Here is a 57671-nt window from a genome sequence, read left to right as displayed (position 1 = left end):
TTAAGGCAAACGAAAATGAAGAGCTAGCAGGTTTTGAAGAAGATGATGACTATTATTCGGAAGCAGAAGATAGTTATATCGATTCAAATGACGATGACGAGGAAGAAGACATCGATAGTGAAGACTTGCTATAAGTAAAGTGAAATTCATTAGTAGTAGAGGCGAGAGCGTAATAGCTTTCGCCTTTTACTTTTTTTAGGAGGAAGATATTTAATGAAGTTAGTAATAGCAGAAAAACCAAGTGTGGGAGTTGCTCTTGCAAAAGTAATTGGAGCAAATCAAAGAAGAGACGGCTATTTTGAAGGAAATGGCTATATTGTTTCTTGGTGTGTTGGTCATTTAGTTCGCATGGCAAATCCTGATAAATATGACGAAAAATATGCTAAGTGGAAAATAGAAGATTTACCTATTTTTCCAGAAGAGTATTTATATGAACTAAATCCTAAAACGAAAAAGCAGTTTGCTCTTTTGAAAAAGCTCATGCAAGACAAAAAAGTGGATACAGTTATCAACGCTTGTGATGCTGGACGTGAAGGAGAATCTATTTTTAGATTGGTCTACCAGCAAGCAAAGTGTAAGAAGCCAATTCAAAGGCTCTGGATATCGTCAATGGAAGATCAGTCGATAAAAGAAGGCTTTCAAAACTTAAAAGATGGACGTGATTTTGAAAATCTCTTTGAGTCTGCACAGACAAGGTCTATTGCTGATTGGCTTGTTGGTATGAATTTAAGTAGGCTTTATTCTTGTCTTTACAAACAAAATTATTCGGTGGGAAGAGTTCAGACTCCAACGCTAAATATGATTGTACAGCGTGATGGCGAAATAGATAGGTTTATAAAAGAAAAATATTACACTGTTGAGATTATAGGTGATGGTATTACTCTTTCTACTGAAAGAATTGATGACTATGAAGTAGCAGACCAACTTAGAAACCTCATTGATGAAAAAATTATTATTACTGATGTAGAGAAAAAAGAGAAGGTAACTAGACCTGACAAGCCTTATGATTTAACAACTTTACAACGAGAAGCAAATAAAGTTTTTGGATATTCAGCCAAGAAGACCCTTGATATTACACAAAAGCTCTATGATAAAAAACTAGTAACTTACCCAAGAACGGATAGTCGCTATTTAACCGAGGACATGAAAGAGATGACAAAGTTACTGCTTAATCGCCTAGAAAGAGACTTTCAGTTTGATGAAAAGAGCTTTTCTTCTATCTTTGACAATTCTAAAGTGACCGACCACTACGCCATTATCCCAACTATGAGTGTAGAAATGTCTAAACTAGAAAGTCTAAGCACAGAAGAAAAGAATGTCTATGAGCTTATCAAGGCAAAACTACTTATGGCTTGTAGCAAGCCTTTAATTGAGAGCATGACAAAAGTTATCTATGAATATGATGGCTTTACTTTTACGGCTAATGGCAAAACTGTAATTGAAAATGGCTTTCGAGAATATGAAATTAAGACAAAAGAATTAAAAGAGAAGATTTTACCTAATCTTTCATCTGGAGATGAGCTTGTTGTTTTAGATGTACTTATCCAAGAAAAGTTTACGAAACCACCCCTACATTTCAATGAAGATACTTTACTAAAAGCAATGGAAAAAGCTGGAGCAGATTCTTTAGATAAAGATATTGAAGTTGAACGTATGGGACTAGGTACACCAGCGACAAGAGCAGGGATCATTGAGAATTTAATAAACAAAGGATATGTAGAAAGAGATAAGAAGAATTTGCTTGCTACCCATAAAGGTACGTCTTTAGTGGCAATTGTGGCTGATGAGTTTAAGTCAGCAGAGACCACTTCTCATTGGGAAATGAAGTTATCGGATATTGCCAGTGGAAAATTTTCTAAAGACGAGTTTATAGGAGCAATTCAGAAGACAATTCAAAAGACAATAGATTTATACGAGAAGGCAAGGAAATAATGATAGGAGGTTAATTTATGCGAGTTAATGATTTTTACAATATCATAGAAGTCATTAAGCAAGATATTTTAAGTAGCCCAGAGGAATACCTAAAGTTACTTAAAGTCATGGGAAACAATCAACGCTATGATTTCCTAAGTCAGATGACAATTTATGATAAAAATATAGAAGCGAATGCTTGTGGTAAATTTGATTTTTGGCGAAAAAGATTTAATCGAACAGTAAAGTATGGAGAAAAAGGAATCCCCATTATTGAAGATTATGGAGGATACAAAAGAGTTGACTATATTTTTGATGTAAGTCAGACCGTATCAAGAAATCGAGAAGTCAACGAAGTAAACTTATGGCAGTTTGATAAAGAAAAGTATGGTTTTATTCTAGAAGAATTAATTGAAAATGCAGGTTATGATCCTAGTGATAAGCTATCTGAAAACTTATATAATTTAACGAGAATAGTTAGCGAGGAAAGGGCATATAGTTTAGCCAATGAACTTAGGATTGATGAAGAAGATAGAAGTTCATTTGTAGCCTTTATCAACCAATCAGTAAGCTATGCTATTGCTAATAGATTTAATTTAGATTTTCCAATCAATAGCGAATTGATAGCAGATAATTACTATCATCTTGATAGCACTTCCTTCATGACTGTGGGGAATGTTCTATCAGAGCTTTCTGAAGATGTTATTGAAAAGGTGATGGTAAGAACAAGAGATTTAGAATTACAAGAAGAATTAGCGAATGCTAGAGAAACTAAGGGAGGAAGAGAAAATGTTGTTCGACGAGATAGTAATGATAGAAGACAGACAGAGCGAATTTGGGAATATGGAGACGATGGAAGAGATAGCCTTGAAAGTCAGGGAGAAAACCCTGGACAAGCTGGAGGAAGAGAAGGAGTTTATGGAAACTTATCCGAATCCGACTTACGCCATCATGAGGCTGGACTATCTAGTAGAGACGGAGAGTCAGAGTCTGTTCGAGATGTTGCTGGATCTTTACGAGAAGAAAGAACTGGTGAGTCATTTGATGCAGATACAGAGCGAAGCGATTCAGATGATACGAGACGAGAAACCCAAGATGATGGAAGCTTGGAAGATAGAGGACGAGAACTCCAAGGAGATGAAGACTATGATGTCGGCCTTGAAGGAGATAGTCATCAAGGAAGTAGTGGAAGTTTAGAAGAGAATAGTCAAGACTTAGAAGAAGCCGAAGAGGCTTCTTTTTTCTATTCAAAGAACGAGCCAAGCATTTTAATGACGGAAGAAATGCTTGAAAGAGTACCAAAAATATATGAGCAAGATGGAGTCCCCTTAGCAGACAAGGAAGTTCATGCGGCCTATTTTATTCCTTTTAGGTCAAATTGGACTTGGTACATGACAGAGTTTGATCCAGAAACAAGGGATGCTTATGGCCTTGTATTAGGCTATGAACCTGAATGGGGATATTTTAATCTTGATGAGTTAGAGGAGTTGCAGGCACAAAGACTTATTTTAGAAGATTTTCCTAAAACATTTAGAGAGCTCGCAGATACAGAATTAAGAAAGCAGTTATCAGCAGATGAGCTTAATACTGTTTTTAGGGGGCAACTTTCTTTTGAAAATGAACCTATGGAGCAAGTTTCATTATTTGATGACTTGGATTTAGAAGAAGAGTCTGACAAGAACCCTGATAGGCTGGACAATTTATTAGAAATAGGACAAACCGTCTACTATGACTATGAAGCCTACTTAGTTGAGGAAATATATACTGAGGGTAACCAAGGACACTTAAAATTAAAACCGACAAGAGAAACGAGCCACTATAATCCCCATTTAACGTTTGAAAGCAAGGATGAGCTATATGAGCTTATTACTTTAGAAAGACCAAGCTTTATTGTTGGTGATGAAGTCCGCTATAAGGATAAAGACTTTACCATAACCAACATTGATATGTCGTCAAATTTAAAAACGGTAACCATTCGTGATCATGACGAGTTTTTAGGTGGCATGATACGAGCTTCTGAAGTTCTTGTTTTTAAGAATGAAGATGATTTAAATAAAATGTTTCGACCTTTGGGAAAAGAAATATTAGAAGAACCTAAAGAGGAAGCAAGCATAGATGTAGAACAAGTTCTTGAAACGGAAAAAATACCAGCTAAAAATTATGTGTTACCAGAAGTTTCAAATGAGCTGACAAGCCTTACTCCATCAGAAAGGCTTAGCCGAAACATTGAAGCCTTGCAAGTTCTCTTTAATATTGAATCAGAAAATAGAAATGCCAGAGAAGATGAGCAAGAAGTCTTATCTGGTTATTTAGGTTGGGGTGGTCTTGCTGATGTTTTTGATGAAAATAAGAAAGGCCAATGGGAAGAAGCAAGAAATTTTCTAAAGGAAAACTTAACAGAAGAAGAATATGAAAGGGCTAAAGAAAGTACACTTACAAGTTTTTATACGCCGAAAATTGTTGTTGATAGCATATATCAAACACTGTCTGATATGGGATTTAGAAAAGGCAATATCTTAGAGCCTTCAATGGGCATAGGGAATTCTATAGGAAGCTTACCAAGTGATTTATCAGAATCAAAATTTTATGGAGTGGAGCTAGATTCCATAAGTGGGCGTATAGCCAAAAAGCTTTATCCAGAAAGCGATATTCAAATTAAAGGCTTGGAAGGAACAGACTTTTCAAATAACTTCTTTGATATAGCAATAGGAAATGTTCCCTTTGGCGACTACAAGGTTAATGACCGAGACTATAACCGAAATAATTTTCTAATTCATGACTATTTCTTTGCTAAGTCCATTGATAAGGTTCGTAATGGTGGAATTATTGCCTATGTTACTTCCTCGGGAACAATGGATAAAAAGGATGAGAGCGTAAGACGATATTTAGGAGCAAGGGCTGAGTTTTTAGGGGCAATAAGACTTCCTAATAACACTTTTAAAGGTGAAGCTGGTACAGAAGTTACTTCCGACATTATCTTCTTAAAGAAAAGAGACTCAATTCTTGATCGAGATGATGACTGGATTCATTTGGCAGAGGACGAAAATGGTCTTAGCTATAATAAGTATTTTGTAGACCATCCTGAAATGGTGCTAGGTCAGATGGTTGAAACTAGTGGTCGATTTGGCAATGAGATTAATTGTATAGCAGAAGAGGAAGATTTAGCCACTCTACTAAGAAAAGCTAGTAAGGAAATATCATTAAACAATAGCTATGAAGAAATTGAGCTATTAGATGATGAACTAGATACAATCCCTGCAACAGATGATGTAAAAAACTTTTCCTATACTGTTATTAATGATGAAGTCTATTATCGAGATAACTCTGTTCTTATTCACAAGGAAGTATCAGAGTCTAACAAAGAAAAAATAAAAGATTATCTTGCTATTAATGAGGCTTTGAAAGAAGTCATCTATAGGCAAAAAGAAGATTTTTCAGATAGCGAAGTAAAAGAAGCCCAAGAAAGATTAAATGAAGTCTATGATGCCTTTTCAAAAAAACATTGTTTTATTAATAGTCTTTCCAATACAAGAGCCTTAAGAGAAGATAGTAACTTCCCTTTGGTATCTTCAATCGAAATTTTAGATGATGAAGACCAGTTTAAGGAAAAGGGTGATATTTTTTCAAAAAGAACCATCACCAAAGCAAAGGTTGTTGACCATGTAGACACATCTTTAGAAGCCTTAGTCTTATCTGTTTCAGAAAAAGGAATGGTCAACTTCCCTTATATGGAGGACTTAACAGGTAAGGATAGAGGAACTTTGATTGAAGAATTGCAAGGTGAGATATACCTAAATCTAGATGAGAAACCAAATGTAAATACATCTTTTTCAATCAATATTGAAGATGGAGACCTGCCTTTTGCATCGGCTAATAATAGTGACTCCTACAAGTATCGCTATGTAACAGCTGATGAGTATCTAAGTGGGGATATCCGTGAAAAACTAGAGAGTTTAAATAGTCACATTGAAAGGATTCATTATGAATTAAGTCACAATGAGCGAAATAGGGTTGCTATCTCGGCAGACTATACTATTTACTCAGAAGATGAGAAAAAGCTTCTACAAGGCGAATTAGAGCGTCTGAACTACCAAAGAGAACGTCTACAAGAGGTTATGCCTGAAAGATTAACAGCTAGTGAAATTAACGTTAGATTAGGGGCAACTTGGATTCCTGCAAAAGACGTAGAAGCCTTTATTTTTGAAACTTTAAAGACACCCAGCTTTGCAAAGTGGGATATTAACGTCAAATTCTCCCCGCTGACTAGCGAATGGAACATCGAAGGTAAGAGTGTAGATAAGTTTAATGACCTAGCGAATATGACTTATGGAACTTCCAGAGTAAACGCCTATAAACTTATTGAAAATTCCTTAAATTTGAAAGATACAAAAGTATTTGATCGTGTAACAGATGATGAAGGTAGGACAACATCGGTCTTAAATAAAAAAGAGACCATGCTTGCCAGTCAAAAGCAGGAGCTTATAAAGGAGAAGTTTAAGGATTGGATTTTTGAAGAGCCTAACCGAAGGCATAGGCTAGAAAATATTTATAATGAACGCTTTAACTCTGTTAGAAACCGAGAATATGATGGGTCGAACTTAAGCTTTGAGGGCATGAATACGGAAATTGAATTAAGACCACACCAAAAGAATGCAATAGCCAGAACCTTGTATGGTGGAAATACCCTACTTGCCCATGTAGTTGGAGCTGGCAAAACTTATGAGATGGTCGCTTCTGCTATGGAGTCAAAGAGGTTGGGTATGTGTACGAAATCATTATTTGTAGTACCAAACCATATTACAGGCCAGATTGGACGTGAGTTCATGCAACTCTATCCTTCGGCCAATATCATGGTAGCAGATAAAAAAGATTTTCAACCTAAAAATCGAAAAAGGTTTATAGGTAAGATTGCTACAGGTGAGTATGATGCCGTTATTATTGGGCATAGCCAATTTGAAAAGATTCCCATGAGTAAAGAGTACCAAGAAAAGCATATCAAGGAGCAGATTAACGATATCGTTCATTTTATTTCTGAATATAAGTATGACCGAAATCAAAACTTTACGGTTAAACAGTTACAAAAGACAAAGAAAAAGCTGGAGACAAGACTTGCAAAGCTGAATGACGACTTTAAAAAAGATGATGTGATTACCTTTGAAGAGCTAGGAGTTGATAGATTATTTATAGATGAGGCTCATAACTACAAGAACTTATTTTTGCATACTAAAATGAGAAATGTTGCAGGTATTGGCCAGTCAGAAGCCTTTAAGTCTTCGGATATGTATATGAAGTGCAGATACATGGACGAAATGACGGACGGCAAGGGGGTCATATTTGCGACAGGAACGCCTGTATCTAATTCTATGACGGAGCTTTATACCATGCAAAGATATCTCCAGTATGATGACCTTAAAAAGCAAGGTCTTGAACACTTTGACTCATGGGCATCAACATTTGGAGAAACGCAAACGGCCATGGAATTAAGTCCTGAAGGTACTGGCTATCGAGTGAAGACTCGTTTTTCTAAGTTTTATAATCTGCCAGAACTTATGAGTATGTTTAGAGAAGTAGCTGATATTCAAACGGCTGATATGCTTAATCTTCCAACGCCACAAGCGGAATATCATGTAATTAAGACTATGCCAAGTGAAGAACAAAAGGAAATCTTGCAAGGCCTTGCTGAAAGAGCAGATAAGGTAAGAAATAATCAGGTCGAACCTACTGTAGATAATATGCTTAATATAACCAATGATGGCAAAAAGCTTGCCTTAGATCAGAGGCTAATTAATCCCCTGCTACCTGATAATCCTGAAAGTAAGGTCAATACTTGTATCAAGAATGTATTCAGCATTTGGGAAGCTTCATCAGAAAGGAACTCAACACAACTTATATTCTCGGATATGTCGACACCAAAAGGTGACGGTGAGTTTAATGTCTATGATGATATACGAGATAAGCTTGTAGAGATGGGAATCCCTAAAAAGGAAATTGCCTTTATCCATGAGGCCAATACTGATAAGCAAAAAGAAGAACTCTTTGCCAAGGTGCGTAAGGGCGAAGTGAGAATCCTTATGGGGTCTACTCAAAAGATGGGTTCAGGGACGAATGTTCAGACCAAGTTAATAGCTCTTCATGATTTAGATGTTCCATGGAGACCAGCCGACCTAGAACAAAGAGCAGGACGTATTGTCCGCCAAGGTAATGAAAATGAGAAGGTCAATATCTTTAGGTATGTTACTGAAAATACCTTTGACAGCTATTTGTGGCAGACCATTGAGAATAAGCAAAAGTTTATTTCTCAGATCATGACTTCTAAAACACCAGTTCGAGCCGCTGAAGACGTAGACGAAAGCAGTTTGAACTATGCTGAAATCAAAGCCTTAGCAACAGGAAATCCCTTAATAAAAGAAAAGATGGAGCTGGATAATCAGGTTACGAAACTAAAAATGCTTGAAGCAAACTTTAAGTCTAATAAGTATAGCCTAGAAGACAAGGTTACCAAGACTTATCCGAAAGAAATACAAAAAACAGAGAGCTTGATTAAGAGGATGAAGAAGGACATCGGGAATGTTGAAGCTAAAGCAGAAGGTGATGAAAAATTTAATTCAATAACGATTAATGGAGAGAAGATTAAAGATAAGAAGCAGGCTGGAGAGAAGCTTTTAGAAGCAATTAAAGGCGTTCATGTTAACGAAGGCAAGGTAATTGGAGAATACCGCAACTTTGGACTTGAAGTAGCCTATAACTCCTTTGCTAACCAATACACCTTTTCTTTAAATGGTGAAGCAAAACATACTGGTGTTCTAGGAACAAGTGCAGATGGCAACCTTACAAGGCTAGATAATGTACTAGAGAAAATGCCTGAAAGGTTAGAACAACAAGAAGATAAGCTTCAAATGACCAAAGAACAACTAGCCAATGCTAAAGAAGAGCTAAAAAAGCCTTTTGAACAGGAAAGTGAATTGCAGGATAAAGTTCTTAGACTAGCAGAGTTAAATAAGTTGTTAGATATGGGTGAAGTTGAAGAATTGGAAAATCACTCTCCCCTAATAGAGGATTTAAAAAGAGCCATCATTGAGTTTTGTAATGAAGAATATGACAGCGATTACTCATATAATGAGTTTGATACTCTTTACCCTGATTTGGCTCATGTAGGTATTGCCTATACAGAAACGCCAGATGGAAGAAACTCAATCTCTTATGAGCTTAACCTGGAAGAGAAGTCCTGGTCTTTATATCTAGACGAGGACATTTTAGTTGCAACAGAAAAATTTGGAGAGAAAGGGATGACGGAAGAAGAAGCTATTGAGGCAATGATTGAGAGCGTTCATTATGCAAACTTCAGTGATTTGGTCTATATGGATTCAGAGGATCTTATGCAGGTAACTGGTTTAGCCATCAATGACGAAGGAAATCTTTACTATCCATTAGAAAAAGACTTAGATAATGATGGCATCGCTGACCGTTATGATCATGACTTTAGAGATAGCGACTACTTTGAATCTACCTATGATGTAGATGATAACTTGCACGCAAGAAGTAAGGGTGAAAAACCGTCTATATTAGGACAAATCAAGGAATATAAAGAAAGTCAGACTAAAGAAGATACTGAAAAAGAACATAAGAAAAATGACAGAGAACGTTAATGGGAGCGAAAGCTCCTTATTTTATTTAGGAGGACAACATAATGGATTATACGGAAATAAAAGAAGCAATTGAAGCAATGGCTAATGAGAATTACGAGGACTTTGTAAAGGGGCTTATCAGTTTTGAAAAAGGAATAAATGACATGGATGCTCTTGACAGTATTTATCAATCCTATATGGATAATGACACACAAGGTTTACTAAATGATGAGTTCGACTATGTCATAGACAACCTTAAAGAGCAGGGACTAATTCAAGAGGACGCAGGTGTTGAAGAAGAAAGAGATGACCTTATAAATATCGTAGGCAACATCGCTCAAGATATTGAAAGCATAGAACTCAAAAACAATCAAGGTGAATCATTTAAAGTGGTAAACTTTACTGCAGTTTCAAATAATGAACAAGGCGACAAGGTTTTTCATAACTGTTCTGCCTATGAAGATAAGGCTAAGATTCCTGAAACATTTAATAAGGGAGATTTTGTAAAGCTATTCGGGCAGGTAAGGAAAAATATTGATGAGAATCGAAAAGAGCATATAAACGTCCGTATCCTTGATTCTAAGCTCTTAAAAGCAAGAAGTAGAGGGAAAGGTCAAGAAGAGAAGAAAGAATCGATTCTAGGGGCAATTAAGAAGCATAAGAAGGACTCAACAGAGTTGCAAAAGTATGCTAAACAAGCAAAAGACTTGCTCAATGAGCCTCATACAGGAGAAGAAAGATAAGAATTTGGCGGTGTGGTCTTCGGACTGCACCGTCTTTTTTTACGGCCAAAAAGTATGCTAAAAAAGAATTTGGTTATCAATAAAAAGAAAATGTATGATATAATTGTCATGAAGCAAAAAGTAGAGGAGGTTCTATATGTCTTCACAAAGTTGTTTTTCGTATAAAAAATTATTTAAAAAGCTCATTGATGAGGATATGAGTAATAAAGATTTAATGGATAAGGCGGATATAAGTCGAAGTACATTTTATAAAATTAAGAATTCAGAGAATGTTACAACAGAAACTTTGTTGAGAATTTGTGAGGTTTTTGACTGTGATATTTCAGAAATTATGGAAAGAGTAAAAAATATTGATGATATCGAAGAGGTCTCTAACATATGAAATATACAAAAAACGAAATAACAAATAGATTGTTTGAAGGAGATTGTCTAGAAATAATGAAGACTTTTCCAGATAAATCTATTGATATGGTTTTGTGTGATTTACCGTATGGTACTACACAAAATAAATGGGATTCAGTTATCCCACTAGAAGAATTATGGGACGAATATAGTAGGGTTGTAAAAGACGATGGGGCAATAGTATTGACATCTCATGGTCTATTTACCTCTAGATTGATGTTAAGCAACCCAAATGAATTTAAATATAAATGGATATGGATCAAATCAAAGGCGACTAATTTTTTAAATTCAAAAAAACAACCTTTAAGAAAATATGAAGAAGTATGTGTTTTTTATAAAAAACAGCCAACATATAATCCGCAAATGATGAATGGTGAATCATACGATAAAGGTATTAGAAAGGATCAGCTTAGTGGATCTTATGGAGACTTTGAACCAGTCAGGGTCAAAAGTAACGGAGATAGATATCCTGTTGATTTAATTTATTTCAAAACAGCAGAAAATGAAGGGACTGTTTTTCATCCTACACAAAAACCAATAGGGTTAGGACAATATTTAATAAAGACATATACGAATAAAGGAGATTTGGTACTTGATAATACTTTTGGCAGTGGCAGTTTTTTAGTTTCAGCACTTAGTGAAGGAAGAAATTTTGTCGGTATCGAAAAAAATGAGGAGACTCATCAATTTAAAAAACACAAATATGATTTGATAAATGTGGCCTATGAAAGGTTAAAAAACGCCTGGCATCAACTACCAATTGAAGAAAGAGAATACATTGTGAAAGAAAATATTATAAAGGAGTTTATATTAAATGATTGATATAACAGTAAATTCTAATGAAAGAAGCTGGGCGATAAATCTAATATCTTCAATTAATAGATTTGCAGATAAGAACGATTTGATAGTAAATAATGCAGGTGGAGAGTCAACTATTTCAACGGGCAAACAACGAATGTTTCCTGACTTAATTCTTTATGCTGATTCTGAACAAACCATATTTTTGCAAGGTTGGGAACTAAAAATGCCTGATACCTTGATTACAGATGATACGTTTATTAAAGATGCTCAAAGGAAAGCAATGAACCTTGGGCTCAATAGCACAGTTATTTGGAATTTTACATCTGCGGTGTTATATGTTTTTGAATCAGGTAATTGGATAGTAAAAAAATCATGGAACGATAATAGCCATATACAATCAAGAAAAGATGTAATTGAATACCAAAAAGACTGGGAGCTTACTTTAGAAAAAATAATTTTGCAAGTTAATGAATTTTTGATAACAGGAGAAATTATTAGCCAAAAAATCGATAAAGTAGTTACAGATTCATTAATGGCTAACATCATAGAAAATTGTAAGGGTAATTTGGGGAAAAAAATAAAAACAGAATCGAGAAATAATCGAGTTGTTGAAGCTTATGTATTACATTGGTGGGAAAGTGCAAAAATTGAATACTCAAATGATGAACAAGACCCTTATATTGCTTATAGCAAGATGTTAATTCTAAATTGGCTAAATAAGTTTTTATTTGCTCATTTAATTAAGGCATATCAAACTTCTGCAAGAATAGTTGACAATGTTTCAGAAGATGAAGAGATTGATTCAGTCATTGAGATTTTTGAAGAAATAACAGATAAATGTGATTTCTATAATATTTTTTGCAAAATAGAATATAGTGAGTTGATTGATTCCTATACGTGGGGAGAGATTTTAGAATATAACTCTTTGTTAAAGTCAATGAAAATTGATGAAATTGATCAAACTCTGATACAAGATATTTTAGAAAACTCTGTTGCATCGTCCAAACGTATAATTAGAGGTCAGTTCACAACACCAAAAGTATTAGCGGAAATCTTATGTAATATTACTATGTTAGATACAGAAAAAGATTTTATGGATTGTTGTTGTGGTACTGGAACAATTGCAAAAGCAGGACTCAATATAAAAACAGATAGAAATTCTGTTGAACATGCTCTAAGTACGACATGGGCATCGGATAAGGATAGTTTTCCACTTCAGTTGGCTACTATAGCTTTATCTACAATAGATACAATAAATCTGCCTCTATTAGTTTTTAATAGAAACGCATTAGATTTAAAAGAAAATGATGAAATAAATATTACTGATCCTTCCAGTGGTAAAATTTTAAGATTTGAACTTCCAAAAATGGGCACAATATGTTCTAATTTACCATTTATTTCATTTGAACGTATGGATAGTGAGGATAAAAAGATTGCTAATGGAATTATTGAGAAAGTAAAAAAAGAAACAGGTATTACTTTAAGTAGAAGAGGAGATATTTATACATATATTCCATTTACTTTACATGATTTGTTATTAGAAAATGGAAGATTAGGCTTAATTACATCAAATTCTTGGTTGGGAACCGCTAGTGGCAAACTGTTTTATAACGCTTTGAAAGAGTATTATAAAATCAATCAACTTCATATCAGTGGCAACAAGAAATGGTTTGATAATGCTGATGTTATTACAGTTGTAATGATATTAGAAAAAAAGAAGAACGACTCAATCGATATTAATAATTCTACAAGTTTTTATATTTGGAAGAAAAGCATTGAAGAATTAACTAAAAATAAAGACTTAAAGGATAATTTGATTCAAAGCTCTATACTCGATATTTCGCCGAGAGAAGAAGTAGCAGATAGAAGTACTTATACAAAAAATGAAGTAGATGAAATATTAAATTTAAATGTGTCTATAAATTCTCTTTTTCATAATAATAAGTGGTTAACAGAGATTCAAAATAAAATAATACCAATTACGGACATATTTAGTGTTTTCAGAGGAAGTAGAAGGGGATGGGATGCTTTATTCTATCCTCAGGAAAATCATGGGATTGAATCAGTATATATAAAAAAAGTGCTAAAAAATGCCAGAGGTGTGAATAGTTTGGAGACGATAGCATATGATGATGTTTTTTGCTGTAGTCTTACAAAAGAAGAACTAGAAATTAAGAAGCATAATGGTGCTTTATCTTGGATTAATAAGTTTGAAAATGAAGTGAATGGTGTTGGAAGACCTTTGCCAGAAGTATTGAGAATGAATGGAGTGCATTGGTACGAAATTAAAACAAACGAAATGGCCGATTTTTTTACCATGATGAACCCCGATAAAAGATTCTTTTTTGGTAAGTTTAAAGACAGAAGCTTTATAAATCAAAGGTTAATTGGACTAAGGGCTAAACAAAATGAGATGGACAAGGAGCTTTTACACGCCATTTTAAATTCAATACTGTCAATTTATTATATTGAAGCAATTGGTTTTGGAAGAGGTCTGGGAGTATTGGATATTAATAAGGATAGTATCTCATCTATGCATATACTAAATCCTGACATTTTGAATGACACTCAAAAAGAGCAGATTAAGACTAAGTTTAAAAGTATTTTAAATAGAAATATTTACGATTATGAAATAGAACTAGATATGGATGATAGAGCGGATTTTGATAAATATGTTCTAGAATGTTACGGATTGTCGGGACTATACTCCTTTATTAAAAGTTCTTTTTTATCTATGCATAAATTAAGAAGGAATGTTTAATAGGAGGATAAGCAAGATGTATGTTAAAAAAATTTACGTAAAAAACTTTCGACTATTAAAAGATACAACTATTTCCCTAAATCAAAATAAAACTGTTTTTGTTGGCAAAAATAATACTGGCAAAACAACAGTAATGAATGTACTTGATATAGTTACAAATTGTGTAAAGAGATTGAAGTTTGAAGATTACCCTATAAGTTGTAGGTCAAATCTATATTATCAGATAGAAGAATATATAAATGGAAATATCTTGTTAGATGATTTAATAGAGAGAATTGATCTAACACAGTTCACTTTGGAAATAGATTATAACGATAGGGATATGAACGACCCATTAGGAGAACTTTCAAACTTTATTATTGACTTAGATGAACATATAACTTATGCAATAATAAAGTGTTCATATGATTTGTCTTCAAATATTAATCAAGTTTTACAGGAAATAAAGCTGACTTATCTGGACTTAATAGAGGAAATTGAAAAAGAGAAGGAGTATGCTGTTTTGCAGCAGCTTGTCAGAAAGGAATTTAGCAAGCTTTTCGAACTAAAGATATATGCTTTAAATCCTAATGATAGAAATGATTTTCAACTTAAAACATATGAGAATCTAAGAGGACTTTTCTCCTATAGAAAAATTATGGCCGAACGGAATTTAGGTGAATCAACCGAGGAACCTAGGTTAGATCCTCTGGGAAGCCTATTAAGTTCTTTATTTACTTCAGAAATAGCCTATGCAGAAGAATCAATACAACCTGCAGTACTTGATTTGAAAAGAATGATTAATTTAACAAAATATGATTTGCAAAAGGAAATCAGTGATTATATGGATAAAATAGTTGAATCTATGTTGACGTTTGGATATCCATGTGATGAAGATTTGCTACTTAAAGCTTACACTGATTTGGATATAGAAGGCAGTATTATCACAGGAACTCAGTTGACATATAGTAGTCATGATAATGTTGAGGAATTACCAGGGGCTTATAACGGTCTGGGTTATAAAAACTTAATTAAGATATCGCTTGTTTTACAGGAATATATACGTGCGTTAAAAAATGAAAGCTTAAAAATTCCTGTTTTATTCATCGAGGAACCTGAAGCCCATATGCATCCTCAATTACAAGCCACTTTTATTGGGTATGTTGAAAGTTATATTGAGAGTTTTGAACTTGAACATCCAATTCAAACAATAATTACTACTCATTCATCACACATGGCAAATACAGTTCCATTTTCTCAAATAAGGTATTTTAAAAAGAAAAAAGATAATGTTGTATGTAAAAATTTGGACGAATTTAAATTGGAAATTAGTTACTATAATGATGATTCAGATACGATTTCATTCCTACAACAATATATTAAGCTAAATCATTGTGATTTGTATTTTTGCGATAAAGCAATTTTAGTTGAAGGTACTACAGAGAGATTACTCATAAAAGATATGATATATAAATGTTATGAAATGGGGCTATACGAAGAAGAAAGGCCATCTTTACAATCACAATATTATACTATTATTGAAGTCGGAGGAGCTTATGCTTTTAAGTTTTTTGAGTTTCTTAATTTTATAGAAGTTCCAACATTAGTAGTAACTGATATTGATTTTGTAAATCAGAATGGTAAAGCTTGTACTGAAGTTGATGCTGTTCGAAGTTCGAATGGAACTATAAACCGATGGTTTAGAAAAAAATTATCTACTAACAAAACTAAGACACTATCGATATCTGAAATACTAGAGAATTGTAAAGATGAGGAAAATCTAATTGATAATAATATAAGAATTTCATTTCAAGAAAAAGAGAATCTAAGTCATCCGCGGAGTTTTGAAGAAGCTATTTTAAATGTTAATAGAGAAAAATTTGGAATTGCAGAAAACTTAGTTGAGACATTGTTTGATTCAACTAAGGAAAGTAAAACAGACTTTGCTTTAAAAATGCTTTTTAAAAAAGAGTTCGCTGGTTACATAATACCATCTTATATTTCAAAAGGATTAGTTTGGCTAAGTTCACAAAAAAGTGCATTTGACAATCTTGTCGGAGAATAGCTATGAAATTAGAAAATAATTATGAAATAGCTAAAAATTTAGCAGATCTTGTAGATGAGGAAATAATTAATGTTTTAAAATCTAAGGAAAGTTTTTGTGTAGAGGCTGGTGCAGGTTCGGGGAAAACTTATTCTTTATTAAATGTGATAAATTGGTTAGAAAAAAATAAGAATTGGAGCAATCGGTCAATTGCTTGTATCACTTATACGAATGTTGCAGTTGATGAAATTCTAAAAAGAATTTCTAACACTAGTCCCATTATTCCATCTACTATTCATACTTTTGCATGGGATGCTATTAAAGGGTATAAAAAGGAATTGATTGGTTCTTTAGAAGAATTAGGTATATTAAAGAATTTTTCTGAAGAGGAAATAAAAACAATTACCAATGTAAACTATACATTAGGGGTTAGATATGTTGAAGATTCAGTTATGTATCTGCATCATGATGATGTAATTAATTTGTTTGCGTGGTGTTTAGATAGACCTAAGTTTAGGCAACTACTAAGTCATCGTTATTCTCTTATATTAATAGATGAATATCAGGACTCTGCAAAGATTCTAATGGATAAATTTCTTAAATATTTTGTAAATCAAAAACAAGGCCCTCAATTTGGTCTTTTTGGAGATCATTGGCAGACTATATATTCTTTAGATTCAGTTTGTGGAGAAGTTAAAAGTGGAAACCTAATTGAAATTAAGAAAAAATCAAATTTTAGATCTCAAACAGTTATTGTGGAGTTGCTAAATAAGATTCGTCCAGACTTACCCCAAGTATCTGCTATTAACGAAAATAATGGCGAGATTAAAGTAATCTTAACTAATGAATACAGAGGGATAAGGAATCTAAAAGGTTATTATAAAGATGATTTGCCCGATGCTATGCTACAGAGTTGCATTGATAATACATTAAAAATATTAAAAACAAATGGTTGGATGGATACTGAAGAGGAAAGAACAAAAGTCTTTATGTTGACTCATAAAGGTTTATCAAAGCAGCAAGGTTATGAAAATTTACTAAGTTTGGTAGGAGATGGATTAAAGAATTGCACTAATCCTTATGTTAATTTATTTGATCAATATATTGAGCCTATATATAGTGCTTTGAATGAAAATAACGTTAAAAAATTGTTTGAGATTTTAGGCATTCGAAGACAACCTTTAGTGACTAGAAATTCTAAGCTGAATTGGAAAAAATTTTATTTGGAACTAAAACGCTCAAGAGATAAAACTATCTATGACGTAATTAAATGTGTAGATGATAGTAAAATTATTCCTTTACCTGAATCAGTGTTGACAGAATATAATGATTACAATAGTTCAGAAGAAAAATCAAAGAACGATAGTATATATCAAATAAATTATAGTGAAGTCGTAAAAGCTTTGGATTTTCTTAATGAAAATTCTATTTACGCAACAAATCATGGGGTAAAAGGTGCTGAATATGATAATGTATTAATGGTTATGGGTAAAGGTTGGAATAATTATAGGTTTGAAAAAATTTTGTATAAGGATCCAGAAAGATTAAGTGAAAAAGATTATGATGCATATATTCGAAATAGAAATCTATTCTATGTAGGATGCTCTCGAGCTAAGAAACGATTAGCATTATTAATAACTATACCAGTACAACAAGAGTTTGTAGATTACTTACAAAAAATATTCGGAGAAGATAATATTTATGAATACTCACAATTAGTAGAAGGATAAGGAAGCTACCTCTCCACTTCCTTATCCATATATTTGTCATAGTTCTTTTTATACTGAACCAACTCATAAAACAACTCATTAGACTTAGAATACTCTTTCATAAGGGTATTCTTTTTTTCTTGCAATTGATCAAGTTCCTTAAGGATGTCCTTAGACTTTGGAACTGAATCGTAGGTTTCAATTATAGCTTTAGAGGCAACAGTATAGAGTTTTAATTCAGCGGAATACTCCCTGGCAAAACTCTCGTCATTTGGATTAGCTTTATGATATTTATAATGTTCTCGGTACTTTCTGATTGTTTCCACTTGCTCCATTGTTTCAGAGAGCTTGTCCATACTAGTCTCAATATTTTTAATTTGGTCTAAAACATTTAGTCTTTCATCTGCTGTCTTTTGAATTTGTTCTTCTAGTTCTTGTTTAGAATTAATCCCAAGTTGACGTATAGCGATAACAGAATCAGCCATAGTTTTTAGGTTATGCTTATTAGCCCAGAACTCGTATCCTTTACTGGATTTAATCTTTTCATTGTTTTTAATATCGATTACTTTGCCTACTCTTTGCTTGATACCTGGACGTTGATTTTGAATAGATTCTTGAAGCCTTTGTTTTAGTCTTTCCTCTGTATAATCTTCACCTATTGTCTTAGCACGAGTAAATCTTTGCTTGTCTTTATGCCTGAAAGCTATGTGTTTACCATATTTTATTTCATAACCTAAATCAGATATTCTCTTTAGAAAATCTTCCCAATTTTGAGCTTGTTTAAGCATACGATCGATATCAAATTGAAGCTTAGATTTCCAAGAAGTTCCTTGCTTAGTCTGCTGAAATTCATACCAAGACTTTCCTTTGGTTTTATACTTTCTTTTATAGCTTTCATAATAAGGATCAATGACGGATAGCTTGTTTTCTCTACATAATTCATCGCTGATATTTCTTATTTGATGGTAACTTCTCTTGTTGGATTGGTAGCATTTACCAGTCACCTTATTGACGTTATTAAAGATAATATGATTGTGGATATGTCCTCGATCAACATGTGTAGCAAGAACATATTCATATTCATTTTTAAGGTGTTGTTCGCAGAGCTTTTTTCCAATTTCATGAGCAGTTTCGGCATTAGTTTCTCCTGGAAGAAAGGATTGGATTAGATGTCTAGCCAATACATTTCCTCTAGTTTGATTAGCTTCTCGGGTTCGCAGAAAAGAAGTATGAGCCGTTACAGGATTGCATTTAAAAGAAGAAACAAGAATTTCATTGTCTGTCTTTTCTCCTTTGGTAATATAATCTATTGCCAAATTCAGGGTTGATTTTATTGGGTGAATTTTTGTAATGGCCATTATTAATCATCTCCATCTTTTGTTCTGTTTAGGAGTAGTGAATGAATTTGCCAAACCTCTTTTGACATTCTATCAACTTCTTTTTTGATAGTTTCTATATCAGATTTATAAACTACACCAGTTTGATTTACATGTTTCGCAACTTGATTAATATTATTCGTGGCATTTGAAATTAACCATTGAAGATCTCTAAAAGGCTCTAAATCTACCACATATATCTCTTTTTCAAGTACCGTTTTTCTAATAAAATGAGCCATCGTTTTACTATTTGTCATCTTCATTTTCTCCCTGAACAAGGCCAGTTCTTCATCGTTCAGGTAGATTTTTAATTGATTTTTTCGATTTCTGTTTTCCATGATTTTTCCTCCTGTATTTTGGTATTTTGGGGTATTAGGGTCCTCCCTAACAAGTAAAATTGAATAAAAAAAGAAGCAGTCCAAGTTGGTCTGCTTCATCAATTTTTCGTCAATGGGTACTCATTGACTGTGCTTGCTACTAAAATATAAACGTGTAGACAGCGTTAAGCTTTATTCTGTTTTCTAGGCCTACCTTACCATATTAATTTGAAAAATTCAGTATCAATTACTTAATTTGAAAGGATGCTGAAAATCCATTTAATTATTGCAGTAACTGAAGATTTTAAATGTTCCCTGAAATAATTATAGGATTGCCCTTTATCTGTAAGAGTTAAAGTATAAGGAATATTATCAGCCCAAAAGACATTGATATAGTTATTCTTTTCTAAGGACTTGAATATCTCTCTAAGATTTGAGTCTTCTTCAGAAGTTGCTTTTTCAAACTTATTATTCCAATATTTGCTTTGATCAGAAGGGTCAAGCTGTTTGACCTCTCTAATTTCTTTTAATAATTTCCATTCCTGCTTTGTCACTTAGTTTTGCTTAATATAGTGATTTTCTATATAATAATTTGCAATCTTCTCCATGAGATAATCATGCATCTCAAGTATCTCATCGTTTTCTTCTTTTTCCAGATTTCCTTGACGTAATTCATTTTCTAAAGTGTCTAGTTTATCTGAAATTACCAGGTATGATTCTACATAAGAATCTATTTTTCCATCGCTTATTTTCGTTTTTATAGCTTCTAAATCTATCATGACTTTTCCTTTCATTAAATTCTTTCTTTGGGTGGGGGGATTATCGACACTTTAATAATATCAAATAACATCTAACGAGATGTCCCAAAATTGTTTCAAAAACTAAACATCTTTGGCAAAGACCGTGTTAGCTTAACTAAAATAATTCATGATTTGATTTATCCGTTCCATCAATTTCAGAAAAGAATTTGCTGTCATAACACACATCTAATCGATTGATAGGGTAGCCCATTCGATACATTTCATTGAGTTTAAAGAACATCAAATTAATGTTTACATTGAAAATACTAGCTAGCTCCTCGTAGCATTTACCTTCCTGTATATACTCAATTAATTCATTATCATCGATAAGTAAATGTGAGGCGAAAAGATTCGCTTCAAGTTCCGTCGAGCTTGTAATATTAAAAAGTTCATATTCAATCATCTCTTCATTCTTTGCAAGGTCATAATGGTAAATATCATGTCCAAGTTCATGAGCAAAAACCATATTTAAAATTCGCTCATCGATGAAAGGATTGAAGAAGACAAACTTATTTCTAAGAATGACTTTATACATTCCTAGCAACTTTGTTTTTTCTTTAAATGGAATTAAAGTCACGTTACGTTCTTTCAAAATAGTACGAGGGTCTCGAGTACCATGATGAGCTATTAATTTTTGAACGTCATTATAAATCAGATTTCGCTTTTGATTCATAGCTGACCCTCCTTACAAATTTATTCTTCCTCAATCCTATATTTTTTCGGTGTATATTTCTTATTTTCTAGCTTAGCCATATAAAAAGCTTCCTGCATTGCATCAAGTATTGTGGCCTTATCTTCATCTGGTAGTTCTCCACCTGCCATGAGTCCAATCATCTCATTAACAAGTTCTTCAGCATCTTTTGCTCCCTTGTAACCAAATTCATTACGAGCATTGATTAAGAAATTAGCTTCTTGAGATAAGAAATAATCAGCATCTACATCAAGAGCTTCTGCAATTTTTTCATAATATTTTTTGGTACGAGGGAGTGTGTCACCAAGTTCATATCTGGAAATTGTTCTTAGCGAGATGCCAGTCTTTTTTGCCAATTCTTCTTGGGTTAAGTTTTTTTCTTTTCTTAAATCTTTTAATTGTTGGGCGAAGTTCATTTCATATCCTCCTTTATGCCATTGAAAGTCTTAAAAGTTTAAAATGGTATTGACATAAGCCATTAAGTGACCTAATATAATATAAAACAAGACATTCAATGTCTATATTTTACTTTGAAAGTCATATTATGTCAATCAGAATATATAGAAAGAAATTAAAAACAGGAGGATACATTGAAGGCGGAATTTATAAGAGAAAACTATGAGCCAATGATTCTTGATGTACTAGTTGGCGTTACAGGAATTATGTTATTTGATGATGTTTTTTGTTCAATCGCAAGTGAGGAGGATGGTGTGCTTCCTCATGATATCACCAACAACAGCATCATTTTTATAGATAAAAAAGCAAAATACAAGAAGAATGATTACATTGTAATCAAGGATAGCAGAGTAATAGAAAGCGGATATAGAATTACAAAGGCTCTTTCTAGCAAAGATAAAGATTTTGTTGGACGATTAGTGATGTCCATAAAAATTTACTGAAGGTGCAAATATGAGGTGGAAAATTGAAAAAAATTACAGAAAATACAGGTACAAGAGATTCATACGAATCCTATAAGCATAATGCGAAATTACTACTCAAACTTTATAGGAAAGTAAGCTTTCATGTTCAGGATCGAATCCAGATGAAAGACCAGGAAGTTTATGCAAGTAGAAGACAACACTTGGAAGATTTAGTTATTAGTTTTTTAGAGGTAGATACAGATGTTGATGTAAGAAAATTAGAAGAAAGCTTAATCGATATCAATGTGAGCTTATCTTTATTAGAACTTATGGATTTATCTTTAGAGAGACTTAGTAGATATCCAAATGATGGGGAACTTTATGCTGAGATTTTAAGACGAAGATACTTTACGCAGGAAGCCAGAACCTGTGAGCAATTATTGTCTGTTCATAATATGAGCAGATCAACTTATTTTAGATATTTAAATAAGGCGACAGAAGCTTTTGGGAATATGCTTTTTGGATATGCCTTGCCAGATGTCATTGAAGCATTACAAGCCATACAGGAACTGCCTATGGTAGCTGAGATGGCTCAACCTTATGAGACTTGATTGAGACTATAATGGGACAAACTTGGGACGAGCTTGGAACTTAGTTGCTACTGTAATGGGACTTCATCTAATTTAATCTAATATCATAAGGCAAGTTTTGCCTTAAATATTATGGAATGGCCACGGATTACTTCGTGGCTTTTTTTATTCCCCAAATTAGGTGAAAACAAATGAATAAAGCAAGAGCTCCACCAGCCTCCTTGAATTTCAAAACACAAAAAGAAATTTAAGGAGGTTTTTTTAATGGTAAAGAAAGAATATTTTATTTTTGTAAATGGCGACAAGGTGATGGTAAGTAAGGAAGTATATCTGGCTTATTGGCAACATACGAATAGAGAGAATTATTTAGAGCGACTTGATAGGCAAAACAAGTTGGTCTTTTTCTCTGACGTAGATCATGATGGAAATTTTGTAGACAACTTGGCAGATAAAAGTGTTGATGTTGAAAAGCTAGTCGAGACGAAAGAAGCCATTGAAGCTTTAAATACTGCCTTGTCTGAACTAAATGATGAAGAAAGAGAAATTATTAATGCTTTGTATTTTCGGGAAGAAACTACAAGAGTAGTGGCTAATAGATTTGGATTGCCACAGACAAATTTAATTAGAAGAAGAAATAAGATACTAAAGAAATTAAAAGAAGTTTTAGAAAACATATAAAAAAAGTGGTTCAAGAGGGACGAATTTTCACTCTATAAGGTGAGGGGGAATTTGTCCCTTGTTTTATACCAAAACAAGCAACTAAGAAATGACCTCTCATATTTGACATAAACATTGATCCTTGACAAGTGAATAGACCAAGACGAGACGTTATCCATTTAAGGAGCACAAGCTTATTTACGCCTAGACCTTCCTGCTGAGAAATCGGTTCAAATGAATACTAGAAAATTCTAAGGATAGAAGGAAGCGAGCGATAAATAGATGAGTTTAATTAAGACCTGGAAATCTTAAGCGATGAATTAAATGGTGATAATGATACTTCTAAAGTTGACGCTGGCCCATCTTGAACAGGGGCAGAGGTGAGATGCCTATGTAGCAATTCCATTGCACTCGTTTATGTCATAAAACTAAATTTTATTTTAAGAGAGGACAAAACTATGAATGAAAAAAACATAGATAAAAGTATAGAAAATAAGGACTATGAAAAGCAAATAGATACGAAAGAGAAGCCTTATACAATTGAGGTTAACAGGGGTTCAAAAGTTGACCTTTTAGAAATTCTGGAACTCTTCTTATGTCCAAGCATTACAATTTAAAGCTGACATTTCATAGAAGATGAGATAGAATATAAGCAGTAGAGATTCACTCGTTACTATTTGCCGAAATAATAATGAGGAGGAATCTCAATGACTACAGCATGTATGTATCTTCGTCTATCAAGAGAAGACGGAGACAGCATGGAAAGCAATTCAATTTCCAATCAAAGACAAATTATTCAAACTTACGCCAAGGTGAACGGCTTAAAAATTGCCTACGAATATGTAGATGATGGTTATAGTGGTTCTAATTTTGAGCGTCCAGATTTCAAGAAAATGATTCAAGATTTAGAGGAAGGGAAGTTTTCTACGATTATCGTAAAAGACCTTTCTCGTTTTGGTCGTGATTATATTGAGTCTGGAAAATATCTTCAAAAAATATTTCCTGAAAAAGGTGTTCGCTTTATTTCTGTAAATGATAGCTATGATAGTGAAAATGCAGATATGAGCGACACTCATTTAATTCTACCTATTAGAAATTTCATTAATGACAGTTATTGTCGAGATATTTCCATGAAAGTAAAATCTGCAAAAGATGTTAAGCGAAAGAACGGTGAATTCATCGGTGCTTTCGCTCCTTTTGGTTACAAGAAAAGCGTGGCTGATAAACATCAATTGGTAGTAGATGAAGAAGTATCTCATATAATCAAAAGAATTTTTCAAATGAAGATTGAAGCTTATTCTTCTAAAGCTATTGCTGATTTTCTAAATAATATTGGTGCGACAACTCCAGCAAAACATAAAGAAAATAAAGGTAAGAAGCATGCCACTGGCTTTATTATTAAAGACGGTAAGTGGGATGCCAAGATGATTAACCGTATCATCGAAAACAAAGTCTATACTGGCGTATTAGAGCAAGGTAAAACTATGAAGCTCAATTATAAGTCCAAGAAGGAAATAGACGTGCATGAAGATGATTGGGTTGTTATTGATGATGCTCATGAGGAAATTATCAGTAAATCGACCTTTGCCCTTGCTAATAAAATGCTAGCAAGAGATTTGCAGACGTCCAAGGATAAGCCAAGCCTATTTGCTGGGATGTTATATTGTGCTGATTGTGGAAGTGCCCTAGTAAGAAGGACAGTAAAAACGAAAAAAGGGGTTAACATCTACTACATCTGCTCTAATTACAACCGAACAGGTGATTGTAGCAGGCACAGTATTAAAGAAGATGAAATTAAACTTCAAGTGAAAGACTCCTTGAACCATTATCTTGAAAGATACAGAAATGTATTAGAAAAGATTTCAAGACTGGATTTAAAGGACATCACCATTAATGCAGACTTTAGCTCTTTAGAAAATGAGAAGGCTAAGTATGAGCGTTTAAGAAGGTCTCTTTATTTAGATTTAGAAGATGAACTAATCACAAGCGAAGAGTTTGAACGCTATCGCAGAAATTATCTTTTTAAGATCAAGCAAATCAAAGAGCAAATTACGACAAAACAAGAAGTTGTAAAAGAGCTTGAGAAACGTTTAAAGGATAAAGAAAGCTTTATTTCTAGCGTTATTCCTTCTAAAGATTTAGATGAAGTAACAAGAGCTATGCTCATCACTTTTATCGATAAGGTAGAAGTATTAGAGGATAGGCAAATTAATTTTGTCTTTAATAACATTGATACAGTCAATCTACTTGAAAAATTGGCGGATAAGAATAAAGCAACAAATGCTAAGAAATTGGCTAAGCCTATCTCTCTCCACCAAGCTTATTCAAAAATCGATCCAACTCCTAGATATGGTTCAGTAGGAGGTGGTATGTAATGGCAAGAACATCAAGAAGATTTGAAGAAAAGAAAGAAATTACCAACAATAGAACTCAATATAGGGCTGGTATCTATACTAGGCTTTCAAATGAGAGAACGGAGAGCTGGAGGGATAAGTCATCTTCAATTGAAACGCAAACTTTGACTTGTCAAGAATATGCTTTAAAAGAAAATATACAAGTAGTTGAAGTTTATACGGATTATGAGTATTCGGGAACGAACTTTAATCGTCCAGAATTCCAAAACATGATGCAAGCAATAAGGGAGCGAAAAATTAACTGTACCATCATTAAAGACCTTTCAAGGCTTGGTCGTGAATATTTGGAAATGGGTAGGCTTATTGATAAAGTCTTTCCTTTTCTAGGAGTTCGTTTTATATCGGTTAATGACAACTTGGATACCATAAAGGAAATGGATAGTAAAAAATCTTTTGAAGTAACAATCAAGAATATTATCAACGATATGTACGCTAAGGATATTTCTGTAAAGATAAAGACTACTAAAATGAATCGAGCTAAAAACGGTTTTTTTATTGGTTCAGTACCACCGTATGGCTATAAGGTAATCAAAGAAGAAGGTGGACAAAGGCTTGAAGTAGATAAGAATGTTCGCTTTATTGTAGAAGAAATTTTTGCATTAACTCTAGAAGGAAAAAGTCAATTAGAAGTAGCGAAACATATTAATGAAAAAAAATATGCTACTCCAATGACCTATTACAGAACTGGGAGAATCTATAGGATAGACGATGATCCTCAATGGCATGTTGGTTCTTTGGGCAAAATGCTAAGCAATCAGTCTTATGCTGGTGATATGGTTCAGGGAATTAAATCCCAATTTTTAGCAGAAGGAAAGAAACAAAAACGTGCTGAAAAGAAAGACTATATTGTTGTTCAGAACACTCACGAGGCGATTATTTCTAGGGAGAATTTTGAAAAGATTCAAACACAGCGTAAGCAAAGAAAAGCAGAGTCTGTATTTTCATCAAAGGCTCATAACCTTAAAAGAGAACCTAAAAACAGGTTTCAAGGTTTAGTATTTTCCTGTGATGGTGAAGAACTCTATAGAAGATATCGTTTTAGTAGCCATAAGATAAGACAATTACAATATCTTTATCGAAATGAGAGATTCAATGGAAGCATTGGCGAGAAAGAATCCTTGTTTATTATGGAAGCAGATTTGGATAAGAGGATAGCTACAGATATTAGTAAAGCTATTCATACAATTACAAATAAAACTAGCTTCAGTAATAGAATTAGAGCTAAGTATGACGAGGCTATAGTAGAAGGTAATAGAAAATTAAGCCAGTATGATAATCTAATTCAAAAAGAGGAAATTACTCTTCAAAAAAGCTATGAGAATTATAGTCTAGAGAAAATAGATAGAAATACTTATCTATTAGAAAGGGACATAACTCAGGGGCGTATAGAAACAATAGAAAGAGAAAAACAAGCTCAGGAAATCAAAATATCTAACCTAAAAAAAGATAAGAGAAAGGCTTTAAGGTGGATTAAAGATATTTTTTCAGCGAAAGGGCTTGAAAAGCTACCAGCACAACTAATTGCTAGCTTAGTAGAAAAAGTAATAGTTTACGATAAACATGAGTTTGAGGTGGTTTATAAATTTAATATGGAAAGTCTGAAGGAGGAAATTAATGAGTAAGATTGCACTTTATATTAGGCTTTCTGTTGAAGACCAAATCAAATTTAAAGAAAGCGAAAGTATCATTAGCCAAAGAATGTATCTAAATGACTATTTAAATCAAAACACTGAATTAAAGCATTTAGAAAGAGTCGAATATATAGATGATGGCTATTCAGGTACTAATGAGAATAGACCATCATATCAGAGGTTACTAGAAGATGTTAAGTCAGGGCAAGTTACTAATATTATAGTCAAGGATATGTCTCGTTTTTTAAGAGATTACATTACTTTAGGTGATTATCTAGAAAATATTTTTCCCTTTCTTGGTATAAGATTTATAGCGATTAATGATGGCTATGATAGTTCAAAAGAAGTTGGAAATGGTGTTGAACTTGATGTTCAATTCAAGAATCTTATGTATGACTTTTATGCAAAAGATGCTTCTGCTAAAGTTAAGGCAGTAAAGAAAACTTTGAATGAGCAAGGAAAAATACAATCATGGAATCCACCATATGGCTATATGAAAGATCCTGAGGACAAATACAAGATTATTCCAGATGAGGAAACATCTTGGGTGGTAAAGAAGATTTATGAACTTTATCTTGAAGGTCTATCTACAAGGAAAATTAAGGATTATCTCAATGAAAACGAGATAATTACACCAGCTCAAAGAAAGCTTCAGTTAACCAAAATGGACTACTCAAAAAGATATACAGCAATTAAGGATAATCCAGCATGGAACTTTTCCTCGGTAATAGATATTTTGGCCGATGAAATTTACACGGGAACTTATGTCTATAGCAGAGTGGATAAGTCATTGGTAAATGGAACAAAAGAAAAGAGTAAATATCTCCCTAAAGAAGACTGGGGAAGAGTCGTTAATAATCATGAGGAAATAATATCTAAAGATGTATTTGATGAGGTTCAGGAGTTAAAAGCTTCTAAGCGTTTTAAGGACAAGAATACAGATTATAAATGGCACAATCACTCACCATTACAAGGGTTTTTATATTGCCCTGAGTGTGGTCATGTTTTAGCAATGACAAGATCAAAGAGACAAAGGAAAGATGGCACAGTAAAAGAACATCGATATTTTAGATGTCGTTATTGTAAGAATGATGGAGTAAAGATAATAGGGTCTAATGCTGATAAAGTTGAACCGTTAGTATTAGAAGCGATTAAAGTTAAATATGATATTTCTTCTGAAATACATGAGCAGAAGAAGTATCTAATTGACTCTGATGTTCTCATACAAGATTTAGAATCTAAAAAGCTTGCTTCTTATGAGAAATATAAACTAGGAAAAATGACAAGACTTGATTTCATAGAGGAAAAGAAAAAACTTGATGATGAAATTGATGCTTTGAAAAATGAACAATCAAAGAAAGTTGTTCAACAAGCAAATATTCATGAAGAAAAGTTAACAAGAAAGCTGATGGAAAAGGACATCAAATCAATCATAGTTAGAGGAAATCAGATTCTAAAAATTGAATGGAAGTAAGCTAGAAGAGGGTGACATAACAGTTGCCCTCTTTTAATGCCTAGAAGCACTTATTTTTTACATATTATATCGGAAATATTTTTTCATTTTATTTGTAAATATTAACCAAATTTTCAATAAATCTATATAATTTAAATCTAATTAGCTATAGAATAATAGTATATATTATGACGTAAACTGTTACTACAAGTTTATAAGAAGATTTTAAGGTAATAAAATGGAGGATAGATATAAATGATCTATTATTTTTCTGGTACGGGAAATACCGAACATATTGCTAAGAAGTTGGCAACTAAGATTGGTCAAGAATTTATTCCTATTACTCATGAAACTATTACAGATAAAGATGAGCGCACGATTATCCAAACTCCACTTTATTTTTGGTCTATGCCACAAATTGTCAAAGAATATTTATCAATGATTACTTGGAAAAAGAAGATGAATTAATTTTTATTCTAACTTGTGGAGGATCTTTAGGAACAGGAGATTTAGCCATTGAGAAGTTGATAAATCCAGCACGATCAAAAGTATACGAACTACCAATAAAAACAAATTATATTATTTCTCATGAAATGGACGATGAAAAAACGATAAAAAGTAAACTCAAGAAAGCCGATGAAAGTCTTCTGAAAATCATCGATGATTTTGAAATAGGTTTTTTAAAGAATGAGAAAATAAAAATCGTTATTCATCAAGAGAATATCCAAGAAGAAAAACTAACTAAAGATTTAATCGAAAAATATATTGTGTCGATTGTAGTTAGAGGAAATGAAATATTATAAGTAAATTGTAGATAATAGCTAGTATCCAAATTCAATAAACTATCAAAAAGCTGTTGTTGAAGTGGATACTTAGAAGTGATATAATGAAAAAGAGAAAAATAGTTTCTCTAAAAATTAATGTATTAAAGATGCATTAATAATTTAAGGAGGACATAATATGCAAATATATGGTGGCATTTATCATATCAGATTAAGAAACAGTTCATTAAACCAAACGATTAATTAACCGGTTATAATGAACTAAAAAAGGTTCATTATAACCAGAAAGGTAAAGGTTATAATGAACAGAAAAAGTGTTAGATTTGGACAAAATTTTGTAACTTCTATTAATGATATAAACAAAATATGTAAGAAGATAGACGTGAATTCTAATGATGTTTATTTTGAAATTGGTCCAGGTAAAGGCCATTTTACTCAATACTTTGTGGAAAGGGCTAAAGAGGTAATTGCTATTGAAATAGACAGTGAATTAATTCCTATATTAAACAACAAATTTTCAGATCTAGATAATATAAAAATTGTTAATCATGACTTTATGTCTTATGAATTACCATCTACATTTAAGTATAAAGTTTTTGGAAATATTCCATTTAATTTGAGTACTTCTATTATTCGTAAACTTAGTTTAGAAAAATATGCAGATGAGATTTACTTAATAGTGGAATTAGGGTTTGCAAAAAGATTAGAAGACTTAAACCGTAAAATGGGCCTAATGTTAGCTCCATTTTATGAAATTTCAATTTTATACAATATTCCAAAAAGATATTTTCATCCCATACCCAGTGTTGAGGTAGTGCTGATAAAACTAAAAAGAACTTCCTATAATATGTCCATGAAAGAATATATAAAGTATGAAGACTTTATAGAAAAATGGGTAAAAAAGGATTATAATGTTTTATTTACAAAAAATCAGCTAAAACAAGCAATCAGATATGGAAATATTGATAATTTAAGAATCCTAAAAGTTGATCAAATTCTATCCATATTTGAAAGTTACAAATTATTTAATGGGTTAAAGTAATATAATATTTTAAAAAAAGCAGTTGACTTAATAAAGTTGACTGCTTTTAATTTTATTATCCATTAATATAATTATTGTCATTAGCTTGACACGAGAGGGCTCAGCAGGTTTTTTAGTGGAAGCAGGTGAATATCTTAAAAGAAACAATGAAGATTTGTTTGCCATAAAAGAACTGAAAGACCATTATAACAATAATATGTTTTTTGGTAACGATATGGACAGAACCATGCTTCGTATTGGCGCCATGAACATGATGCTTCATGGTGTAGAGAGACCTAATATTGAGTATAGAGATTCTCTATCAGAAACCAATAAGGACAGAGAAAAATACACGTTGGTTCTTGCAAATCCGCCATTTAAGGGCTCACTTGATTATGACAGTGTATCAGCTGACTTATTAAAAGTGACTAAAACAAAAAAGACAGAGCTGTTATTCTTAGCTCTGTTCTTAAGAACGCTCAAAAAGGGGGGCAGATGTGCTTCTATCGTTCCGGATGGTGTACTTTTTGGCAGTTCTAATGCTCATAAATCCATCCGAAAAGAAATCGTTGAAAACCATCATTTGCATGGTATTATTTCTATGCCTAGTGGTGTATTTAAGCCTTATGCTGGGGTTTCTACAGCTATTATGATTTTTACAAAGACAGGTGCAGGTGGCACAGATAACGTATGGTTCTATGATATGCAGACAGATGGATTATCACTGGATGATAAGCGTCAACCGGTGGATGCTAATGATATTCCTGATATTATTAGTCGTTATCATAATCTTGAAAATGAGAAGGATAGAAAGCGTACAGAAAAGTCTTTCTTTGTTCCTAAAGAGGAAATTGTAAAGAATGATTATGACCTGTCTATCAATAGATATAAAGAAATTGAATACGATGAAGTAGAATATGAAGCACCAAAGGTGATTATTCAAAGAATTAAAGAATTGGAACAACAAATTCTTGATGGTCTTAATGACATTGAGAGGATGGTATAGGATGAAATTAGTTAATATTCTTGATGTAGTAAAAATTGCGAACCGAAGTGTAGATAAGTTTAGTGGTGTAAAAAGATATATAGCTACAGGTGATCTGTCTGAAAATATTATTAGCTCTTATACTGAATTGACGTATGATAATCGGCCTTCTAGGGCAAATGTTGCAGTGAAAACTGGTCAAGTTATTTTTGCGAGGATGCAAGGAACAAAAAAGGTACTTCTAATTGACAATGATAATGTAGACTTTATATATTCTACAGGTTTTTGTGTCTTTGAACCTTCAAAAGCAATAATGTCTGATTATCTAAGATTAATATTGAATTCAGACTTGTTCCAAAAACAAAAAGATAAATATTCTAAAGGTGCAACACAAAAGGCGATTAACAATGCAGGATTGAAGAAAATTCAAATTCCTTTACCCCCACTCGAAACCCAAAAAAAAATCGTTGAAGTTTTGGACAAGGCTCAGGAGCTTATTGATGCAAGAAAAGAGCAAATTAGGCTGATGGATGAGTTGATTCAGTCGATTTTTTATGAGATGTTTGGTGATCCGGTGACGAATCCGAAGGGGTGGCAAGTTTGTAAAATGTCTTCTTTAGGTTTGTTTAAGAATGGTATGAATTTCAGTAGTTCTGATTCAGGGGTTACTTTAAATTGTTTAGGAGTAGGTGACTTTAAATCATTATATAAAATCGCTCAAACTGAATTGCTACCTACGATTAGTTTAAAACAAATTCCTTCAGAAGATTATATGCTTAGAAATAAGGATATTGTATTCGTCAGATCTAATGGAAATAAAGCACTAATAGGACGTAGTGTAATTATCTATCCAAACAATAATGAAGTGACATTTAGTGGTTTTTGTATTCGATTAAGAGTAGAGTCGGATTTGGTTCATGAAGAATTTTTGATTCAATTATTACGTAGTGATTCATTAAAAAATAAATTGTTAAGAAATGGTCGAGGTGCAAATATATTCAACCTAAATCAAAAGATGCTTTCTGATGTTGATATTGTATTACCACCGAAAGAATTGCAAATGAAGTTCATCAAAATTATAGAAAAAATTGAAAATCAAAAAAGCTATATGGAATTATCTTTAGCTGAACATGAAATGAGTTTTCAAAGTATTATGAAGGCATCATTTTAATGTTGACAATATAAGGGGGTGAGAATTTTGATTAGTAAAATTTTTCTAGATAAAGTCGCAACATATAATGGAGTTGAGTTTGCACCTTCAAAAGTAAATTACATTTATGGCGGAAATGGTACGGGTAAAACGACAATATCAAAAGTAATTGCTAATAAGACTGCTTACCCTAATTGCGCATTAGAAATTGAGGATGAAGCGATTGATAAATGTGTATATAACTGTGATTTCGTTAAAGAACACTTTTCGCAAAGTAGTTCTGTAAAAGGTATATTTACTTTAGGTAAGGACACTAAAGATGCTCAGGGCTATATTGCAAAGAAAAAAGATGAGCTTGATCAATTGACAAAAAATATAAAAGGAAATCAAGAAAGCGTAAAAAAGTTAAAAGGGAATATTCAAACAGAAATTGACAGTTTTGAAAAACAGTCTTGGATAACAAAGAAAAAGTATGAGGAATTATTTAGAGTAGCCTTTGAAGGCTATATGGGGTCAATGAAAGCCTTCTCTAAGAAGTGCTTAGATGAAAAGACAAACACTTCAGAATTAATTGATTATGAAAAACTTGTAGAACGAAAGAATGTTCTTTTTAATAAGAGCTCGGTAAAGCATGAACAAATATCAAATATCACAGTCGATAGGATTGTTGAATTAGAAAAATCTAATATTTTATCAACACCAATTATTGGCAAAGAAGATACTCAAATTGGTGAGTTAATTAACAAATTAAAGAACAGTGACTGGGTTAACACTGGTAGAAAATATTTGATCGAAAGTGATTCAAAGTGCCCATTCTGCCAGCAACCGATTACTAATGATTTAAATCAGGAGATTGAGGACTTTTTTGATGAATCTTATGAGAAACAATTTAATTTGATAAAGCAATTTAAAACTGATTATGAATCATGTGTTACATCTATGTTGACTACTTTAGAGACTTTGAGGCAAATGGAAATAAAAATTATTGATTTGTCTGTTCTGGATGAGAAAATTGAAATTCTTAAAGAAAAAAATAAGATAAATCTAATGAAAATTGATAAAAAGCTCATCTCTCCAAGCAATGTCGAAAAACTCGAAATAATATCTGATGTCCTAAAGGATATTAATAGTGTGATAGCAAGTTTTCAAGATAAAATTAAACAGAATAACCAACTTCTAGACAATATTGAAGAAGAGAAGAACAAATTAAAGAATGAAATTTGGAGATTTGTTTTTGAAGAACTTAAACCTGTTATAACTGAATTTGAAAAAAAGGTTTCTGGTTATAAGAAAGGAATCGACAGCATTAGAAAGATAATATCTAAAAAGAGTGGTGAGTGTAGAAACTTAGACCAAGAAATTAAAACTAAAGAAGCTGAAATGACAAGTACTGAATATACAAAAAATGAAATTAATACAACCCTCAAGAAATTTGGTTTCGTTGGATTTACGATTGATGATGCTGATGCGAAAGGTTCGTATAAGATTGTAAGAATGGACGGGTGTTGTGTTGAGGAAACCCTTAGCGAAGGGGAGTATACTTTCATTACGTTTTTATACTTTTATCAAATGATTAAAGGTAGTATTGATCCAACAGGAATTACACGTGATAAAATAATCGTTATTGACGATCCAATTTCAAGTTTGGATAGTAATGTTCTTTTTATTGTATCCCATTTAGTGAAAGATATTGTAAGTGACTGTAACAATAATAAAAATAATATAAAACAGGTATTTGTGTTGACACACAATATCTATTTCCATAAAGAAGTAACATTCAGAGGTGCTCGTGAAAATCTGAAACAACATGAGAAATTCTGGATAGTTAAGAAACTTGATGAAAGCTCATCAATTGATGAATATGTTGACAATCCTATTCAAACAACATATGAGATGCTTTGGCGAGAGTTAGATAATTTGGATAAAGTCAATAAAGCGACCATTTTTAACACGCTTAGAAGGATTCTTGAGTATTATTTTAATATTATTGGTGGTCTTGATTATGAGAAATGTATTCATTCATTTGATGGTGAAGATAAATTATTGTGCAGAGCACTCGTTTCTTGGATAAACGATGGTTCACATTTTGTTAATGATGACATGGTGATGTACGTTGAACCTGAAGGAATTGAAAAATATTTAAGTGTATTTAAATTAATTTTTGATAATATGGGACATTTGAATCATTATAACATGATGATGAAAATTGAAAATTCAACAGAGACTGTTACATAAAAAATAACAAGGGGGAATACCATGTGCTATAACTTTGATTTCCTAAAAAAAGAAGAAAAGTATAAGGACTTTACATACGCCTGTATAGAAGCTGAAAAGAGCTTGGTGGTTTCCTATGCCAGTACAGTGATTCTTGCACGTAGAGCTTTAGAACTGGCAGTAAAATGGGTGTTTAGTTATGACGAAGAATTGGATGCGCCCTATCAGGATAACCTTGCTTCTTTAATTCACGATTACCATTTTAAAGGTATTATTGATACCAAACTTTTTCCAATGATCATATACATTCAAAAGCTTGGTAATAAGGCAGTGCATTCAGCAACGCCAATTTCAAGAGACCAAGCAGTATTAGCTCTTCGTAATCTATTTGAATTTATTTCTTGGATTGATTATTGTTATTCCGATGAATACGAAGAGATTACTTTTGACGAAAGTCTACTAGGGGATAATGAAAAAGAAAGAAAAACCAGAGATGAATTGAAAAACCTATATGAGCGTCTGGGTTCAAAAGACCGTAAGCTTGAAGAAATCATAAAAGAAAATGAAACACTAAGACGTGAAAATGCAGCGAAACGTGTTGATAATAAGAAAAATCGTGACTTCAAGGTGGATGAAATTTCTGAATTCAAAACCCGAAAAATGTACATTGATCTTGAAATTGAATTAAGTGGTTGGATTATCGGCAAAGACTGCCTTGAAGAAGTTGAAGTAGATGGTATGCCCAATCAATCAGGCATTGGTTTTGTAGATTATGTTCTTTATGCAGACAATGGCAAGCCACTGGCAGTCATTGAAGCAAAGAAGACCAGTGTAAGTCCTAGAATGGGTCAGATGCAAGCACAGCGTTATGCAGATTGTCTAGAAAAAGAACACAAATTCAGACCAATGATATTCTATACTAATGGCTTTGAATATTATTTATGGGATGACCGCAGTTATCCAGAGCGTTTGGTATCGGGCATATACACTAAAGAAGAACTTGAGTGGCTACATTTTAAAAGACAAAACAAATCATCATTAAAAGATCCTGTAATCAATGATGCCATCACCAATCGACATTATCAAAAGATGGCCATTACAGCGGTATGTGATACTTTGGACAAGGGGAATCGTAGGGCACTTCTTGTTATGGCAACAGGTTCTGGTAAGACTAGAACAGCTATATCCATTGTGGACGTCTTGATTAAAAGAGGATGGATTAAAAATATTCTATTCCTTGCAGATCGTACTGCTTTAGTGAAGCAAGCTAAGAAGAATTTTAAGGCATTATTACCTGAGCTTTCTCTTTGTAATTTGCTTGACAGTAAAGACAATCCAGAGAGCAGAATGATTTTTTCAACCTATCCAACCATGATGAACGCCATTGATGATGTAAAGAATAGACGAGATCAAAAGCTCTTTACCAGCGGGCATTTTGACCTTATTATTATTGATGAAAGTCACCGAAGTATTTACAAGAAGTATCAGGAGATTTTTAATTACTTTGATGCTATTTTATTAGGTTTAACGGCAACACCTAAAAGTGATCTTGATAAAAACACCTATACTATTTTTGAACTTGAAAACAATGTGCCAACCTATGCCTATGAGTTAGGTGAAGCCATAGAAGATGAGTATCTGGTACCCTATCATACCATTGAAACAAAGATGAAATTTCTAGAACAAGGTATTCATTACGATGACCTTACAGAAGAAGAAAAAGAAATGTTTGAAGAAACCTTTGATGATGATGTTAAAGATATTAGTGGGGAAGCTTTAAACTCATTCTTGTTTAATGCCAATACCATTGATACGGTTATACAAGAGTTGATGGAAAAAGGATTAAAAGTTGAAGGTGGCGATAAATTAGGGAAGACCATTATCTTTGCTAAGAATAAGAAACATGCTGATTTTATTGTTAAGCGCTTTAATGCACTCTATCCAGAGTATAAAGGTGATTTTGCAAAACCGGTTTACACCGGTATTAATTATGTAGAAAGCACCATGGATGATTTTGAATTGAAAAACAAACTTCCTCAGATAGCTGTATCTGTTGATATGCTTGATACTGGGATTGATATTCCTGAAATTCTTAATCTTGTTTTCTTTAAAAAAGTACGTTCTAAAACTAAGTTTTGGCAGATGATTGGCCGTGGAACCAGACTGTGCGAAGATTTGTATGGTGTTGGCATTGATAAAGAAAGTTTTAGAATATTTGATTATTGTGGCAACTTTGAATTCTTTAGAACCAATAAAAACGGTAAAGAAGCTAAGATGATGAAGTCACTGACAGAGAACATTTTCAATATCCGTATAGGTATTATTAAAGAGCTTCAAAACTTGGATTATCAAACAGATGATTATATGGATCACAGAAAGTCATTGATTGAAGTAATATTAAAAGAAGTTAAGGCTGTTGACGAAACTAAATTTAATGTTAGGATGAAGCTTCAATACCTTCATAAATTCAATCAGGAGAGTGCATTTGAAAGTCTAACTGATGCTGATGTCAGAGAACTGGAAGAACACGTTGCGCCTCTTGTACCAGCCATAGATGATGATGAGTTGGCAAAGCGTTTTGATTATTTAATGTACACCATTGAATATGCAGACTTAAAAAGAGTACCTGCATCAAAACCAAAGAACCGAGTGGTGACAACGGCAGAGAAGCTAACTTTTAAGGGTAGTATTGATAAGGTCAAAAAACAGGAAGCTTTAATTTATAAAGTTCAGACCAATGAATACTGGGAAGAAGCAGATATTTTTGATCATGAAGAAGTCCGTGAAGCCTTTAGAGAACTGATTAAATTTTTAGACAGTAAATCCGGTGAAATTTATTATACCAATTTCACAGATGAAATTATGGAGTCAAAAGAAAACGAAGGCGAATACTCTGTGAATGATATGCAAAGTTACAAGAAAAAAGTAAATAAGTATTTAATGGAACATCAAAATGATCTAGTCATCTATAAGCTACGTAACAATAATCCTTTAACGGAAGATGATATTAAATACCTAGAGAAAGTATTATGGCAAGAGTTAGGAACAAAAGATGACTATTTTAAAGAGTTTGGTGATGAACCACTGCTTAAACTAGTGAGTAAAATTGTAGGGTTAAACCCTCAAGCAGCTAATGAAGTGTTTTCAGAGTTTTTATCTGACGAAAGCCTTAATATCAATCAAATGGAATTTGTAAAATTAGTGGTCCATTATATGATTAAGAATGGTAGCTTAGACAAACGGGTTCTTAATGAACATCCCTTTAATAAACGTGGTAATGTGATGAATCTATTTGATGGCAAGATTGATGTGGCGAAGCGTATTATTAGTGCCATTGATCAGATAAATGGAAGACTGAGCGTCTAAAAAAATATTGTACAGTGATTTATAACGAGAGGGAGTTTCATAGCTACTTTTAGTGCTGTGGCTATGGAGCTAATACTTGACGATACAGATATTTCAGTTACAAATATCGTAAAAAATAATGCAAGGGAAGAATTATGGATTATTTTCTTATAGGAATAATAACAATTTTCATCGTTGCCTTGATTGTTTTAATGATAAAGAAATCAATGAGAGCAACAAATTCTAAGGTTGAAGAAGATTTTGACAAAGAGATTGTTGAATTAGATACCCTTGAAGCATGAGAATCACGAGGGACATAGAATTTTGGGTCATAAAAGGCTGACTCTAATCTTGTGACTTGAAAAGTCCCGTCCCTCATAAACTTCTACGTCCCTCATAAACTTCTACGTCCCTCATAAACTTCCTTCTAAATTCTTAATTGTACGCGAATGGTAGTGACACTAACTAATACACATCACATTAATCTTTTGTTTGCAAGTATATAATCAAACTAATTTAGTATATAATATGGGAAAAGGGGTGAGAAAAATGTACTTATCAGAAAAAGATAAGAATATAATAGTACGTTTTTTAAAAGAAGAATTTAATCCTAAATTTATCTATCTCTTTGGATCCTTCGCCAAAGGAGAAGGGCGAAAGGATAGTGATATAGACCTAGCTATTTATACTGATGATATCATTGACCCCTACAAATTAATGATTGCTGCAGGCAATCTTTCTTTTGAAGTTAAACGAGATACTCAGATTGTCCACTTAAAAGACATCAACACAGTATTCGCCGCTCAAATTGTAGGCACAAAAGAAGTATTATATTGTGCAGATGAATACTTAATGGCCAATTATGATATTAGAGCATTCAAAGATTATGCAAAATTAAATGAAGAAAGAAAAATAGTATTAAATGCCATTGAAAGGGATGGTAGAGTATATGGTTAAGGATGTTTTATATAATAAAATAAGTATTATAGAAAGATGTGTAATAAGAATTCAAGAAGTATATGATCACAATTCAGATAACTTAATGGATTATACTAAACAAGATTCTATCGTATTAAATATTCAAAGAGCTGTCGAAGCAACGATTGATATAGCAATGCATTTAGTTTCATAAAAAAAATTAGGTATTCCACAAAATAGTAGAGATGCTTTTGAAGCATTAAATCAACATAATATTATTGATGATAGAATGTTAAATATATTAAAAGCAATGATAGGTTTTAGAAATATAGCTGTTCACAATTATCAAAATCTTAATTTGGAAATCTTGCAAAAAGTTATAGAAAATCATCTAAAGGATTTTGAAGAATTTACATATCTTATTAGTAAGGTTAAATAAGATAATTCTTATACAAAAATGAATTTTTTTATAACGAGTACCTGACCTGAAACCCGACCTCAGGGACATCCTTCACGTGGAACGTGGAATTTTGGGTCATAAAAAGCTGACTCTAATCCTGTGACTTGAAAAGTCCCGTCCCTTAAACTCCCATTAAGTAAAAATTATAGCAAAAAATGTAAATAGCAAAAGTGAGCTGGTAAAACGTGATTGTAAACCTATATTTTAAAATTAGTTTACAATCATTTTTTTATAAGCTATAATCATACAAAGGCAATCAATATCTAATATCTTAAACATAAAAAACATAACAACAAGGGAGAAGGTAATATGGAAATACAAGGATTGGTACAGGAAATAATTGAGGGGAGAAGGTTAATACGGGGAGATGATTTAAGTTTCTTTAGGACTATTTCTTTGAAAGACCTTTGCCGAGGGGCGGATAATATTCGGGAAGAATTGTGTGGTAATAGTATTGACCTATGTTCTATTATTAATGGCAAAGGTGGCAGATGCAGTGAAGATTGCAAGTTTTGTTCTCAAAGTTCTCATTTTCATACGGATGCCAAGGAATATAGTTTGCTACATAGGCAAGAGATTCTAGCTGATTGCAAGAAACATGCTGATAAAAAGGTGCACCGTTATTCTATTGTAACAGCCGGTCGTGATTTAAACGAAAAAGAATTAAAAGAAGTTTGTTTGGCTTATAAAATGATGCATGAAGAATGTAAGATTGATTTATGTGCATCCCATGGCATACTTTCTGATCAGGCACTGCTTGCTCTTAAGGAAAATGGTGTTTCTATGTATCACCAAAATATTGAAACTTCAATAAGAAACTTCAATAATATTTGCACTACCCATAGTTATGAGGATAAGATTAGTGTTATAAGGGGAGCTCAGAAGATAGGATTAAGGGTCTGCTCTGGTGGTATTATTGGAATGGGTGAGACATTCCAAGATCGTTTAGATATGGCTATTAGCTTAGCAGAACTTGAAGTACAGTCTATTCCTATTAATGTTTTAATGCCAATTAAAGGCACACCCTTTGAATTGCTTGAACCACTAACAGAAGATGAGATATTAAGAACCATAGCTATATTTCGTTTTATAAATCCAACAGCTAGTATTAGATTAGCAGCTGGGAGAAGCCTGATGAAAGATTCTGGAAAGAGTGCCTTTCGTGCAGGTGCTAATGCCACTATAACAGGAGATTTATTAACAACTTCTGGCCATAATATTAGTGAAGATAAGGAAATGATAGTGCAGATGGGGTTTGATATTTGATTATGGCCCATTATTATATGAAGAAAATGAAATCATCTTAGATGAATCCTTGGAATGTAGAGTGATTTTTTATAACTCAACCCATTTACTACATCACTCTACTGTATAGGGGGACTGTCCCCGTAGGCGATGTTTTTGAAATTTTTAAAGATCGATTCCATACAGACAAGACAGAAAGGGAAAGACTTCTACAGGAACAGAAAAAACTCTATGATAAAAATGATGAACTTTCAAATAAGAAAAGAATAGAATTTGAAAATTATAAGTTTAGCAAGATTTCAAGAGAGTATTTTATAGAGATAAAAGACCAATTACAGGAGTCTACTGAAGAGAATAATAAGCGTATAGAAGCTTTTGATAAGGAACTTAAAGAAAGTGGAAATATAGAAAGCCTTACTGAAAATGTGATATGCAAATATATTAAAACAATATACACTTCTGGTAATTGTACAAATCCAGCACATAAATGATACAAATGGAATTATGATTGAAACTCATATGGGATTTTATTTTGCAAATATGGAAAAGCTTTAAGGAAATTGTAAGTTATTAATATTTATCATTGAAGTTTGAAGTTTAGGCTCAATATGTTATCATGCAATTATAAAATATAATAATAATTAATCACTGGGAGAGCTGAATAGGTCAGCTGAGAAAAAGACCCTTTAATGTCTTTGATCCCTTAACCTGATCTAGATAATACTAGCGTAGGGAAGTGTATTATATTGAGGTATAATTTTCAATATAAAAAAAGCACAGACTCTACACTCAGGTCTGTGCTTTTTTATTTAAAGGAGGATGAATCTTGGAACTAAAAAAACTTACAGCAGTGTCTTTACTTACAGCAGTAGGGGTAGTGAGCTCCCATATTATTTACCTACCTATAGGGATGGCCAAGGCTTTTCCAGTACAACATGGGATAAATCTCTTAACTGCGGTATTTTTTGGACCTGCCTATGGTGTTGGAGTAGCCTTTGCAATTTCTTTATTAAGAAATCTATTGGGTACCGGCTCATTACTAGCCTTTCCTGGAAGTATGATAGGGGTACTTCTTGCAGGTCTATTGTTTAAAAAGGGAAAAAGTCTCATTTATGCAGCCCTAGGAGAAATCTTTGGCACTGGTATACTTGGTGCACTGGTGTCCTACCCTGTTGCAAAATATCTAATGGGTAAGGAAATGGCACTATTTTTCTATGTAGGTCCCTTTATTCTCAGTTCAGTTGTTGGTGTTATTACGGGATGGATTATCTTTAAGGCACTTATGAAAATTGATTTTATTAGAGCAAACATGGAATACAGGAAATAACTAAAAAATATGATATACCTCTAATAATTAATGATCGACTGGATATTCCTTGGCTGTAGTTTCGGCAATTTTAGGGGAAAAAGATATAAAGAAGGCAACAGAAGAGCTATTAAATATTTTTAGATAGGAAACTATAATATAAAATTTTGGAGGCCAAAGATGATTTCGACTTTTACAGTAATGTTTTTATTGAGTATTACAGTCATTAGCTTTACAATTATTGGTATAGTCTATAGTAGTGGTAGGTTAGGAAGTACAGATGATTTTTTAACAGCCAGAGGAAGTACGGGAAGAGGGATATTATCTGCTACCTTTCTAGCATCCTTTTTAGGGGTCTTTATTTTATTTACGCCCCCAGAAGCTGGATCAATAGGAGGAATTACAACCATTATTGGCTATGGAATTGGTGTAGCAAGTTTGTATATAGCCTTCCTTGTTATAGGACCTAAAATCAAGTCCTATCTCCCAGAGGGAAGTACCTTAAATGATTTTGCTCAAAAAAGATATGGGGCAAAAATGCATCTTTTAACAGTCTTATTATCACTATTTTATATGTTTGTTCATCTGGTAGCTGAACTCACTGCCATAGGTTTAGTAGCCTACCAGCTATCAGGAGTCCCCCTGTTTTATACAGCAATGTTAATAGGTCTAGGGACCCTGATCTATACGGCCTATGGTGGACTTAGAGCATCTATGTTCACTGATATGATCCAAATGGTTCTAATAGGGGTCCTACTAATAGTAGTAGTGTGGGGTGTTGGATATTATGGTGGAGGATATGGAGAAATAATAAGACAAACTAGATTAAATGCACCTGACTTGCTGAATTTTAAAAATATTGGGGGAATTGAATATGGTTTAACTCTTTGTATAGCAGTATTTGCCTCAAACTTATTTCATCAGGGATATTGGCAGAGGGTTTATGCTGGAAAAGATAATGCAACCTTAAGAAAGTCTTTAATCACATGCATATTGCTTGTTTTACCTATAATGTTTGTATCAGGGTTTTTAGGAATAGTTTCCACAGGTATGGAAGTCTCTGAAAGTCCATCAGTTGCACTATTTTCCTTAGTTTATGAACTGTTTCCCAATGGCTTAATATTAGGTGTTTTTATATTGGCCCTAGTGTTAGTAATGAGTACAGTAGATACACTTTTAAATGCGACGGTAGCTACAATTACAATTGACAGCCAGAAGTTATTTAAAAACATTAAAATGGAGTCTCCCTTAAAATTTGCAAGGATCATTACAGTGCTACTAATGATACCAGCAGTCTTAATTGCATCAAAGGGTTTTAGTGTTCTTTATCTATTCTTCGTAGCAGATTTAATATGTGTAGGAGTATTCTTCCCCCTCTTCTATGGGCTCTTTAACCCTAAACTAACAGAAGAAGTTGCCTTACTGGCAGCAGTACTGGGAGTGGTTTCAGGTATTCCCTTCTTTATTGCAGATAAACTATTAATAGCATTTTCATTACCAGTTCTTGTTTCAGTCTTTATATGTGTAATAGGCAATATTGCTAATAATAAAAGATTGACCGGTATTATGTCAAATAATATTAAGCAATCTAGTAATATGTCAAGAAGAGATTTTTAAATAAATCAAACATAACTTTTAAAAAAGAGTAATTTTAATAGAACCTATGGTTTTCAATAAAAATAGGTTTAGGAGAGAAAAATATTTTATTGGATGTCTCTAACTTTATCCTTGGAGTAGATCTGATTTTTAGTCAGCAATCCAAAAATCAGACGTACTAATTCAAGGGACGTGGAATTTTGGGTCAAGTTTTTAAGTCACTAAGTGGATTTTAAATGGCTCAGTAGGGACAAGTTTGGTTAATATCAGTAAATCAATCTTCAACATAGAGACACTAGTGACGAGACTGAGTGTTTCTAAATTTATGAGAACTCTATGATTTTAACAAAATCACTTTCATCAATTGCTCCTTAATAAAATTACTAATGGGGATTTCACTTCCCAGTTAGTAATATAAATAGATCTACCCTTTAAGAAAACAATAGCTCCTTTCTGGTGAAAATCAAAATAGTGATTTAAACTAGGGAGGGGCTATTGTTTTCCAATCTTAAAATTTATCAGCAATATAGATTAATCATTATTTTGTAGTATAATTAATCTAGCAAGATTTGTAAATAAATATCGAATGAGGAGAAATTAATATGGCCGAATTTAAATATGAAATTATAGAAAAAATCGCAATATTATCTGAGAATTCTAAAGGTTGGACAAAAGAATTTAATAAGGTAAGCTGAATGGTAGACCACCTAAATATGACCTTAGAGATTGGCATCATAAAGACGGTAAGATGGGGAAGGGAGTCACTTTATCTGATGAAGAGGCTGCTAATTTGAGACAAGTTCTCGATAGCTTAGAAATCTAATGTTTAGGAGAAAAAATGGCTGAAATCATAAATGTTTTTAACTTTTTAAAAGATTATAATGAAATATCAAATCCTGTGATTACAGATATTACTAAGCAAAAATGGAGCATGGGTTTTAAAGATATTCCAAAGATAGAAGAAATATGGTCTGCTTTTGCCGAAGGGGTAAATGATGAAAAAATACTTGATGTCATAAAACCTGTTCTTTTGCCATGCCCAATACCTGATGAAATGATTATTGATTGGATTGAAGGTGACTGGAAGGATCTTCACATTGATGCTATAAAATTTATTGAGGAAAAAACTAAGGTAGAACACTCTCAAGCTGGGGACATTGAACAGATAGAACAATTTTCTGATAATGACAAGCGAGTAAATGCTTTTACAAGTTGGATAGAAGAAAGAAATGAGTGGTTGAATAAAGAAATTCCTAAAGAAAAAGGCCTAGAAATTTATAATAAACTCTTTAAACTTCATTCTGACATAAAAAGAGAATCTGAAAGTGTAGAACTGGTTTTAGGTGATGGAAATGTAGTGTGGAAAACTCTAGGTATTAGCCATCCTGTTCTATTACAAAAGGTTAAACTAATATTTGATCCAGATGTGCCCAAATTTACTATAAGCTGTGAAGAAAGTGATACTGAACTTTATACATCGTTATTTAGAACGATTTCATCTGTAGATCAATCTATTTTATCTGATGTCATCAAAGATGTAGAAGAAAATAATTACTATTTAACGGATACTATAAATACGAGTGCATTATTCAATAGGCTTATTAATGTGGTGGACAAAACAGGAAGGCTAGTTGAGGAGTATGAAAAAGATTATACAGGACCAATGATTAAATCAGATCCTATGCTGTTTTTGAGGAAAAGAAATCTTGGATATTCTTTGTTTATAGAAAAAATCATTGAAGAGATAAAAAGCAATGAAAGTTTGCATTTGCCAGATTTTTTTAATACCATGATAGGCAAATATGACAATACCACTAAAGAAATTATTGAAGAAGAGAGTTGGAACTTTAATGGTATTGACGAAGATATATTACTAACACTACCTGCTAATAATGATCAAATGAGAATTATTAAATATTTAAACCATTACGGCGCAGTATTAGTACAGGGACCACCAGGAACTGGGAAGACTCATACTATCGCTAATCTAATTGGTCATCTTTTAAGCGAAGGCAACAATATTCTCGTCACTAGCCATACGGAAAAAGCCCTTACAGTATTAAAGGATAAAGTATACAAGGATGAGGAGATTGATTTACAAAGTCTTTGTATTAGTCTTTTGAGCAGTAAATCTCAAAAAGAAGAGATGGATAAAGCCATTAACGAAATGGCAATAAAAAGTACAAGCATCGACCTTAATAAAGAAAAAGAGGCTATCGAAAAACTAACGGTAGAACGTAAAAATTTGATTGAAGACTACAAAAAGTTGAGAAATGATTTAATATCAGTCAGATCACAGGAGTATAAAGATTTAGTTTTTGATAATCAAACAATTAAACCTATTGAAGCAGCAAAATTTATCAGCGAAGGTATAGATAAATACGATTTTCTAGAAGGTAATACGACTGACTGTACCGTTAATCTGCCATTATCGGAAGATGAGTTGATTCGATTATATAGCTCTAATGATGATATCAGTGAAGATGAGGAGAGAATGTTGTCCAAAAAACTACCATTACTTGGTGAATTATGGACAGTAGAAGAATTTGAAGAGGGCAGTGAAAAACTAAATAACTTGCAAAGTGCTACATTAATAGAAAAACCAATACTTAGATTAACTATTTCTGAAAAAGATAGACTTAATGGAATAAAAAATCAAGGAACTAATATTCTTAATTACCTTATAAATCTAGATTCTGTTTACCGGATTATTATCTCTAAGGTTTATAATGACAAAATATCCCTTGATTTTTGGAAAGAGATAATAGAAGAATTTGATAGTTTCAATAAAGACTATCAAGAGTGTAGAAGGATTTTATTTAACGACAGTTATGAGTATTCTAAAGGGATTGTAAACAATGATACGATACGATTATTAAACGAAATCATCTCGACTGGAAAAGAAAAACCCATCACTAAGATGTCAGGGTTAACAAAACCAAGATGGAAGAAGTTAAGAGATTCTATAACAATTAACGACAAGAATATTGAGTTCAGAAATGAATTTGTGAACTTAAAGACTCTTATAGAATATGAGATTAAAAAATCAAAAGTAATCGATAAAATCTATAAGCTGTTAGATGGAGTGATAGCTAGGGATGATTTGTCTGCAACATTTGAAAATAAGATAATTCATAATCGAGAATCTATTACTTATGCCTTGAACTTCATTAATGATATATGGCTAAAATATCTTGACGATTTAAGTAGCTTTAGCGAAAATCAATATGAGCTCAATACTTTATTAAGTTTGGATGGTTTGAATCCAGTCGATTCAATAGAAATATTGATGAATGAAAAGATTTTGCCTAGCCTCTCCTATTATACTTTGAAATTAGAATTACAAGAAGTTTCAGATAGATGGGATAAATATCTTTTAGATCTTGAAAGTTATGATTTATGTGATGTTCCAGTAGCAAATTTGATAAAGACAATAAAAGAAAAAAACAGTGTGAATTACCCAGATGCAGTTGCTGAGTTTGAAAAAGTGATCACGAAAAGAGATATCTTCGAGGAGCGAAATAAGTTTTTATCAAAACTTGGCACAATCGCACCATTTTGGTCGGCAGCTATTCAAACAAGGATTGGAATACATGGACAATCCAATGTACCAAAGCATGTCGAATTCGCATGGAAAAGGTTGCAATTAAGCAATCAAATAAGAATTTTGGATGAAATGAATCCTAATAGAATTCAAAACGAACTTAATGCAATCAATGATCTGCTTTTAGAAAATTCAAGAAAATTAGCTTATCGAAAAGCTTGGTATCACAATATAAAAAATAGAACTCAAGAGCAAACTTCTGCAATAGAAAGTTGGAGGACGACGATTAAGCAGATAGGTAAAGGTACTGGAAAAAGAGCTCCAATATTTAAGCAAAAAGCAAGAGAGATTATGCCAAAATGTCAGTCAGCCATTCCAGTGTGGATTATGTCTCTTAATCATGTAGTAGAGAATTTTGACCCTCAATCAAATAACTTTGATGTAGTTATTATTGATGAGGCAAGTCAATCCGATATATTATCATTGTCAGCTTTGTTTTTGGGGAAAAGAATTATTATTGTAGGTGATGATGAACAAGTAAGTCCTGAATCAGGGTTTGTAAAAACCGATGATATCCAGGCCTTAGTTTCACAACATTTACAAGGAATTCCACATGAGCATCTTTATAATAATCAAACATCCCTCTATGATATGGCCAAGATGAATGGATTTAAACCTCTTATGCTTTCAGAACATTTTCGGTGTCTCCCTGAAATAATAGAGTTTAGCAATCAACTTTCTTATAGGGGAATGATAGATCCATTAAGAGATAACTCAGCTGTAAGAACTGTACCTCCAGTTGTTGAATATCGAGTACCTTCAGGAATAAAGGAGCGTAATAAAGTTAACTTTGAAGAAGCAGAACAAATTGTATCACTTATCTGCGCTTGTATTGAAGAAGAAGAGTATCAAGATAAAACAATTGGTATAATCAGCATGCTTGGAACTGAGCAGGCATATGCAATAGACTCGTTACTGCAAACTCATATAGATCCAGTAGAATATGAGAATAGAAAAATACAATGTGGTACCCCACCTCAATTTCAAGGTGACGAGCGGGATATTATCTTCTTAAGTATTGTAGAAGGACCTACAGAAAAAGGTGGTCCAGTTCGTCTGCTAAGTGAAGATGGTAATAATGATAAAAATAGAAAGAGATATAACGTAGCTGCAAGTCGAGCGAAAGACCAGATGTGGGTTGTTCATTCGTTGAATCCAGAAATCGACCTAAAACCCGATGATATTCGATTACGACTCATTAAACATGCCATACATCCTGAATTTTCAAGGGAAAATGTGCAATTAGAAAAGACAGAATCCGATTTCGAGTATAAGGTGATGCTAGATTTAATCAACAAAGGATATCGTGTCATTTCACAATGGAAAGTAGGTTCATACAGAATTGATATGGTCATCGAGGACGGCGACAAACGAATTGCTCTAGAATGTGATGGTGGTAGATGGCACACTATTGACAATTTACCTGATGATATCAAACGTCAAAATATTCTTGAACGGTTGGGATGGACATTTATCAGGATTAGAGGTAGTGAATATTATAGATATCCTGAAGAAACTATGAAGAAAGTCGTGTCAGAGCTTACTAACTTTGCAATAAAACCAAATTATTCTATTAATGATGAAGCTATTGAAGTTAATCAAAGTAATGACAATGAATTACTAGAGAGAATAAAACGTAAGGCTAACAATATTCGTATGAGATGGAAACAGTCATCAAATCCAGATGGAGATACGAGTAAAGGTAAGGAGTATGTTGATTCCAATCAAGAAGAGAAGATTATTCATGAAGAAAAAGTTTATAATGTTATTGATTTTCAACAATCTAAAGTAGCAGAAGAAATAGCTCATGTAGATAATGCAGAAAACAGATATGATAACAGTGTAGAACAAATGAGTTTTACTAAAACTTTAAATCAAAAGCCACTGTTTGAAGATAAATGTGCAGAGGATACAAGCGAATACTCTATTAGTACCAATAACAATCAAAAAACAGATTATAAATTTGATTTCACTAATAAAAGAAAGGCTGAAGAAAAGAAAGGCAACGTAGGTTATACATTATACGCAGATTTAAGCGGTAAAATAATTGGTTCCTTTAGCCTATGTGGCAAAGAAATCGAAGTAGATAATTGGAAACAACTATATATTTTAACTTGTCGAGAACTTGTGAAAATAAATAAAGATACTTTTTACAAATGTATAGAAAGTAAATCCATGAAAGCATATTTTTCACATAATCAATTAAGTTTTAGAAGTAGTGAAATGGTTGAAAATACTAGAGTATACGCCTCTACAAGTATTTCTCAACAAAAAATAAAAGGTTTTTTAGAAGAAATGCTTCGAGAGTTTAATATATCTATACAAGAATTTAGAATTTATTTGAAATATAAACATCAGGATTATTAATGCAGGGATCACCAGAAAATCCTGTGTTTAAAGCGTTGAGGAGAAGTAAATATGGATGGGATTACAGGTGAAAATTTTGAAATACATGACAGTAATGACGACGTTGTTGAGCGATATCAAATAGGCGAGGAACGATTTTGAATTAAAATAAGTACATCTAATATTGATGTGTTAGATGAGAATTTGTATTCCTATAACAGCACAGTGTTTTCATTATCACCGGCAATACAAAATAGGACATCGGAAAGCTTGTTTAGTAAAGTCAAACAATTTGTCAATTCTGTTCCTGCAGTTCAAAAGTCCATAGATTATGTACAAAGCAAAACCGAGTATATCCCGCGGCTTGATCTAATTTCAGGGGAAAATAAGCAGGTATTGCAAAACGGAACAGCTGAATTAATTCCGTGTAAAGATTCTACTGATGCTTTCTATCTTCAAATTAAGGCAACAGTAAAAGGCTTAATTATAAACGGAAAAGAGTATGGTAAGAACAGAAAAATCAAGGATATCCCGTTAGGTACAAAAACTATCCCTGCCAATGTAGCTGGAGCGATGCAGTGTTTATGAATGCAAAATCAGTTAAATCAAATCTCCAACGGTCTTAAGGAAATCTCAGAAGCCTGTGAAATCAATTTCGGAAGAATCATTCAGAGTCAACGCGATGATCGTTTGGCTAAATTGTTAAGTAGTTGAAGTGCCTTTATACAGGCACTCGCCATGTCAGATGAAAATTTACAAAGGCAAATGCTCATACAATCTACTCGTGATACCAATTCTGCTCGAGCAGAACTTGCGTTTCTAATTAAATCTGACATTTCTTTACTCAGCGGTGACAAACCACCTAAAACCAAAGATATGGAAAAGATGGTCTGTGGCATTAATACCGCCATAGTTGCGATGAATAACGCCGTCCAAATCTCTTTGTATTCTTATCAGGTTCTTGGTGGACGCAATGCACAACTTGCAGTAGTTAAAGAACATGAGACTTTTATTAAACAGGTATCGTTTAAAGAAATAGAAGATAAGTGTAATAAACATCTTGCTTGGAGTTGATTTCCTCCTCTGGAAACAGTAGTTTAACCCCTCAGGATTTCGGGTTACTTCCCACAAAGCTACTTGTTAGCTGTGATGCCTTTATTGGAAACAAAAACGAAAAATCAACAAACTACTTGGAGGGTAATGACAATGACTAATGAAGCACTTAAACAATGCAAAAGAAAGGGGTGTTGCTATTTTGGGAGGCGGTGCCGCAATAAAAAAAGGGGTATTAAAACAAGCTCCTAAAATTGCAGCAAAAATGATAAAAGTGATTTCGCGAAAATAAAGGGAATGCCAATCCATGAAGAAAACAATGATCAGTATAATAGGAAGCAATACAAGTGTTTTGTGTCGAAGTATATAGGAGTACTGTAGCTTACTTAACATAATATCGATACAGAATGAACAACTCCCTGGCATCAAGAGATCTTTTAAAAGGTGAATAAAAAGTTTTAGTCGAGAAGTACAGCAGGAGGACACTAATGGAAAAGGATATTGTAAAAATTGATTTACAAGTGAGTAAATGCGATTTTGGTTTAAGCGATAATTTAGTTGGTGTAATAGAAAGTTCAAATAAACTAGTAGAACTTAATAACTCAGTCATGGATGAAAATAAACAGCTCAAAGCTAGATTAAAGATAGTTGAAGATGAGGTTCAAGATCTGAAAAACGTCAATAACATGCTGTATGATAAAATTAAACATTTGGAAGAGGAAAAACAAAAATTTATACAAGTAAACAATTTTAAAAATCTTCTATCATTGTCAGAAGATTTAGGTAAACGATTTCTTGAAAAAATAGAGTGGGATACTATTGATGACAATGAATTAGCTGAATTGCTTAGAAATTCATATAAATTTGAGAGTTATTCTAATGTAATACATATTTTAATGAATGTTTTAATAGGGAAGTCTAAAGAATTAAATCATAATGATTCTAAATCCTTAGACTTATTAAGAGAAATTTCTAAGTTGATAAATATGCAAATAGAGAAGGAAATTAGCTGTAAAGAAATGCTTTATTTACTAGATGTTCTATATCAAAAAATAGACGAGGACTTATTATTTGATTTTACGTATGAAAATGTAACGTATATCAATAATCTTATTTTTGACTGTGATATTAGTTTCCTAAGTTTAAATATAAAACTTGCTAGAATTCTATTTGCATTAGAAGATTATGATTCTGCTGATCAGATGTTAATGATACTGGATGAGACTCCTAGTAATATATTAATATTAGATTACGAAATGACAATAGATATTATTCTTATGCTCATCTGTTTGACACCATACACAGGTTTGGACGATTTTAAGGGGATCAATCTAGATGTACTTGATAGAAAATATATTGAGGGTAGGGTAATATTAGATTATTTTGAATCAATAAAGACAGGAAAAGCTACTAAAGATCAAATTGAAATATTAAAAAATAATCCAGAGATTGTAAACGCCGATCATTCTGAAGTTACTAGTAGTATTAGGGAATTTTCATACAACAATATTGCTACTAAATTGTTTGAGTTTAATGAAAGTGAGGTAACGAATCAACCACCAAGCGAAAAGAAATACTATGTATCTAACGCTGACGGTTCAATAAGCCGTGATAATATAATTTATCTTATAAATCTAAATAAAAACATTTGTCCTTATGATCATAATAAACTAGCTATAAAAAATATAGTCAGAAAGATTTTTAGGACCAAAGAGGATATAGAAAAGGGCATTAATTATCAATATAAGCTTATTGATATTTTATATTGTAATAAATGTAATCGTTATTTCATTAATAAGAGTTTATTAAATAAAATTGAAGGAAAAATATCAGTCGGTCGATTAGACCTAAATAAACAAAGTAACAAATTCAAGGATAAGTCATTTAGTAAAGTTGAAAATAAGTTGAGCAATAAAAGCAATTCAAATAATAAAAGTTGTTCCAATTGTTTATTAGAACGCGCACAAGAATGCTTCGGAAAAAGAGAAATATGTGAATTTTACAAACCTTGTCCTTCATATAAGATAGATTCAACTTGGCCTACAGAAATGTCATTTAATGAAAATAGATTTGATAAATAAAATGCCCAGGTGACATATTTCATAAATTTACCATATATGTACATAATTTTACTATTAACCCCATTATTAGAAAGGGTAGTTACTCTTGAAAGGGTCAAGCTTACAAGAACCACTATTTCTATGAGCTTTATAACCGCGGCGGTAATGAGTTCTTTATCCAACTTGCTTTTAATTCCGGACAATGTAATGGCTATGTGTAAGCGCATTAATGTGTATTATCCTTCCAGATAGCAAAAAGAAAACTGGCAGTGGCGTATACCGTTCATTACTAAAAAATCAAAGGTTGAGGATGAAATCTCAGAAGAGAAAATCTATGAGCAGCTCAATAAGAAACTTGATGAAATTAAAGAATTTGAACAGAAACTCGCAGGCCAATTAGAACAAGAGAAATAGTATGTATCGAATTCAGTATTGCATTGACTACGAGTGTTATACCTGCAATTATTACAGGAAGTATTGTAGCGGCTATTGGTGAAGGTTCAATATATGCTTTTGAAAAAATATATCTTGGCGAAAAGAGTGTGGATGATATTGATTGGGTAATTAAAATTGATAGCAATTAGATTTAACGAAATACATCTATCCAAAATGTGGGAAGAAAGACCTAGAAGAAGATTCAGTACTAATTTTATAGGATTAAATCAGTTGTTTCTAAATTCTATATAACACATTTTTTAGAAGAACAAGGAGGAAACATGAGCTCATTTCAATTTTTAGCAAGTGATAAACCTTTACAGGAGGTTAAGAATCCGTATATAGAGTTTATATCTATTAACGAGGCTGTAAAGCGCAATATTACTCTTGACGACTTTATATTAGAGGACGAAGAGATTGATAGAGATGATAAAATGATAATGATTTGTGATTCAGAAGAGCATTTAGATGAAATTGAAATTAGTACAGTAGATGAGGAAAAAATACAAGCTTTAGTGACAGCTAATGGAGTGTGTAAAAAGTTTTTTAAAAGAAGATTTAAGAAACTAAGCATATTTGCATAGGAAAACAACTTAAAGTCATCAAAGATGGTATGAAGAGCATCTGGGCGAAATAGAAATTAGCAATAATATATATTATTTTTTGGAAAATGGCAAGGAGGAAACAGTAATGTCGTTTGAAAATATCATTTTTTCTGTTGTGTGTTGGCTGTGTTCATTAATTTTTGGGGTAATCGCTCTTTGGGCGTTCAAACGTAAAGACCCCATGCACTTTTGGTCAGGAAGTACTGTAAGGCCCGAAGAGATAGCGGATATTCCCTCATACAACCGTGCGAACGGTTTGATGTGGGCTATTTACACCGTTTGTATGGTAGTGACAGGTATATTGTCACTTTTCAGCATTGAAGCAGGTGCTATTTTATTAGTAATTATATGCGTCCCCGGGATTGTTGTTTTAATCGTTGCATATAATCGGATTTATAACAAATATAGAAGCACATCGGTTACTTATAAAACGGATGATTCAACAACAAAGACGCCAAAATTGGTTATTATTGCTATAACTTCAATCTCTACAATAATTCTTATTGCAGTAGGTGCGCTGTTTTTTTATGGTGAAAAAGACCCTGACGCAATCATACTTGATAATCACATACAAATAAAAGCTATGTATGGATTAAACATTGACTTCTCTGAAATTGTTGATATATCTCTTATAGAGAAAAGCATGAGCGATATTGGTTTTGGCATAAGGACTAATGGTTATGGCGGTATCGGAGAAGCCCTAAAAGGAAATTTCAAATCAGATACCATCGGTGAAACTTTGCTCTTTGTTCAATCGAAGTCATCTCCTACAATAAAAATTGACAGAACTAACAAGAAAGATGTATATATAAGTTTGCGTAACAGCGAAAGTACAGAGCAACTATACCGCGAATTGATAGAGAATATACCGCTAAAATGAGTATTAGCCTATTGTTATTATTCGCTAATAAGTATAACGAGAAGCAGACTTCCTTCCCACATTAAAATAGAGTTAGATTGGAGGTTGATACATTATAATGTACAACATTAACTGTCAAGGTATTGAAAACAAAGGGTTTTATGTAAATTGAAGTAATACTTTAAAGTGGGATGACCGTTCCAATAAACCGTACTATCTTCCCAACCATTATTATCGCAAAGCAACGAGCCAAGCAAGTTCTATTATCATAAACCCTCATATATTTTAATCGTATCCTCTACATGCTTGTTGCATCGCTATTATGTAAAAATAATATATCAACTTTTTTAGCTATAATATTGATATAATAATTTATAAACTTAATTAATATTTAATAGGAGATTTCATTTGAGAAGAAAAGATAGAGAAATTACAGAAATTAAGGAATTATTACAGATTATTGATCAATGTAAAGTTATTAGAATTGCTATGGAAGATCATGCTGGTCTTTATATTGTGCCTATGAATTTTGGCTATACTTATGAGAACAATCAGTTGGTATTGTATTTTCATAGTGCAAAGGAAGGACGGAAAATTACTGCATTAAAAGAAAAAAGTGCAATTTGTTTTGAAATGGACTCTGAACATGGCCTTATTACAGCAGATGTAGCATGTGAGTATTCCTATTCTTTTAAAAGCATTATTGGAAATGGTAGGGCTATCTTTATTGATGACATCGAAGAAAAGAAAAGTGCCCTATCAGTATTAATGAAGCATCAAACTGGACGAGACTTTTTAATTGATGACAGCATGGTAGACGGCGTTTGTGTGTTTAAAGTTATTGTTGAAGAATTCACTGGAAAATACCATCCTTGATTCAAAAATATAAGATTTTTTTTAATACCTTAGACTAACTAAATTATATAGTAAAATTGTGTGTACTCTAATTTGTATGAGAGGGGTTTATCACATGAAAACTTTTGAAGATAAATCACGAGAAAGTTATAATGAAAAAGCAGATGACTATGATAAAACTTTTGATGGCAAATTTACAGTAAAATTCAAAGAACTTTTATTAGAAGAGATTACTGTGGAGACTAATAGTAACATCTTAGATGTTGCTTGTGGAAACGCTACATTCCTTAAAATGTTATCTAATAAGTATGACATTCAAGGATATGGTATTGATATTTCGGAAAAGATGATTGAAAATGCTAAAAAGAGATGTCCTGATATGACATTTGAAATAAGTAGTTGTGAGCATACCCCTTTTGATAATGAAATGTTTGATATGGTAACTGTTTGTGCGGCATATCATCATTTTCAAGATACAAAAGCATTTGCTAAAGAATTAAGCCGAATATTAAAACCGAAAGGGTTATTATATATAGCAGATATATATTATCCATTTATTATTCGTGCAATTTTAAATCCATTTGTTCCATTGTCAAAAGCAGGAGATGTTAAGTTTTATTCTCCAAAAGAAATCCAAAGTAATTTTGGGGAATATGGTTTTGAGAGTATGAAGTTCAAAAGGGAAGGTCATATTCAAATTATTGGATTTCGTAGGTTGTAAATTTGATTAGTGCATTTTAATTGCGTTAATATTAAAATGTGTTTTTATTTTACAATTTTGCAATACATATCTGGACGGTGATTTTTATCAACTAATATATGGAGCAAGAATGAGCCCCATCCCCGTAGCCATGGTTATCGCAAAGCAACGAGCCAAGCAAGTTCTATTATCATAAACCCTCATATATTTTAATGGTATCCTCTATATGCTTGTTGCTAGTATCATTAATATCTTCTAACTTAGCACCCATTACTATCGCTATATATTCTGTATCTCCCTTTATAGCTAAAGTAGCCCAGCATTGTCCTGCTTCATATGTGGTTCCAGATTTTCCTCCTATGATTTTAAAACCATTTTGAGGCATGTCATGAAGTTTTGAAAGCACGGTAGATTGCAAGACAATGCCATTTGGATGATCTAATGTAGAAGTCGTTTTAAAAGCTTCCTTAGTAAATATTGCTCGGAAATGTCCATTATCTAAAGTATAGTCTAAAAGTATTGCCATATCATAGGCAGTAGTGTATTGTTTTTTATTATGGAGACCTTCTGGATTAACAAAATGCGTATCTTCTAGTCCGAGTTCCTGGGCTTTATCATTCATAAGCTTTACAAAATCTTCTACGCTTCCAGCTATGTTTATGGCTAAAGAATTGGCAGCCTCGCCACCTGAGCTTAAAATAGTCCCATATAATAAATCCCTATAGGTAGTTTGTTCATTTCCATAAAATCCTGCCATTGATGAATTCTTATTTACCATCTCTCTGTAGGTATCGATATCCACTGGAGCAATAGCAGACAAATCGTTTATATGATCTAAGGCAACAAGAGTAGTCATAATTTTGGTCAAGGATGCTGGATAGGCTTTAGATTTATAGTTTTTCTTTATTATTTCGCTTTCAGATTGTCGATTCACCACGTAGATATAGTTACTGTTATATTTATTATTAAATATATTGTTAATATCTATTTTCTCCTTTACAACAAAGAGTCCGAATATAAATAGAATAACAAAAAATATCTTTACGATCTTACGCATGTTTATCCTCCATAATAGCTTTTTTTCTTTATAAGATAATAATTTTATTAAGCCATTTTAGAGTACTATAAAGTTATTACTGAATTCTAAAAATAATCTTACAATTCTCATACAATTTGACAAAAGAACGCATTGCGTTTGTCTTGATCCTTGATATTACAGATATCACAAACAATACTTTAGGTGGAATAATGGGAGTGATTTTTTAAATTATGTACTCAAACTTCGCACATCATAAATGGCATAAATCCATTGCAACATAATACTTTCACCTAAAAATAAAGTGTTATGCACAGCATTTTAGGTTGTTT

The 57671-nt window shown here is 32.6% G+C and carries 43 protein-coding genes, 3 pseudogenes and 1 riboswitch (1 of these 47 running past the window's edge); of the genes and pseudogenes, 39 read left to right on the top strand and 7 right to left on the bottom strand.

What is annotated here, in order from left to right:
- The 9 genes from DES36_RS11495 to DES36_RS11455 form a co-directional block, all read left to right on the top strand.
- A protein-coding gene (locus DES36_RS11495; protein WP_113921352.1) for a leucine-rich repeat protein crosses the window boundary here: on the top strand, positions 1–134 show its 3' portion. Its footprint begins 2401 nt before the window's first position; only the last 134 of its 2535 coding nucleotides appear in the window; its start codon lies off the left edge, out of view; the stop codon is at positions 132–134.
- Between the two features lie 79 nt (positions 135–213).
- Complete coding sequence (locus DES36_RS11490; protein ID WP_113921351.1) at positions 214–1932, top strand: DNA topoisomerase 3; 1719 nt, start codon at positions 214–216, stop codon at positions 1930–1932.
- A gap of 17 nt (positions 1933–1949) precedes the next feature.
- Positions 1950–9557: a helicase-related protein gene (locus tag DES36_RS11485; protein ID WP_113921350.1), complete on the top strand. Its 7608-nt coding sequence runs from the start codon at positions 1950–1952 to the stop codon at positions 9555–9557.
- A gap of 41 nt (positions 9558–9598) precedes the next feature.
- Positions 9599–10279 carry a DNA-binding protein gene (locus tag DES36_RS11480; protein ID WP_113921349.1) on the top strand — a complete coding sequence of 227 codons (681 nt, stop codon included), beginning with the start codon at positions 9599–9601 and terminating at the stop codon, positions 10277–10279.
- Positions 10280–10415: 136 nt separating this feature from the next.
- Complete coding sequence (locus DES36_RS11475; protein WP_113921348.1) at positions 10416–10661, top strand: helix-turn-helix domain-containing protein; 246 nt, start codon at positions 10416–10418, stop codon at positions 10659–10661.
- Positions 10658–11503 carry a DNA-methyltransferase gene (locus DES36_RS11470; RefSeq protein ID WP_113921347.1) on the top strand — a complete coding sequence of 282 codons (846 nt, stop codon included), beginning with the start codon at positions 10658–10660 and terminating at the stop codon, positions 11501–11503. The genes DES36_RS11475 and DES36_RS11470 overlap by 4 nt, the downstream gene beginning before the upstream one ends.
- On the top strand, positions 11496–14243 hold the full coding sequence (locus DES36_RS11465) for an N-6 DNA methylase (RefSeq protein ID WP_113921346.1): 2748 nt from the start codon (positions 11496–11498) through the stop codon (positions 14241–14243). Before DES36_RS11470 ends, DES36_RS11465 begins: the two co-directional genes overlap by 8 nt.
- A gap of 16 nt (positions 14244–14259) precedes the next feature.
- The gene (locus DES36_RS11460; RefSeq protein ID WP_170128282.1) at positions 14260–16287 is read left to right on the top strand and encodes an ATP-dependent nuclease; all 2028 of its coding nucleotides are present in this window, start codon (positions 14260–14262) and stop codon (positions 16285–16287) included.
- A 2-nt stretch (positions 16288–16289) separates the two neighbouring features.
- Positions 16290–17996, top strand: coding sequence for a UvrD-helicase domain-containing protein (locus tag DES36_RS11455; protein WP_113921344.1), 1707 nt, complete (start codon positions 16290–16292; stop codon positions 17994–17996).
- A 5-nt stretch (positions 17997–18001) separates the two neighbouring features.
- Here the strand turns inward: DES36_RS11455 and DES36_RS11450 are convergent, their stop codons facing one another.
- The 6 genes from DES36_RS11450 to DES36_RS11425 all read right to left on the bottom strand — a co-directional run bounded on the left by DES36_RS11450 (position 18002) and on the right by DES36_RS11425 (position 21575).
- A complete protein-coding gene (locus DES36_RS11450) occupies positions 18002–19333 on the bottom strand; it encodes a relaxase/mobilization nuclease domain-containing protein (protein WP_113921343.1) in 1332 nt (443 codons plus the stop codon).
- A 2-nt stretch (positions 19334–19335) separates the two neighbouring features.
- Positions 19336–19689 (bottom strand): plasmid mobilization protein, encoded by a 354-nt coding sequence (locus DES36_RS11445; protein ID WP_113921342.1) that lies wholly within the window; start codon positions 19687–19689, stop codon positions 19336–19338.
- A gap of 230 nt (positions 19690–19919) precedes the next feature.
- Positions 19920–20222, bottom strand: a complete 303-nt coding sequence (locus DES36_RS11440) for a hypothetical protein (RefSeq protein WP_113921341.1) — start codon at positions 20220–20222, stop codon at positions 19920–19922.
- On the bottom strand, positions 20223–20462 hold the full coding sequence (locus DES36_RS11435) for a hypothetical protein (protein WP_113921340.1): 240 nt from the start codon (positions 20460–20462) through the stop codon (positions 20223–20225).
- A gap of 121 nt (positions 20463–20583) precedes the next feature.
- A complete protein-coding gene (locus DES36_RS11430) occupies positions 20584–21141 on the bottom strand; it encodes an ImmA/IrrE family metallo-endopeptidase (protein WP_113921339.1) in 558 nt (185 codons plus the stop codon).
- Between the two features lie 20 nt (positions 21142–21161).
- Positions 21162–21575, bottom strand: coding sequence for a helix-turn-helix domain-containing protein (locus tag DES36_RS11425; protein WP_113921338.1), 414 nt, complete (start codon positions 21573–21575; stop codon positions 21162–21164).
- 174 nt (positions 21576–21749) lie between these two features.
- Here DES36_RS11425 and DES36_RS11420 point away from each other — a divergent pair, with 174 nt between their 5' ends.
- The 30 genes and pseudogenes from DES36_RS11420 to DES36_RS11285 all read left to right on the top strand — a co-directional run bounded on the left by DES36_RS11420 (position 21750) and on the right by DES36_RS11285 (position 56324).
- Positions 21750–22058, top strand: a complete 309-nt coding sequence (locus DES36_RS11420; RefSeq protein WP_113921337.1) for a hypothetical protein — start codon at positions 21750–21752, stop codon at positions 22056–22058.
- A 23-nt stretch (positions 22059–22081) separates the two neighbouring features.
- Positions 22082–22630, top strand: a complete 549-nt coding sequence (locus tag DES36_RS11415) for a hypothetical protein (protein WP_113921336.1) — start codon at positions 22082–22084, stop codon at positions 22628–22630.
- A gap of 243 nt (positions 22631–22873) precedes the next feature.
- Positions 22874–23287, top strand: coding sequence for a sigma-70 family RNA polymerase sigma factor (locus tag DES36_RS11410; RefSeq protein ID WP_113921335.1), 414 nt, complete (start codon positions 22874–22876; stop codon positions 23285–23287).
- Positions 23288–23724: 437 nt separating this feature from the next.
- A complete protein-coding gene (locus tag DES36_RS14885; RefSeq protein ID WP_157827174.1) occupies positions 23725–23883 on the top strand; it encodes a hypothetical protein in 159 nt (52 codons plus the stop codon).
- Positions 23884–23973: 90 nt separating this feature from the next.
- Positions 23974–25641, top strand: a complete 1668-nt coding sequence (locus DES36_RS11405; RefSeq protein WP_207657459.1) for a recombinase family protein — start codon at positions 23974–23976, stop codon at positions 25639–25641.
- Positions 25641–27302 carry a recombinase family protein gene (locus DES36_RS11400; protein ID WP_113921334.1) on the top strand — a complete coding sequence of 554 codons (1662 nt, stop codon included), beginning with the start codon at positions 25641–25643 and terminating at the stop codon, positions 27300–27302. The genes DES36_RS11405 and DES36_RS11400 overlap by 1 nt, the downstream gene beginning before the upstream one ends.
- Positions 27295–28785 (top strand): recombinase family protein, encoded by a 1491-nt coding sequence (locus DES36_RS11395; protein WP_113921333.1) that lies wholly within the window; start codon positions 27295–27297, stop codon positions 28783–28785. The genes DES36_RS11400 and DES36_RS11395 overlap by 8 nt, the downstream gene beginning before the upstream one ends.
- A gap of 234 nt (positions 28786–29019) precedes the next feature.
- Complete coding sequence (locus tag DES36_RS11390; protein WP_113921332.1) at positions 29020–29232, top strand: NAD(P)H-dependent oxidoreductase; 213 nt, start codon at positions 29020–29022, stop codon at positions 29230–29232.
- Positions 29211–29567, top strand: coding sequence for a hypothetical protein (locus DES36_RS11385; RefSeq protein WP_113921331.1), 357 nt, complete (start codon positions 29211–29213; stop codon positions 29565–29567). The genes DES36_RS11390 and DES36_RS11385 overlap by 22 nt, the downstream gene beginning before the upstream one ends.
- A 280-nt stretch (positions 29568–29847) precedes the next feature.
- On the top strand, positions 29848–30588 hold the full coding sequence (gene erm / locus DES36_RS11380; protein ID WP_113921330.1) for a 23S ribosomal RNA methyltransferase Erm: 741 nt from the start codon (positions 29848–29850) through the stop codon (positions 30586–30588).
- 97 nt (positions 30589–30685) lie between these two features.
- A pseudogene (locus tag DES36_RS11375) lies at positions 30686–31573 on the top strand (HsdM family class I SAM-dependent methyltransferase); the annotation flags it as partial.
- Between the two features lies 1 nt (position 31574).
- Complete coding sequence (locus DES36_RS11370) at positions 31575–32723, top strand: restriction endonuclease subunit S (protein WP_170128281.1); 1149 nt, start codon at positions 31575–31577, stop codon at positions 32721–32723.
- Between the two features lie 27 nt (positions 32724–32750).
- Positions 32751–34937, top strand: a complete 2187-nt coding sequence (locus tag DES36_RS11365; protein WP_170128280.1) for an AAA family ATPase — start codon at positions 32751–32753, stop codon at positions 34935–34937.
- A 21-nt stretch (positions 34938–34958) separates the two neighbouring features.
- The gene (locus DES36_RS11360; protein ID WP_113921326.1) at positions 34959–38282 is read left to right on the top strand and encodes a DEAD/DEAH box helicase family protein; all 3324 of its coding nucleotides are present in this window, start codon (positions 34959–34961) and stop codon (positions 38280–38282) included.
- A 528-nt stretch (positions 38283–38810) separates the two neighbouring features.
- On the top strand, positions 38811–39218 hold the full coding sequence (mntA, locus tag DES36_RS11355) for a type VII toxin-antitoxin system MntA family adenylyltransferase antitoxin (protein ID WP_113921325.1): 408 nt from the start codon (positions 38811–38813) through the stop codon (positions 39216–39218).
- Positions 39211–39618, top strand: a pseudogene (gene hepT / locus DES36_RS11350) (type VII toxin-antitoxin system HepT family RNase toxin). The gene mntA and the pseudogene hepT overlap by 8 nt, the downstream one beginning before the upstream one ends.
- Positions 39619–39954: 336 nt before the next feature.
- Complete coding sequence (gene bioB, locus DES36_RS11345; protein WP_187387079.1) at positions 39955–40905, top strand: biotin synthase BioB; 951 nt, start codon at positions 39955–39957, stop codon at positions 40903–40905.
- Between the two features lie 619 nt (positions 40906–41524).
- Positions 41525–41636, top strand: a riboswitch (TPP riboswitch).
- Between the two features lie 74 nt (positions 41637–41710).
- On the top strand, positions 41711–42211 hold the full coding sequence (thiW, locus tag DES36_RS11340; protein ID WP_113921323.1) for an energy coupling factor transporter S component ThiW: 501 nt from the start codon (positions 41711–41713) through the stop codon (positions 42209–42211).
- 159 nt (positions 42212–42370) lie between these two features.
- Positions 42371–43807, top strand: a complete 1437-nt coding sequence (locus tag DES36_RS11335; protein WP_113921322.1) for a sodium:solute symporter family transporter — start codon at positions 42371–42373, stop codon at positions 43805–43807.
- Positions 43808–44388: 581 nt separating this feature from the next.
- Positions 44389–44609: pseudogene (locus tag DES36_RS11330) on the top strand (YdbC family protein).
- 15 nt (positions 44610–44624) lie between these two features.
- Positions 44625–49757: an AAA domain-containing protein gene (locus DES36_RS11325; protein ID WP_113921321.1), complete on the top strand. Its 5133-nt coding sequence runs from the start codon at positions 44625–44627 to the stop codon at positions 49755–49757.
- Positions 49758–49961: 204 nt separating this feature from the next.
- Positions 49962–50324, top strand: a complete 363-nt coding sequence (locus tag DES36_RS11320) for a hypothetical protein (protein WP_170128279.1) — start codon at positions 49962–49964, stop codon at positions 50322–50324.
- Positions 50325–50474: 150 nt separating this feature from the next.
- Positions 50475–50810: a hypothetical protein gene (locus DES36_RS11315; protein WP_113921319.1), complete on the top strand. Its 336-nt coding sequence runs from the start codon at positions 50475–50477 to the stop codon at positions 50808–50810.
- A gap of 139 nt (positions 50811–50949) precedes the next feature.
- Entirely contained in the window at positions 50950–51081 is a 132-nt protein-coding gene (locus tag DES36_RS15330) for a hypothetical protein (protein ID WP_278278704.1), read from the top strand.
- Between the two features lie 196 nt (positions 51082–51277).
- Positions 51278–52870 (top strand): hypothetical protein, encoded by a 1593-nt coding sequence (locus DES36_RS11310; protein WP_113921318.1) that lies wholly within the window; start codon positions 51278–51280, stop codon positions 52868–52870.
- 416 nt (positions 52871–53286) lie between these two features.
- A complete protein-coding gene (locus DES36_RS11305; RefSeq protein WP_207657458.1) occupies positions 53287–53433 on the top strand; it encodes a hypothetical protein in 147 nt (48 codons plus the stop codon).
- Between the two features lie 132 nt (positions 53434–53565).
- Positions 53566–53868 (top strand): hypothetical protein, encoded by a 303-nt coding sequence (locus DES36_RS11300; protein WP_113921317.1) that lies wholly within the window; start codon positions 53566–53568, stop codon positions 53866–53868.
- A gap of 106 nt (positions 53869–53974) precedes the next feature.
- Positions 53975–54769, top strand: coding sequence for a hypothetical protein (locus tag DES36_RS11295; protein ID WP_113921316.1), 795 nt, complete (start codon positions 53975–53977; stop codon positions 54767–54769).
- Positions 54770–55156: 387 nt separating this feature from the next.
- The gene (locus DES36_RS11290; RefSeq protein ID WP_113921315.1) at positions 55157–55624 is read left to right on the top strand and encodes a pyridoxamine 5'-phosphate oxidase family protein; all 468 of its coding nucleotides are present in this window, start codon (positions 55157–55159) and stop codon (positions 55622–55624) included.
- Positions 55625–55718: 94 nt separating this feature from the next.
- Complete coding sequence (locus tag DES36_RS11285) at positions 55719–56324, top strand: class I SAM-dependent methyltransferase (RefSeq protein WP_113921314.1); 606 nt, start codon at positions 55719–55721, stop codon at positions 56322–56324.
- Positions 56325–56493: 169 nt separating this feature from the next.
- On the opposite strand, the gene DES36_RS11280 is transcribed toward DES36_RS11285, so the two are convergent.
- On the bottom strand, positions 56494–57360 hold the full coding sequence (locus tag DES36_RS11280) for a D-alanyl-D-alanine carboxypeptidase family protein (RefSeq protein WP_113921313.1): 867 nt from the start codon (positions 57358–57360) through the stop codon (positions 56494–56496).
- Positions 57361–57671: the final 311 nt, after the last annotated feature.

The sequence above is a fragment of the Alkalibaculum bacchi genome (genome assembly GCF_003317055.1).
GTDB lineage: Bacteria > Bacillota > Clostridia > Eubacteriales > Alkalibacteraceae > Alkalibaculum > Alkalibaculum bacchi.
This window is presented reverse-complemented; position numbering and strand designations above follow the sequence as displayed.

Bases quoted from the DNA above. Each gene is read 5' to 3' on its own strand.
- DES36_RS11490 (WP_113921351.1), top strand. From the start codon at position 214: ATGAAGTTAGTAATAGCAGAAAAACCAAGTGTGGGAGTTGCTCTTGCA.
- DES36_RS11485 (WP_113921350.1), top strand. From the start codon at position 1,950: ATGCGAGTTAATGATTTTTACAATATCATAGAAGTCATTAAGCAAGAT.
- DES36_RS11480 (WP_113921349.1), top strand. From the start codon at position 9,599: ATGGATTATACGGAAATAAAAGAAGCAATTGAAGCAATGGCTAATGAG.
- DES36_RS11475 (WP_113921348.1), top strand. From the start codon at position 10,416: ATGTCTTCACAAAGTTGTTTTTCGTATAAAAAATTATTTAAAAAGCTC.
- DES36_RS11470 (WP_113921347.1), top strand. From the start codon at position 10,658: ATGAAATATACAAAAAACGAAATAACAAATAGATTGTTTGAAGGAGAT.
- DES36_RS11465 (WP_113921346.1), top strand. From the start codon at position 11,496: ATGATTGATATAACAGTAAATTCTAATGAAAGAAGCTGGGCGATAAAT.
- DES36_RS11460 (WP_170128282.1), top strand. From the start codon at position 14,260: ATGTATGTTAAAAAAATTTACGTAAAAAACTTTCGACTATTAAAAGAT.
- DES36_RS11455 (WP_113921344.1), top strand. From the start codon at position 16,290: ATGAAATTAGAAAATAATTATGAAATAGCTAAAAATTTAGCAGATCTT.
- DES36_RS11450 (WP_113921343.1), bottom strand. From the start codon at position 19,333: ATGGCCATTACAAAAATTCACCCAATAAAATCAACCCTGAATTTGGCA.
- DES36_RS11445 (WP_113921342.1), bottom strand. From the start codon at position 19,689: ATGGAAAACAGAAATCGAAAAAATCAATTAAAAATCTACCTGAACGAT.
- DES36_RS11435 (WP_113921340.1), bottom strand. From the start codon at position 20,462: ATGAAAGGAAAAGTCATGATAGATTTAGAAGCTATAAAAACGAAAATA.
- DES36_RS11430 (WP_113921339.1), bottom strand. From the start codon at position 21,141: ATGAATCAAAAGCGAAATCTGATTTATAATGACGTTCAAAAATTAATA.
- DES36_RS11425 (WP_113921338.1), bottom strand. From the start codon at position 21,575: ATGAACTTCGCCCAACAATTAAAAGATTTAAGAAAAGAAAAAAACTTA.
- DES36_RS11410 (WP_113921335.1), top strand. From the start codon at position 22,874: ATGGTAAAGAAAGAATATTTTATTTTTGTAAATGGCGACAAGGTGATG.
- DES36_RS14885 (WP_157827174.1), top strand. From the start codon at position 23,725: ATGAATGAAAAAAACATAGATAAAAGTATAGAAAATAAGGACTATGAA.
- DES36_RS11405 (WP_207657459.1), top strand. From the start codon at position 23,974: ATGACTACAGCATGTATGTATCTTCGTCTATCAAGAGAAGACGGAGAC.
- DES36_RS11400 (WP_113921334.1), top strand. From the start codon at position 25,641: ATGGCAAGAACATCAAGAAGATTTGAAGAAAAGAAAGAAATTACCAAC.
- DES36_RS11395 (WP_113921333.1), top strand. From the start codon at position 27,295: ATGAGTAAGATTGCACTTTATATTAGGCTTTCTGTTGAAGACCAAATC.
- DES36_RS11390 (WP_113921332.1), top strand. From the start codon at position 29,020: ATGATCTATTATTTTTCTGGTACGGGAAATACCGAACATATTGCTAAG.
- erm (WP_113921330.1), top strand. From the start codon at position 29,848: ATGAACAGAAAAAGTGTTAGATTTGGACAAAATTTTGTAACTTCTATT.
- DES36_RS11370 (WP_170128281.1), top strand. From the start codon at position 31,575: ATGAAATTAGTTAATATTCTTGATGTAGTAAAAATTGCGAACCGAAGT.
- DES36_RS11360 (WP_113921326.1), top strand. From the start codon at position 34,959: ATGTGCTATAACTTTGATTTCCTAAAAAAAGAAGAAAAGTATAAGGAC.
- mntA (WP_113921325.1), top strand. From the start codon at position 38,811: ATGTACTTATCAGAAAAAGATAAGAATATAATAGTACGTTTTTTAAAA.
- DES36_RS11335 (WP_113921322.1), top strand. From the start codon at position 42,371: ATGATTTCGACTTTTACAGTAATGTTTTTATTGAGTATTACAGTCATT.
- DES36_RS11325 (WP_113921321.1), top strand. From the start codon at position 44,625: ATGGCTGAAATCATAAATGTTTTTAACTTTTTAAAAGATTATAATGAA.
- DES36_RS11315 (WP_113921319.1), top strand. From the start codon at position 50,475: ATGTCAGATGAAAATTTACAAAGGCAAATGCTCATACAATCTACTCGT.
- DES36_RS15330 (WP_278278704.1), top strand. From the start codon at position 50,950: ATGAAGCACTTAAACAATGCAAAAGAAAGGGGTGTTGCTATTTTGGGA.
- DES36_RS11310 (WP_113921318.1), top strand. From the start codon at position 51,278: ATGGAAAAGGATATTGTAAAAATTGATTTACAAGTGAGTAAATGCGAT.
- DES36_RS11300 (WP_113921317.1), top strand. From the start codon at position 53,566: ATGAGCTCATTTCAATTTTTAGCAAGTGATAAACCTTTACAGGAGGTT.
- DES36_RS11295 (WP_113921316.1), top strand. From the start codon at position 53,975: ATGTCGTTTGAAAATATCATTTTTTCTGTTGTGTGTTGGCTGTGTTCA.
- DES36_RS11285 (WP_113921314.1), top strand. From the start codon at position 55,719: ATGAAAACTTTTGAAGATAAATCACGAGAAAGTTATAATGAAAAAGCA.
- DES36_RS11280 (WP_113921313.1), bottom strand. From the start codon at position 57,360: ATGCGTAAGATCGTAAAGATATTTTTTGTTATTCTATTTATATTCGGA.